At 64.7% G+C, this 55191-nt stretch carries 55 protein-coding genes and 3 tRNA genes (1 of these 58 running past the window's edge); 25 read left to right on the forward strand and 33 right to left on the reverse strand.

The annotated features are described in order from the left end of the window. The first annotated feature begins 34 nt into the window (after positions 1–34). Positions 35–304 (forward strand): hypothetical protein, encoded by a 270-nt coding sequence (locus CLU87_RS12100; protein WP_099730604.1) that lies wholly within the window; start codon positions 35–37, stop codon positions 302–304. Between the two features lie 121 nt (positions 305–425). Beyond that, positions 426–758: a hypothetical protein gene (locus CLU87_RS23165; RefSeq protein WP_143227275.1), complete on the forward strand. Its 333-nt coding sequence runs from the start codon at positions 426–428 to the stop codon at positions 756–758. A gap of 552 nt (positions 759–1310) precedes the next feature. On the opposite strand, the gene CLU87_RS12105 is transcribed toward CLU87_RS23165, so the two are convergent. From CLU87_RS12105 to uvrC, 8 genes are all read right to left on the reverse strand, one after another. Beyond that, complete coding sequence (locus CLU87_RS12105; protein ID WP_056064167.1) at positions 1311–1514, reverse strand: hypothetical protein; 204 nt, start codon at positions 1512–1514, stop codon at positions 1311–1313. A gap of 189 nt (positions 1515–1703) precedes the next feature. Further along, positions 1704–1779 (reverse strand) — tRNA-His (locus CLU87_RS12110). Between the two features lie 49 nt (positions 1780–1828). Next, a complete protein-coding gene (locus CLU87_RS12115) occupies positions 1829–3757 on the reverse strand; it encodes a SurA N-terminal domain-containing protein (protein WP_099730605.1) in 1929 nt (642 codons plus the stop codon). 60 nt (positions 3758–3817) lie between these two features. Further along, positions 3818–3893, reverse strand: a tRNA-Val gene (locus tag CLU87_RS12120). Positions 3894–3908: 15 nt separating this feature from the next. Next, positions 3909–4181 (reverse strand): HU family DNA-binding protein, encoded by a 273-nt coding sequence (locus CLU87_RS12125; RefSeq protein WP_008906675.1) that lies wholly within the window; start codon positions 4179–4181, stop codon positions 3909–3911. 301 nt (positions 4182–4482) lie between these two features. Then, positions 4483–5577 carry a tartrate dehydrogenase gene (locus CLU87_RS12130; RefSeq protein WP_099730606.1) on the reverse strand — a complete coding sequence of 365 codons (1095 nt, stop codon included), beginning with the start codon at positions 5575–5577 and terminating at the stop codon, positions 4483–4485. Between the two features lie 70 nt (positions 5578–5647). Continuing rightward, positions 5648–6214, reverse strand: coding sequence for a CDP-diacylglycerol--glycerol-3-phosphate 3-phosphatidyltransferase (gene pgsA / locus CLU87_RS12135; RefSeq protein ID WP_026436902.1), 567 nt, complete (start codon positions 6212–6214; stop codon positions 5648–5650). 45 nt (positions 6215–6259) lie between these two features. After that, positions 6260–8263: an excinuclease ABC subunit UvrC gene (gene uvrC, locus CLU87_RS12140; protein WP_099732153.1), complete on the reverse strand. Its 2004-nt coding sequence runs from the start codon at positions 8261–8263 to the stop codon at positions 6260–6262. Between the two features lie 191 nt (positions 8264–8454). Here uvrC and CLU87_RS12145 point away from each other — a divergent pair, with 191 nt between their 5' ends. After that, a complete protein-coding gene (locus CLU87_RS12145; protein WP_099729449.1) occupies positions 8455–9423 on the forward strand; it encodes an IS1595 family transposase in 969 nt (322 codons plus the stop codon). A 35-nt stretch (positions 9424–9458) separates the two neighbouring features. Here CLU87_RS12145 and CLU87_RS12150 read toward each other — a convergent pair whose 3' ends face one another. The 4 genes from CLU87_RS12150 to CLU87_RS12165 all read right to left on the reverse strand — a co-directional run bounded on the left by CLU87_RS12150 (position 9459) and on the right by CLU87_RS12165 (position 13729). Continuing rightward, positions 9459–10439: a tripartite tricarboxylate transporter substrate binding protein gene (locus CLU87_RS12150; RefSeq protein WP_099732154.1), complete on the reverse strand. Its 981-nt coding sequence runs from the start codon at positions 10437–10439 to the stop codon at positions 9459–9461. An 80-nt stretch (positions 10440–10519) separates the two neighbouring features. Next, positions 10520–11500 carry a tripartite tricarboxylate transporter substrate binding protein gene (locus tag CLU87_RS12155; protein WP_099730607.1) on the reverse strand — a complete coding sequence of 327 codons (981 nt, stop codon included), beginning with the start codon at positions 11498–11500 and terminating at the stop codon, positions 10520–10522. 46 nt (positions 11501–11546) lie between these two features. Next, a complete protein-coding gene (locus CLU87_RS12160) occupies positions 11547–12527 on the reverse strand; it encodes a hydroxymethylglutaryl-CoA lyase (protein WP_099730608.1) in 981 nt (326 codons plus the stop codon). Continuing rightward, positions 12524–13729 (reverse strand): CaiB/BaiF CoA-transferase family protein, encoded by a 1206-nt coding sequence (locus tag CLU87_RS12165; protein ID WP_099730609.1) that lies wholly within the window; start codon positions 13727–13729, stop codon positions 12524–12526. Before CLU87_RS12165 ends, CLU87_RS12160 begins: the two co-directional genes overlap by 4 nt. A gap of 148 nt (positions 13730–13877) precedes the next feature. Between CLU87_RS12165 and CLU87_RS12170 the strand changes: the two genes are divergently transcribed. From CLU87_RS12170 to efp, 3 genes are all read left to right on the forward strand, one after another. Beyond that, a complete protein-coding gene (locus CLU87_RS12170; RefSeq protein WP_099730610.1) occupies positions 13878–14774 on the forward strand; it encodes a LysR family transcriptional regulator in 897 nt (298 codons plus the stop codon). Next, positions 14771–15913: an elongation factor P maturation arginine rhamnosyltransferase EarP gene (gene earP / locus CLU87_RS12175; protein ID WP_099730611.1), complete on the forward strand. Its 1143-nt coding sequence runs from the start codon at positions 14771–14773 to the stop codon at positions 15911–15913. Before CLU87_RS12170 ends, earP begins: the two co-directional genes overlap by 4 nt. Before the next feature lie 140 nt (positions 15914–16053). After that, a complete protein-coding gene (gene efp, locus CLU87_RS12180) occupies positions 16054–16608 on the forward strand; it encodes an elongation factor P (protein WP_008906801.1) in 555 nt (184 codons plus the stop codon). Positions 16609–16746: 138 nt separating this feature from the next. Here the strand turns inward: efp and rimO are convergent, their stop codons facing one another. The 5 genes from rimO to CLU87_RS12205 form a co-directional block, all read right to left on the reverse strand. Next, on the reverse strand, positions 16747–18138 hold the full coding sequence (rimO, locus tag CLU87_RS12185; RefSeq protein WP_099730612.1) for a 30S ribosomal protein S12 methylthiotransferase RimO: 1392 nt from the start codon (positions 18136–18138) through the stop codon (positions 16747–16749). Between the two features lie 179 nt (positions 18139–18317). Continuing rightward, on the reverse strand, positions 18318–18878 hold the full coding sequence (gene phaR, locus CLU87_RS12190; protein WP_056064204.1) for a polyhydroxyalkanoate synthesis repressor PhaR: 561 nt from the start codon (positions 18876–18878) through the stop codon (positions 18318–18320). Positions 18879–19160: 282 nt separating this feature from the next. After that, positions 19161–19237 (reverse strand) — tRNA-Val (locus CLU87_RS12195). Positions 19238–19351: 114 nt separating this feature from the next. Further along, a complete protein-coding gene (locus CLU87_RS12200) occupies positions 19352–21565 on the reverse strand; it encodes a bifunctional (p)ppGpp synthetase/guanosine-3',5'-bis(diphosphate) 3'-pyrophosphohydrolase (RefSeq protein WP_056064207.1) in 2214 nt (737 codons plus the stop codon). Further along, complete coding sequence (locus CLU87_RS12205; RefSeq protein ID WP_099730613.1) at positions 21562–22530, reverse strand: alpha/beta fold hydrolase; 969 nt, start codon at positions 22528–22530, stop codon at positions 21562–21564. Before CLU87_RS12205 ends, CLU87_RS12200 begins: the two co-directional genes overlap by 4 nt. 116 nt (positions 22531–22646) lie before the next feature. Between CLU87_RS12205 and CLU87_RS12210 the strand changes: the two genes are divergently transcribed. Next, on the forward strand, positions 22647–23429 hold the full coding sequence (locus CLU87_RS12210; protein ID WP_056064213.1) for a 3-hydroxybutyrate dehydrogenase: 783 nt from the start codon (positions 22647–22649) through the stop codon (positions 23427–23429). Positions 23430–23545: 116 nt separating this feature from the next. Here CLU87_RS12210 and CLU87_RS12215 read toward each other — a convergent pair whose 3' ends face one another. Then, the gene (locus CLU87_RS12215; RefSeq protein ID WP_099732155.1) at positions 23546–24259 is read right to left on the reverse strand and encodes an SIMPL domain-containing protein; all 714 of its coding nucleotides are present in this window, start codon (positions 24257–24259) and stop codon (positions 23546–23548) included. Positions 24260–24476: 217 nt separating this feature from the next. Here CLU87_RS12215 and ompR point away from each other — a divergent pair, with 217 nt between their 5' ends. Both ompR and CLU87_RS12225 read left to right on the forward strand, forming a co-directional pair. Continuing rightward, entirely contained in the window at positions 24477–25208 is a 732-nt protein-coding gene (ompR, locus tag CLU87_RS12220; RefSeq protein ID WP_015014739.1) for a two-component system response regulator OmpR, read from the forward strand. 6 nt (positions 25209–25214) lie between these two features. Next, positions 25215–26744: a sensor histidine kinase gene (locus tag CLU87_RS12225; protein WP_056064216.1), complete on the forward strand. Its 1530-nt coding sequence runs from the start codon at positions 25215–25217 to the stop codon at positions 26742–26744. A 61-nt stretch (positions 26745–26805) separates the two neighbouring features. Here CLU87_RS12225 and gudD read toward each other — a convergent pair whose 3' ends face one another. The 3 genes from gudD to kdgD form a co-directional block, all read right to left on the reverse strand. Beyond that, entirely contained in the window at positions 26806–28158 is a 1353-nt protein-coding gene (gudD, locus tag CLU87_RS12230; RefSeq protein ID WP_099730614.1) for a glucarate dehydratase, read from the reverse strand. A gap of 49 nt (positions 28159–28207) precedes the next feature. After that, positions 28208–29197 (reverse strand): tripartite tricarboxylate transporter substrate binding protein, encoded by a 990-nt coding sequence (locus tag CLU87_RS12235; RefSeq protein ID WP_199170823.1) that lies wholly within the window; start codon positions 29195–29197, stop codon positions 28208–28210. An 85-nt stretch (positions 29198–29282) separates the two neighbouring features. After that, on the reverse strand, positions 29283–30194 hold the full coding sequence (gene kdgD, locus CLU87_RS12240; protein WP_099730615.1) for a 5-dehydro-4-deoxyglucarate dehydratase: 912 nt from the start codon (positions 30192–30194) through the stop codon (positions 29283–29285). Positions 30195–30415: 221 nt separating this feature from the next. Here kdgD and CLU87_RS12245 point away from each other — a divergent pair, with 221 nt between their 5' ends. Then, positions 30416–31453 carry a LacI family DNA-binding transcriptional regulator gene (locus tag CLU87_RS12245; RefSeq protein WP_099730616.1) on the forward strand — a complete coding sequence of 346 codons (1038 nt, stop codon included), beginning with the start codon at positions 30416–30418 and terminating at the stop codon, positions 31451–31453. A gap of 45 nt (positions 31454–31498) precedes the next feature. Here CLU87_RS12245 and ispF read toward each other — a convergent pair whose 3' ends face one another. Both ispF and CLU87_RS12255 read right to left on the reverse strand, forming a co-directional pair. Further along, complete coding sequence (gene ispF / locus CLU87_RS12250; protein WP_056064230.1) at positions 31499–31978, reverse strand: 2-C-methyl-D-erythritol 2,4-cyclodiphosphate synthase; 480 nt, start codon at positions 31976–31978, stop codon at positions 31499–31501. 114 nt (positions 31979–32092) lie between these two features. Then, positions 32093–33007, reverse strand: coding sequence for a 2-C-methyl-D-erythritol 4-phosphate cytidylyltransferase (locus CLU87_RS12255; protein WP_082565072.1), 915 nt, complete (start codon positions 33005–33007; stop codon positions 32093–32095). 97 nt (positions 33008–33104) lie between these two features. On the opposite strand from CLU87_RS12255, the gene mfd reads away from it, so the two are divergent. The 6 genes from mfd to serB all read left to right on the forward strand — a co-directional run bounded on the left by mfd (position 33105) and on the right by serB (position 39595). After that, on the forward strand, positions 33105–36569 hold the full coding sequence (gene mfd / locus CLU87_RS12260) for a transcription-repair coupling factor (protein ID WP_099730617.1): 3465 nt from the start codon (positions 33105–33107) through the stop codon (positions 36567–36569). 73 nt (positions 36570–36642) lie between these two features. Further along, entirely contained in the window at positions 36643–37305 is a 663-nt protein-coding gene (locus CLU87_RS12265) for a hypothetical protein (protein WP_099730618.1), read from the forward strand. 81 nt (positions 37306–37386) lie between these two features. Beyond that, positions 37387–37641: a ParD-like family protein gene (locus CLU87_RS12270; RefSeq protein ID WP_015014749.1), complete on the forward strand. Its 255-nt coding sequence runs from the start codon at positions 37387–37389 to the stop codon at positions 37639–37641. Then, the gene (gene map / locus CLU87_RS12275) at positions 37638–38435 is read left to right on the forward strand and encodes a type I methionyl aminopeptidase (RefSeq protein ID WP_056064239.1); all 798 of its coding nucleotides are present in this window, start codon (positions 37638–37640) and stop codon (positions 38433–38435) included. Before CLU87_RS12270 ends, map begins: the two co-directional genes overlap by 4 nt. 98 nt (positions 38436–38533) lie before the next feature. Continuing rightward, on the forward strand, positions 38534–38722 hold the full coding sequence (locus CLU87_RS12280; RefSeq protein ID WP_056747190.1) for a DUF3149 domain-containing protein: 189 nt from the start codon (positions 38534–38536) through the stop codon (positions 38720–38722). A gap of 159 nt (positions 38723–38881) precedes the next feature. After that, positions 38882–39595 carry a phosphoserine phosphatase SerB gene (gene serB, locus CLU87_RS12285; protein WP_099730619.1) on the forward strand — a complete coding sequence of 238 codons (714 nt, stop codon included), beginning with the start codon at positions 38882–38884 and terminating at the stop codon, positions 39593–39595. 102 nt (positions 39596–39697) lie between these two features. Here the strand turns inward: serB and CLU87_RS12290 are convergent, their stop codons facing one another. Together CLU87_RS12290 and CLU87_RS12295 are read right to left on the reverse strand one after the other, a co-directional pair. Further along, positions 39698–40666: an IS1595 family transposase gene (locus CLU87_RS12290; protein ID WP_099729449.1), complete on the reverse strand. Its 969-nt coding sequence runs from the start codon at positions 40664–40666 to the stop codon at positions 39698–39700. Positions 40667–40768: 102 nt separating this feature from the next. Next, entirely contained in the window at positions 40769–41287 is a 519-nt protein-coding gene (locus tag CLU87_RS12295; RefSeq protein ID WP_056747228.1) for an Rrf2 family transcriptional regulator, read from the reverse strand. A gap of 90 nt (positions 41288–41377) precedes the next feature. Between CLU87_RS12295 and ytfE the strand changes: the two genes are divergently transcribed. Beyond that, positions 41378–42127: an iron-sulfur cluster repair protein YtfE gene (ytfE, locus tag CLU87_RS12300; protein WP_056064247.1), complete on the forward strand. Its 750-nt coding sequence runs from the start codon at positions 41378–41380 to the stop codon at positions 42125–42127. Positions 42128–42144: 17 nt separating this feature from the next. Next, positions 42145–42630, forward strand: coding sequence for a group III truncated hemoglobin (locus CLU87_RS12305; RefSeq protein WP_099730620.1), 486 nt, complete (start codon positions 42145–42147; stop codon positions 42628–42630). Positions 42631–42673: 43 nt separating this feature from the next. Here the strand turns inward: CLU87_RS12305 and CLU87_RS23340 are convergent, their stop codons facing one another. Then, positions 42674–42847: a LiaI-LiaF-like domain-containing protein gene (locus tag CLU87_RS23340; protein ID WP_165836502.1), complete on the reverse strand. Its 174-nt coding sequence runs from the start codon at positions 42845–42847 to the stop codon at positions 42674–42676. Between the two features lie 37 nt (positions 42848–42884). After that, positions 42885–43778 (reverse strand): LysR family transcriptional regulator, encoded by an 894-nt coding sequence (locus CLU87_RS12310; protein WP_099730621.1) that lies wholly within the window; start codon positions 43776–43778, stop codon positions 42885–42887. Between the two features lie 126 nt (positions 43779–43904). On the opposite strand from CLU87_RS12310, the gene CLU87_RS12315 reads away from it, so the two are divergent. Further along, positions 43905–44486, forward strand: a complete 582-nt coding sequence (locus CLU87_RS12315; RefSeq protein ID WP_099730622.1) for a GNAT family N-acetyltransferase — start codon at positions 43905–43907, stop codon at positions 44484–44486. Next, positions 44461–45585 carry a branched-chain amino acid ABC transporter permease gene (locus CLU87_RS12320; protein ID WP_099730623.1) on the forward strand — a complete coding sequence of 375 codons (1125 nt, stop codon included), beginning with the start codon at positions 44461–44463 and terminating at the stop codon, positions 45583–45585. Before CLU87_RS12315 ends, CLU87_RS12320 begins: the two co-directional genes overlap by 26 nt. On the opposite strand, the gene CLU87_RS12325 is transcribed toward CLU87_RS12320, so the two are convergent. The 3 genes from CLU87_RS12325 to CLU87_RS12335 are packed head-to-tail and all read right to left on the reverse strand — an operon-like array spanning position 45540 to position 46595. Further along, the gene (locus CLU87_RS12325) at positions 45540–45752 is read right to left on the reverse strand and encodes a DUF3820 family protein (protein WP_056064258.1); all 213 of its coding nucleotides are present in this window, start codon (positions 45750–45752) and stop codon (positions 45540–45542) included. The genes CLU87_RS12320 and CLU87_RS12325 overlap by 46 nt on opposite strands. 13 nt (positions 45753–45765) lie before the next feature. Next, on the reverse strand, positions 45766–46128 hold the full coding sequence (locus CLU87_RS12330) for a translation initiation factor Sui1 (protein WP_099730624.1): 363 nt from the start codon (positions 46126–46128) through the stop codon (positions 45766–45768). Continuing rightward, positions 46125–46595 (reverse strand): DUF2721 domain-containing protein, encoded by a 471-nt coding sequence (locus CLU87_RS12335; RefSeq protein ID WP_056064262.1) that lies wholly within the window; start codon positions 46593–46595, stop codon positions 46125–46127. The genes CLU87_RS12330 and CLU87_RS12335 overlap by 4 nt, the downstream gene beginning before the upstream one ends. A gap of 239 nt (positions 46596–46834) precedes the next feature. Between CLU87_RS12335 and CLU87_RS12340 the strand changes: the two genes are divergently transcribed. Continuing rightward, positions 46835–48112: a DEAD/DEAH box helicase gene (locus CLU87_RS12340; protein WP_099730625.1), complete on the forward strand. Its 1278-nt coding sequence runs from the start codon at positions 46835–46837 to the stop codon at positions 48110–48112. A gap of 59 nt (positions 48113–48171) precedes the next feature. Here the strand turns inward: CLU87_RS12340 and CLU87_RS12345 are convergent, their stop codons facing one another. Next, positions 48172–48519 carry a DUF6172 family protein gene (locus CLU87_RS12345; protein WP_099730626.1) on the reverse strand — a complete coding sequence of 116 codons (348 nt, stop codon included), beginning with the start codon at positions 48517–48519 and terminating at the stop codon, positions 48172–48174. A gap of 89 nt (positions 48520–48608) precedes the next feature. On the opposite strand from CLU87_RS12345, the gene CLU87_RS12350 reads away from it, so the two are divergent. Further along, positions 48609–49871 (forward strand): sensor domain-containing diguanylate cyclase, encoded by a 1263-nt coding sequence (locus CLU87_RS12350; protein WP_099730627.1) that lies wholly within the window; start codon positions 48609–48611, stop codon positions 49869–49871. A 60-nt stretch (positions 49872–49931) separates the two neighbouring features. Here the strand turns inward: CLU87_RS12350 and CLU87_RS12355 are convergent, their stop codons facing one another. Next, complete coding sequence (locus tag CLU87_RS12355; RefSeq protein ID WP_056747226.1) at positions 49932–50135, reverse strand: hypothetical protein; 204 nt, start codon at positions 50133–50135, stop codon at positions 49932–49934. Between the two features lie 85 nt (positions 50136–50220). Continuing rightward, complete coding sequence (locus CLU87_RS12360) at positions 50221–51870, reverse strand: methyl-accepting chemotaxis protein (RefSeq protein ID WP_233193779.1); 1650 nt, start codon at positions 51868–51870, stop codon at positions 50221–50223. Between the two features lie 325 nt (positions 51871–52195). On the opposite strand from CLU87_RS12360, the gene pstS reads away from it, so the two are divergent. The 3 genes from pstS to CLU87_RS12375 form a co-directional block, all read left to right on the forward strand. After that, positions 52196–53263, forward strand: coding sequence for a phosphate ABC transporter substrate-binding protein PstS (pstS, locus tag CLU87_RS12365; RefSeq protein WP_099730629.1), 1068 nt, complete (start codon positions 52196–52198; stop codon positions 53261–53263). Between the two features lie 112 nt (positions 53264–53375). Next, positions 53376–54947: a CYTH and CHAD domain-containing protein gene (locus CLU87_RS12370; protein WP_099730630.1), complete on the forward strand. Its 1572-nt coding sequence runs from the start codon at positions 53376–53378 to the stop codon at positions 54945–54947. A gap of 20 nt (positions 54948–54967) precedes the next feature. Beyond that, a protein-coding gene (locus CLU87_RS12375) for a 3'-5' exonuclease (protein WP_056747181.1) crosses the window boundary here: on the forward strand, positions 54968–55191 show its 5' end (the start). 445 nt of this gene lie beyond the right edge of the window; the window shows 224 of its 669 coding nt (coding positions 1–224); it begins with the start codon at positions 54968–54970; the stop codon falls past the right edge of the window.

Below are 55191 nucleotides of genomic sequence, written 5' to 3' on the forward strand. Positions count from 1 at the left end.
AGGCCGACGTTAGGCAACCATCCAGCGAGGAAACATGACACTACCCAACATCGATTGCGCGCGCATTGTTCGGGACGGGGGAATTGACGCTATGGCTGCGTTGAACGCTGCGTTAATCGATGCGATCGTAGGGTTACCGGCGCTGGATCAAGAAAGGCTGAAGCTCAACTTCGCTCGCGCCATGGCAGAAATAACCATAGAGGTAATCAATCCAGCGGTGGCCGCTTTTCCGGAGCTTGAACCCGATGAAGACACTTGGAAAAGTGTGGCAAGGGTCCGAGCTACTGCACGCGCTGATGGCTAAACGTGTCATTGCAACTGTCGAGCAGCTTCGCCCGCTGAGTTGCAATGTTGAGAGCCCACTTTCGACTACTTCCACCGAGTTTTTCCCGCAGGCTTTGCGGGATACATTGAGTTAGGTATCTATGAGCGAGATTGCTGCAACAACTATCACAGGAGTCACCGCAGCAGGTGAGTACATCGCCATATCAGTGACCATAGGTACCCCGTACCGAGAAACTACTGATCCGGAAGTATGGCGCTGTCCTGTCGCAGTGTCCCCCCTTTACGGCAGGTTGGCGGACATCGCGGGAAACGACTCACTTCAGGCGCTTTGCCTTGCCACACGGCTGGCGTTCAGCCTATTGCATGACTTCAAGAGCAAAGGAGGCAGACTACTCCTTGCGAAGGAGGATGGCGAGGAAACCGAATTTCCAGTTGATGCCTATCTTCCGCAACCTCCGGGCGGTAATGCCTGAGATTTGAGTCAACTCGGACCTGTGCGAGAGTGGCTTCGCATCGCTTGCCCAGGCGAGTTAAGTCAACCATTGAACGTCTGCTTTCATTAGCGGTGACCGACCGCTTCTGGCCGATTGCAGCCAGAGCGTGAGGATTCATGCAGCCGCCTACAAGTTGTCTTGCGTGCTGTGCGGGAACGCGGGGGGGTAGCAAAAGTCTAGGTTAACGGACTTCACGACACCCCGCAGTTCCTCACGCGCAGAAAAATGCACCTGTTTGAAAACATTCAAACGCGTAGCCCAGCCGACGTGTGGGGAGGGTGCGACACGGGGACACTTTCACAAATGACGGTACTTTTGACGGTACTTTTCTAAATCGAAAAAATGAAACCCAGCATTGATGCGGGTTTCAAGGCGCTATGTGAACTCCTCCGGGGCCGCCCAGCTGGTAGCTTTCAATCTCCCCACTCATACCAATCAATCCTTTCTGACGAGTGTGGAACAGCCAAGCAATGCGCGCGCGGGCTGGATGACGGATGTGGATCAAGCACCCCGTCGCGTACAGCCCCAACCCTAACGATTGGGCTGCGGCACAGCGGCGTAATTCATGGCAATGGCCTGCACCACGGCGCCGATCAATGCCGCATCGCCAGCGCTCTGCGGCAACACGTCGCGCACGATCTGGACCGCGTATTGAAGTTGCTCTTTGGCCAAGGCCGCAGACATGGCGTTGCCGCGCTTTTCACTGGGCGACGCGTCGCGAATCACAAGGCTCATCAGAAACTCCCAAAAAGTGGAGCATGCAGTATGCGCCGTGTGGGGCTGTGGTGAGCGAGAGGCGGGGCTTTGATGGTGAGAAAACCCCCTTGACGCACAACGCTGCACAGGGGCAGACGCAAAGCGAAATTCAATACAAGCCCAAAGCAAAAAGCGCTGCAACATTTCTGCTGCAGCGCTTTGCTATTTTGGGGTGGCTGATGGGGCTCGAACCCACGACAACAGGAATCACAATCCTGGACTCTACCAACTGAGCTACAGCCACCGTAGCTTTGTATTATAGCCCGGGATTTTGGTCCCGGACATCAAATCTCTTAATTTTCTGCAGTCACTGTTGCCGCCGCCTCAGGACGCGGTGCCTTGATCTGCACCTTGAAGCGCTGCTTGAGCAGTTCATAGTACGCCAGCCCTTCGGCCGTGGCCAACCACTGCACGTATTGTTGGCGCTCCTGCTGCGCACGCCGCGCGTCCGGTGCCTGGCGCGGCACGACGCGGTTGACCTTGACCACGGCATAACCCGCAGCGCCCAAATCCACCCCCGTCCAGCCTGGCAGCGCTTCGGAGGGAGCCCGCAGCGCGGCGTCGATCAGGGCACGCGGCAGGTTCTGGGTCTGTTCGCGGGAGACTTCAGTCGCTGCGGCCAAGCCTGTGGCAGAAGACGGGGCAGCCTTCCATGCATTGAGCTTGGCCTCGCCCTCCTTGCGTGCGAGTTCGGCAGATTTCTCAGCCACATACAAGGTGCGAACACGGGCCTTCACTTCGTCATAGGGCAGTGTCAATGCAGGGGTGTAGGTGGTCACACGACCAGCAGCCATCTGGCTGGGGCCCACTTCCACCGCCTCGGTGTTGCGCTTGTTTTGCAGCGAGTCGGTCGCAAAAAGTGCTTCGAGGAACTTCGCGTTGGCCAGAGGGCCCTTGGCACCTGCGGCAGGGGTCCGGGTCACGCCCTTGGCAGTCTGGATCTTCAGCTTGAGCTTGTCGGCCACGGGCTGGAGGTTGTCTGCCTGCTCATACACACCGTTGGTGAAGGACTCTGCCACCTCGGCAAACTTGCGCTGCGCCTGCTGCTGCTTGAGCTCTGCTTCCATGGTGGGGCGCAGTTCTTCAAAGCTGGGCTGGCGGGGTGTCTTGATGTCGGTGAGCTGGATGATGTGATAACCAAACTCGGTTTCCACCAGATCACTGATTTCGCCCTTTTTCAGCGCAAACGCAGCTTCTTCAAAGGGCTTGACCATCGCACCCCGGGCAAAGAAGTTCAGGTCTCCGCCCGCAACGGCCGAGCCCTTGTCGTCAGAGGATTTCTTGGCCACATCAGCAAAGCTGCCGGGAGCCTTGCGCACCTGGGCCAGCAGTTCAGTGGCACGGGCCTTGGCCTTCTCGCGGTCCGCGGCGGATGCATCCTTGGGAGCGTTTACCAGGATGTGGCTGGCGCGGCGCTCTTCCTTCGCCGTCATGCGAGCCACATTCTCTTTGTAGTAAGTACGCAGGTCGTCTTCACCCAGGGTGATGGACGCCCGCACGCTATCGAGATCCAGCACCACGTATTCGATGGCTGCCTGTTCCAGTTGCTGGAACAGGGCGGGATGGGCCTTGTAGTAGGCCTCCAGGTCTGCATCTGTCGGGGTGACTTTGCTGGCGAAGTCGGCAGCGTTGAATCGGGCCACCTGGATCTCACGGCGCTCATACAAAGCGTCGAGCGCAAGTTTGACCTGCGCATCGGAGCCAAACGCGGAGCTCACCACGCCACCCATCACTTGGTTCACCGAGATGTCGCGGCGCACATTGGCTTCGAAACCTTCGGGCGTCAGGCCTTGAGCAGCGACCAGTGCGCGATAGGCATCGGCGTCCAGCGTACCGTCCGGGCGCTTGAGTCCCGCAATGGCGGGAATCTCCTGCAGGCTGCGGGCCAGGCGCGCATCGCTGGTCACGAGGTGCATCTTTTGCGCGGCAGCCGCCAGCACACGGTCACGCACCAGGCGCTCCAGCGTGGCATACCGGGCGCTGGGAGAGTCCAGCAACTTGGGATCGACCGAGGGAGACTGGGCGCGAATGCGGTCTGTCTCCATGCGATGGGCATTGTCCCAGTCCGTCTGGTTGATGTTGTTGCCATCGACACGGGCTACCACAGGGCTCTTTTCAGAGAAATAGTTGCGGTCGATGCCTACCAGCACAAACGAAGGAATGATCAGCAAGAACAAGAAGATCATCACGATCTTGGAGTGCTTGCGGATGGATTCAAACATGGTCGATCTTTCAGAAGGCAAAAAACAAAAGGCGAACTTGCGTTCGCCTTTGTTCGGTGATGGTGGGTCCTGACGGTCTCGAACCGCCGACCTACTCCGTGTAAAGGAGCCGCTCTACCAACTGAGCTAAGGACCCCACCTAAACTGATCCTCAGTTCAAGGCATCTTTCAATGCCTTGCCAGGACGGAACTTCGGAACTTTAGCAGCTTTGATTTTAATCGTAGCGCCAGTACGGGGATTGCGACCGGTACGGGCAGCACGCTTGCCCACAGCGAAGGTACCGAAACCGACGAGCGACACGGTGCCGCCCTTCTTGAGAGTCTTCTTGACAGCCTCGATCGTGGATTCCAGGGCACGCGCAGCAGCGGCCTTGGAGATGTCGGCGTTGGTAGCGATGTGCTCAATCAATTCGGTTTTGTTCACAAGAAGCCTCTCGGAAAAGAGTTAATGGAATGTCTCGAGGATATCTGGTCTTCACACGCCTGAAAGCACAGCCGTGGGCTGGTGGAGAACAGGCGGGGGAATGACTGGCATACACAGCAGTGGCTGCTGCATCAGATTAAAGCCATCGAGTTTCAGAGTGTCAATACAACACGCTGTTTTGCGTCAGCGTTGTTTTGAATTCTAGTCGTATTTCACGCTGCGACAGGGCTTGGCGGGGGTTTTTGTCTCAAACACGCCGTATCGGCAGCACTCCGTATTGACACCCCGCAGCCAGCCATACTCAACGAGCAGCGAGTGCCTGAGCGATGGCTTTGCCCACATCCTGCGTGCTGCCCGTGCCGCCCAGGTCCGGGGTGCGCGGAGCACCACTGCCGGGTTGCAACACGGCTTCGATAGCGGCCAGAACGGCGTCGTGCGCGGCGCGGTAACCCAGGAAGTCCAGCATCATTGCGCCGCACCAGATCTGCCCGATGGGGTTGGCGATGCCCTTGCCCGCGATGTCGGGCGCCGAGCCATGCACCGGCTCAAACAGCGACGGCATGGTGCGCGTGGGGTTGAGGTTGGCGCTGGGCGCGATGCCGATGGTACCGGTGCACGCAGGTCCCAGGTCCGAGAGGATGTCGCCAAACAGGTTGCTGGCAACCACCACATCAAAGAAGTCCGGCCGCTGCACGAAGTGGGCGGTGAGGATGTCGATGTGGAACTTGTCCACCGTCACATCGGGGTAGGCCTTGGCCATCTCGGCCACGCGCTCGTCCCAGTAGGGCATGGTGATGGCGATGCCGTTGGACTTGGTGGCGCTGGTCAGGTGCTTCTTGGGGCGCGATTGGGCCAGTTCAAACGCAAACTTCAGCACACGGTCCACGCCGTGGCGCGACATCACTGTCTCCTGCATCACGATCTCACGCGGAGTGCCTTCGTACATGCGGCCACCGATGCTGGAGTATTCGCCTTCGGTGTTCTCGCGCACGATCAGCATGTCGATCTCGCCGGGCAGGCGCGGGCTGCCGTCACGGCGCACCACAGGGGCGATCACGCCCGGCATGAGGCGCGCGGGCCGAAGGTTGATGTACTGATCGAACTCGCGGCGGAACAGCAGCAGCGAGCCCCAGAGCGAGACATGGTCGGCGATCTTGTCGGGCCAGCCCACCGCGCCGAAGTAGATGGCCTCATGGCCGCCGATCTGGTCCTTCCAGTTGTCGGGCAGCATCTTGCCGTGCTTTTCGTAGTAGTCCCAGCTCGAAAAGTCGAAGTGGTCGAAATGCAGGTCAATGCCAAACTTGCGGGCGGCCTCGTCCAGAACGCGGAGGCCCTCGGGCATGACCTCTTTGCCAATGCCATCACCGGCAATGACTGCAATGCGATGCTTCGCCATTCAGATGCTCCTGAAAATATAGCTGCCTGCGCTTATATATCAAGCACTCCAGGCACCAAAGACTTGAAAACTATTTGACGCGTGCCCGGATCTCGGGCAACGCCTTCTGCAGGTAGTACACCATCGACCAGACGGTGAGCACCGCCGAGGCCCAGATGAGCCAGGTGCCCCACACGCCGGTATCGATCACGCCAAACAGGCGCCCGTCGTACAGCAGAAAGGGGATGGCCAGCATCTGCACCGTTGTCTTGACTTTGCCGATCATGTGCACGGCCACGCTCTTGCTGGCGCCGATCTGCGCCATCCACTCGCGCAGGGCCGAGATCGCGATCTCGCGGCCGATGATGATGAGGGCCACAAACACGTCGGCACGTTGCAGGTGCACCAGCACCAGGAGCGACGCACACACCAGAAACTTGTCGGCCACCGGGTCCAGGAAAGCACCGAAGGACGAGGTCTGGTTGAGCTTGCGGGCCAGGTAGCCGTCCAGCCAGTCGGTGGCCGCGAACACCACGAACATCACGGTGGCGATGAGATTGCGCGTGGCCGGGTCCAGCGGTGCGTAGAACACCCCCACGATCAAAGGTATCGCGACGATGCGCGTCCAGGTCATCAAGGTGGGGATAGTCCAGAACATGGCGGCGATTGTGTCACGGCGCGGCCGTGGAACGGCACATGGGGCTTATCTCAATGCCTTGTAAATTTCTTCTGCCAATTCATGCGAGATGCCATCCACGGTGGCCAGGTCCTCCACGCTCGCGGATGCCACACCACGCACCCCGCCAAAACGTTGCAACAGGCGCGCTCGCTTCTTGGGCCCAACCCCCGCAATTTCTTCCAGTTGCCCGCCCCCCACGCGCACCTTGGCCCGTGCCGCGCGCATGCCGGTGATGGCAAAGCGGTGCGCCTCATCGCGGATCTGCGCCACCAGCATGAGCGCGGCCGAATCCTTGCCCAGGTAGACCTTTTCGCGCCCGTCGGCGAACACCAGCTCTTCCAGGCCCACCTTGCGGCCCTCGCCCTTCTCGACCCCCACGATGCGGGTCAGGTCCAGCCCCAGTGCCGTGAACACCTCACGCGCCACTCCCACCTGGCCCTTGCCGCCGTCGATGAGCACCAGATCCGGCAAACGCGCCTGGCCTTTGGGCCGGGCTGCGGCTTGCGCCTCGGGCGATTGCGCATAGTCGATGCCGCCCTCCTCGCGCTGCGCCTCCACCACCTTGCTGTAGCGGCGCGTAAGCACCTGGCGCATGGCGGCATAGTCGTCGCCGCCGGTGATGCCTTCGATCTTGTAGCGGCGGTATTCGCTGCTCTGCATCTTGTGGTGGTGAAACACCACACACGATGCCTGGGTGGACTCGCCTGCCGTGTGCGAGATGTCGAAACACTCGATGGTGAGCTGGTCCAGGTCTTCGGGCGGCAGATCCAGCGCCTCGGCCAACGCCCGCGTGCGGGCCTGCTGCGAGCCCTCCTCGGCCAGCAGACGGGCCAGTTGCAGGTCGGCGTTTTTCTGCGCCATGTCCAGCCACGCGCGGCGCTGTTCGCGCGGCTGGTGGATAGCGTTCACGCGCAAGCCACTTTGTTCGGTCAGCGCGTCCAGCAAGGCCTTGTCCACCGGCACACTGGTCACCAGCAGCGGAGGCACGGGCACACCGATGTAGTGCTGGGCAATGAAGGCCTCCAGCACCAGAGCCTCCACGGGGCGAACCAGACGAGACGGGGTAGCCACCGTTTCATCCGCACCGTCCCCGCCTTCTTCTTCAAACACCGCCGCAGCATCCTCGACATGCACCGGAAAGTACGGCCGGTCGCCCAGGTGGCGGCCACCGCGCACCATGGCCAGGTTCACGCAGGCGCGGCCGCCCTGCACGCGCACCGCCAGGATGTCCACATCCTTGTCATCCACCGTCTCTATGGACTGCTGGTGCAGCACGCGCGACAGCGCCTGGATCTGGTTGCGCACCTCGGCAGCCTGCTCAAACTCCAGCTTGTCCGAGTGCGCCATCATCCGCGCCTCCATGGCTTGCAGCACCTCCTGCGTTTCACCACGCAGCAATGCCTCGGCATGCGACACATCGGCGGCATACGCTTCGGGCGAGATCAGGTCCACGCAGGGCCCGGTGCAGCGCTTGATCTGGTACAGCAGGCAGGGCCGCGTGCGGTTGGCAAACACCGTGTCTTCGCAGGTGCGCAGCCGAAAGACCTTTTGCAGCAGCTGGATGGTTTCCTTGACGGCCCAGGCGCTGGGATACGGGCCAAAGTAGCGGTGCTTTTTATCGACCGCGCCCCGGTAGTACGCCATGCGCGGAAACACCTGCCCCGGCGCATCGCCCCGCGTGTGGGCTCCCGGCGTGCCGGTGATCTTGAGATAGGGGTAGCTCTTGTCGTCGCGGAACAGGATGTTGAACTTGGGGTTCAACGTCTTGATGAGGTTGTTTTCCAGCAGCAGCGCCTCGGCCTCGGAGCGCACCACCGTGGTCTCCATGCGCACGATCTTGCTGACCATGTGGCCGATGCGCGTGCCGCCATGGTTCTTCTGAAAGTAGCTGGACACCCGGCGCTTGAGGTTGAGCGCTTTGCCCACATACAGCAGCGCATCCTGCGCGTCGAAATAGCGGTACACGCCCGGCAGCGCGGGCAGCGCAGCCACCTGCGCCAGGAGTTCTTCGGAATGCACATCAGACATGGCGCGTATTGTGGCCTTGGGCACGGCCTTGCCCATTCACTATCAAATAAATAGCTTCTAGCGCTTATCCAACAAGCGCTAGAAGCCATTTTGAGGCTCTTCTAGCGAATGCTAGTGATGAGTCTTTAACCGTAGCGCTACGCCCCCATCTCCCCAGCATGACGCGCTTGCGTCTGCCCCAGGAGAAGGCCATGCGACAGCAACAGATGACGCGCTTGATCCACAGCCTGCCCCAGCTGACGCACCACCAGCGCCAGCAACTGGCAAGCTGCCTGCAGGCGCTGCTCGATCACAGTCAAGCCATCGCCGTTGTAGAAGCACATGGCAGCGCCCACCGAACCTGTCCGCACTGCGGCAGCCCGCAGCTTGTCAAGAATGGCTCGGCCAACGGGCTGCAACGCTTCAAGTGCCGCCAGTGCGCGCGCACCTTCAACGCCTTGACTGGAACACCGCTGGCACGCCTGCATCTGCGGGATAAGTGGATGGGCCAGGCGCAGGTCTTGAGCGAAGGACTCTCACTCAACCAGGTGGCCCTGCGCCTGGGTGTGGCGCAAAGCACCGCCTTTCGCTGGCGCCACCGCTTCCTGGCCTGCCCCAAGAGCGTGCAGGCACGCCAGCTTGTGGGCATCGCCGAGGCCGATGAGTCTTACTTCCTGGCCTCCTGCAAGGGACACAGAGGCTTGCTGCGTCGTCCTCGCCGACGCGGCGGTAAGGCGCTGGCTGGCTGCAAGGGCTTGGAATACACCCCGGTGCTGATGGCGCGAGACCGGGCCGGAGCAACGGCCAACCTCATCCTGCAGACGAACCAAGCGGTGAGTGTGCAAACTGCACTCAAACCCTTGCTGCCACCAGACACCATCCTATGCACCGACGGCAGCGTCACACTGGCCAGCGCTGCGCGGGCCCTGGGCGTGCAGCACCAGGCGGTGAACGTGAGCCGGGGTAGGCGTGTGAGAGGCCCCTGGCATGTTCAAAACGTCAATGCCTATGTCAGCAGGCTGCGCGGGTGGATGCAGCGCTTCAAGGGCGTTGCAACGAAATACCTTGATTCGTACCTGGGCTGGTTCAGGATGTTGGACCGATCAGGCCCCATGGGGCCGCAGCCCGCACTGGTGCTGGAGGCGGCTATGGGGAGTCAAGGCGTCACTAGCATTCGCTAGAAGAGCCCATTTTGATCAAAACCCCTGCGTCCCGATCACTCCGCCTCGATCTTCGAGGTCTTCACCACCTGCGCCCAGTTGGCCAGATCGGCCTTCACCTTGTCACCCAGCTGCGCCGGGGTCTGGTAGTCCGCCGTGGCGCCCTGCTCCTGCGCCTTTTGCTGGAAGGCCGCGTTCTGCACGACGGTGCGGATGTCGGCCGTGAGCTTGTCCACCACAGCCTTGGGCACGGCGGCGGGGGCAAACACCGCAAACCACGAGGTGGCATCGACCTTGGGGTAGCCCGCCTCGGCTGTGGTGGGCACATCGGGCAGGCTGGGCAGGCGCTGCTTGCCCGTCACGGCCAGCACGCGCAGCTTGCCGCTGGCGATGTGGGGCATGAAGGGGGGCGCGGTGCCGAATGTCAGGTCCACCTGGCCGCCCAGCAGGTCCTGCAGCGCGGGGCCCGTGCCTTTGTAGGGCACGTGGACCATCTTGATGGCGCCCTGCTGCTCCAGCATGGCACCGGTCACGTGCTGCAGCGAGCCGTTGCCCGACGAGGCGTAGTTGAGCTTGCCGGGATTGGCCTTGGCGTAAGCGATCAGCTCGGGCAGCGTTTTCACCGGCAGGTCGGCCCGCACCACGATGATCTGCGGGGCCGAGATGACGTTGGCCACGGGTTGGAAGTCACCCTGCTCCCACTGCTTTTGTTTGGTGATGTGGGGCGAGATGACGTGGTAGCCCGAGTACTGCATCAGCAGCGTGTAACCATCGGCCTCGGCCCGCTTGACGGCGCTGGCGGCAATGTTGCCGTTGCCCCCGCCCTTGTTGTCCACGATGACCGACTGGCCCAGCACCGGCGCCAAGGCTTGCGCCAGCATGCGGGCCGACAGGTCGGTGGTGCCGCCTGCGGCGGTGGGCACCACCATGGTGACGTTCTTGGACGGGTAAGCGCCTTGTGCCGCTGCTTGGCCGATGAAGCCGGTGGCCAGTGCGGCCAGTGCGAGGGTGGTGAACTGCTTGCGGGTGGTTTTCATGAAAGGGATGTCTCCGTCGTTGTCGTTGTTGTCAAAAATCTGAGTTGCGAGAAGCAGGAAGGCACAGAGAAAGCACCCGATCAATCCACCGTGGCGCCCGTGTCTTTGACCACGCGGCTCCACTTGGGCAGGTCGGACTGCACCAGCGCGGCCAGCTGCGCTGCCGTGCCCTTGAAGGGTTCACAGCCCACGGTGGCCAGCTTGTCCACCACGTCCTTGTGCTCCAGCGCGCGCGCCACCTCGGCCTGCAGCTGCGCCACGATGGGCGCGGGCGTGCCAGCCGGGGCAAACAGCGCATACCAGGGCGCCTGGCCAAAGCCCTTGATCGTCTCGCCGATGGTGGGAGCATCGGGCAGTGCGGCCACGCGCTTTTCATTGACCACACCCAGCACCTTGAGCTTGCCTGCCTTGATGAACGCAATGGCTGACGGCAGGCTTTGCACCGACAGCGGCACTTGCCCGCCCACCACATCGGTGGCTGCCGCGGCGGAACCCTTGTACGGAATGTGCTGCAGCTGGATGCCTGCCGCCTTTTGCAGCATCTCACCAATCAGGTGGTTCAGCGTGCCGTTGCCCGCCGAGGCAATCGCATATTTGCCCGGATTGGCCTTGGCCAGAGCGACCATCTCAGCCACGGTGTTCGCCGGGAAGGATGGGTGTGCCACCAGCACATAGCCCGCCGTGGCCACGGGCGCCACGGGGGTGAAATCCTTGACCGGGTCAAAGCCCGGGTTCTTGTACAGCGCAGGGCCGATCACATGGGCGCTGTCGGCCGTGAGCAGCAGCGTGTAGCCATCGTTGCGCGCACGGGCCGTGGCGCCGGTGGCCAGCGTGCCGCCCGCGCCAGGGCGGTTGTCCACGATCACGCTCTGGCCCAGCTGCTCGCTGAGTTTTTGCGCCACCACGCGCGTAATGGCATCGTTGGCACCACCCGCAGCCTGAGGCACCACCACGGTGATGGGCTTGGAGGGGTATTTGTCCTGCGCGCCCGTTGCGAAGGCAGCGGAGCACAGCACGGCCGCCGTGAAAATGCGGCGGGACAGTGGGGCGGGGAAGGTCATGGCTTTTGTCTCCTGGTGTTATGTATGAATGCAGGCTCGCCCGTGCTCAGCGGGCAAGCGCTCTTTCGCGGATCGCCTCGAAATCGGCAGGCACCGGGTGCAGCGCCAGGCGCGGACCCGCCTTGGCAATCTGGCTGGGGATATCGTGGCCGATCAACGCAGGCAGTTGCTGCGCAGCGGCCACCATTTGTGCCAGATCCACCCCGGTGTCATAGCCCATCAGCGCCAGCGCATGCACGATCTCCTCACTGCACACATTGCCGCTGGCACCGGGTGCATAGGGGCAGCCGCCCAGGCCGCCCAGCGAGGCATCGAACCGGTCTGCGCCTGCGTCAATGGCCGCCAGCACATTGGCCAGCCCCATGCCGCGCGTGTTGTGAAAATGCAGGGTGAACTCCACCCCCGGCCAGCGCGCGCGGGCTGCCGCGGTGAGCTGGTGCACCTGCGTGGGGTAGGCCATGCCCGTGGTATCGCACAGCGTGATGCCACGCACACCCAGGTCCACAAAGCGCTGCACCCAGCCGAACACATCGGCCTGGGCCACATCGCCCTCCATGGGGCAGCCGAAAACACACGACAGCGACACATTCACCGCCACGTTGGCACCCTGCGCCAGTACCACCACCTGCGCCAGCGCCGCGAACGACTGTTCCTGCGTCATGCGCAGGTTGGCCAGGTTGTGCGTGGCGCTGACCGACATGACCAGGTTCAGCTCATCCGTGCGCGACTCGATGGCGCGCTCAGCGCCGCGCAGGTTGGGCACCAGGGCGGTGTAGACCGTGCCGGGGCGGCGCGTGATCTCGCGCATCACGATCTCGGCGTCTTTGAGCGCAGGGATGGCGGTGGGCGATGTGAACGAAGTCACCTCGATCTTGGACTGGCCCGCTGCCGACAGCGCATTGCACAGAGCGATCTTGTCGGCCGTGGGCACGAAGGCCTTTTCCATCTGCAGGCCGTCGCGCAGGCCGACCTCCTGCATGTGGATGCGGCGGTTCGCGCCTTGCCACACGGTGTTGGATGCACTCATTGAATGACCCCCTTGTTGCGCAGCAGGGCGATCTGTTCGGCCGTCAAACCCGCCTCGGCCAGCACCGCATCGGTGTCATCGCCCAAATGCGGCGCACTGCTGCGGATGGTTCCGGGCGTGCCCGAGAGCTTGGGCACGATGCCCGGCACTTCCACGCTGTAGCCGTCGCGCGTCTGCTGCGTCAGCAGCATGTCGCGGGCGCGGTAGTGCGGGTCTTCGGCAATGTCCTTGGCGGTATAGACCTTGCCTGCAGGCACACGGGCGGCGCCCAGCGCGTCCAGCACCTGCTGCACGGTGCGCTGCGCGCTCCAGGCACCAATCGCAGCGTCAATCTCTTCCACGCGGGCCACGCGGCCGGTGTTGTTCGCCAGGTCCGGCGCAGTGCCCAGGTCCGGCCGGCCGATGGCGTCCATCAACCGCTTGAAGATGCTGTCGCCATTGCCCGCCACCAGCACCCAGCCGTCCTGGCAGGGGTAGGCGTTGCTCGGTGCAATGCCCGGCAGCGCGCTGCCTGCGGCCTCGCGCACGGCGCCGAAGGCGCTGTATTCGGGGATCAGGCTTTCCATCACGTTGAACACCGCCTCGTGCAGCGCCACGTCAATCACCTGGCCCTGGCCGCCGTTGACCTTGCGGTGGTACAGCGCCGTGAGCACGCCGATGGTGCCGTGCAGCGCCGCCAGCGTGTCGCCAATCGAGACACCGACGCGCACCGGCACGCGGCCGGGCTCGCCCGTCAGGTGGCGCAGGCCGCCCATGGCTTCGCCGATGGCGCCAAAGCCTGGCAGGTCGCGGTAGGGCCCCGTCTGGCCGTAGCCAGAGATGCGCAGCATCACGAGGCCAGGGTTGAGTTGGTGCAGCTCCTCGGGCGACATGCCCCAGCCTTCCAGCGTGCCGGGGCGGAAGTTCTCGACCAGCACATCGGCTTCCGCAATCAGCTGGCGAGCGATGTCCTGCCCCTCCTTTTGCCGCAGGTCCAGCGCCACCGAGCGCTTGTTGCGCGACTGCACCTGCCACCAGACAGAAGTGCCTTCCTTGATGAGGCGCCAGTTGCGCAGCGGGTCGCCGGTCTCGGGCGCCTCGATCTTGATCACATCGGCGCCAAACTCGCCCAGCGTCTTGCCGCAGAAAGGCCCGGCAATGAGCTGGCCCATTTCGATGACGCGCACGCCTTGCAACGCGGCGGGGGAAGCAATGGAATCCATGGGTGAGGTTGTCTCCTGCGGCCAGCCCCACGCCGGGGCGGCTCGGGGCGAATGATGCGCAGGGTGTGCGGGGCCGTAAATCGCTCAAGCAACAAGATGCCATCGCAAACCGGCATGGCAGCTGCGGCGCTTGCTACCATCGGCCCCCATGAAACTCGACCCCGTCTCCCTGCGCCTGTTTGTGGCCGTGATGGAAGAAAGCACCATCGCTGCCGCCGCCGCGCGCGAGCACTTGGCCGCCTCGGCCGTGAGCCGCCGCCTGGCCGACCTGGAAGACGCGTTGCATGTGGCCCTGTTCACCCGCAGCAACAAGGGCACTGAGCCCACCGCCGCTGCCTTTGCGCTGCTGAACCTGGCGCGCGGCGTGCTGAATGACCTGGACGGCATTGCCACCCAGATGCGTGAATATGGCACCGGAGTGCGCGGCCACGTGCGCGTGGTGGCCAACATCTCGGCCATCACGCAGTTTTTGCCTGGGGAACTGCAGAGCTTTCTGGCACAACACCCGCAGGTGGATGTGCGGCTGCAGGAGCAGATCAGCAGCGCGATTGCGCATTCCGTGGCCGAAAACGCGGCCGACGTGGGCATCCTGAACGAAGGCCACTACGGCGAGCGGGTGACGCTGCTGCCCTACCGCACCGACGAGCTGGTGCTGGTGGTACCCACCGGCCATGCGCTGGCGCGGCGCAAGTCCGTGCGGCTGGCAGACGCCCTGCCCTATGACTTTGTGGGCGCGCACCCCAACAGCGCCATCAACAACCAGCTCACCCGCGCATCCGCCGAGGCTGGCCTGCCGCTTCGGCTGCGCATGCAGGTCACCAGCTACGACGCGCTGTGCCTCATGGTCAACGCCGGCCTGGGTGTGGGCGTGATGCCGCGCGGCAGTGCGCGGCTGTACCAGGGCGCGCTGCAGATCCGCACCGTCACCCTGAACGAGCCCTGGGCCCACCGCCGCCTGTCGCTGTGCGTGCGGTCGGAAGAATCACTCTCCACCGTGGCCCGGCTGCTGGTGGACCACTTGCGCACGCAGCCCTCCACACCATGACCCCCGACCGCCAGCCCCTGCAGTGGGATGTGTTCTGCCGCGTGATCGACAACTTTGGCGACATTGGCGTGTGCTGGCGCCTGGTGGCGCAGCTGGCCGCGGTGGGTCACCGCGTGCGCCTGTGGGTGGACGACGCCTCGGCGCTGCAATGGATGGCCCCTGGGGGCTGCGCCAGGGTGGAGGTGCGGCCCTGGGGCGCGCCGCCGCCGGGCCCCAACGAGCCGCCACCCGATGTGATGGTGGAGGCCTTCGGCTGCGATATTGCTCCTGAATTCATAGCATATAGCGCATATTCCACTAGCGCTTCTGGCCAAAATCGCTCCAAACCTGTCTGGATCAACTTGGAATACCTGTCTGCAGAGGGTTACGTCGCACGCACCCACCGCCTGCCGTCCCCCATCCTGTCCGGCCCGGCATCGGGGTGGACACGCTGGTTTTTCTACCCCGGCTTCACCACCGGCACCGGCGGCCTCCTGCGCGAGCCCCATCTGATGGCGCGGCGCGAGGCTTTTGACCGCAGCGCCTGGCGCACGGAGCACCGGGCACTGTTTGGCAGGGGCGAAGAAATACCGGGCAGCCGCTGGGTGTCGCTGTTCTGCTACGAGCCCCCGGCGCTGGCCCACCTGCTGCAACAGTGTGCGCTGCAACCCACCGAGCTGCTGGTCACGCCTGGCCGCCCGGCCGCTGCGGTGCGGGCGACACTGGCCGAGCCCTCCGGGAACCAAGGAGGTCCGCAAGCGCATGACCAGCGGGGGCTGCTGTCCTTGTCCTACCTTCCCCACCGCCCCCAGCCAGCGTTTGATGAGATGCTGTGGGCCTGCGACTTCAATGCGGTGCGGGGCGAGGACTCGCTGGTGCGTGCGCTGTGGGCGGGTCGAGCCTTTGTCTGGCAGATCTACCCGCAGCACGACAACGCCCACCACGACAAGCTCTGGGCCTTTCTGGACTGGCTGCAGGCCCCTGCGTCACTGCGGCAGTTCCACGCGACCTGGAACGGGCTGGACGGCGCGCCGCTGCAATGGCCGGACGACAACACGCTGGCAGAGTGGACCGCCTGCACCCTGGCTGCCCGTGCGCGCCTGCTGACGCAGGACAACCTCGTCGCAAAACTTTTGGGCTTTGTCGCCGAAAAACGGTAAAATCCGAGGCTTTGCGCAAATCAGGTGCGGCATGTCAGTGCCTGCTTCCAGCGCACTTTCGCCGCAGAACATGCACCGGCGCGCAAACCAGATGGTTTGCCAGCCCGCGCGTTGAGCGGCCCCAACCCAAGCAACTTGCTATGAAAATCGCTCAAGAAATCCGCGCCGGCAACGTCATCATGCACGGCAAGGACCCCATGGTGGTCCTGAAGACCGAATACGCCCGCGGCGGCCGCGGTGCAGCCACCGTGCGCATGAAGCTCAAGAGCCTGATCGGCAACTTCGGCACCGAAGTCGTGTTCAAGGCCGACGACAAGATCGACAACGTGATCCTAGACAAGAAGGAGTGCACCTACTCCTACTTTGCCGACCCCATGTACGTGTGCATGGACACCGAGTACAACCAGTACGAAGTGGAAGCCGAAAACATGGGCGACTCGCTGAACTACCTGGAAGACGGCATGACCGTGGAAGTGGTGTTCTATGACGGCAAGGCCATCTCGGTCGAACTGCCCACCAGCGTCGAGCGCGAAATCACCTGGACGGAACCCGCCGTCAAGGGCGACACCTCCGGCAAGGTCATGAAGCCTGCCAAGATCGCCACCGGCTTCGAAGTGCCCGTGCCCCTGTTCGTCAGCCAAGGCGACAAGATCGAAATCGACACCCGCACTGGCGAATACCGCAAGCGCGTCTAAGGGCGGCAAGGGCTCGCTGCCCTCTCTCCCTCCCAGGAGATCCCCCAAAGAAAAAGGCTTCCCTCGGGAAGCCTTTTTTGTGATTCAGAGCCAATGCGCTAGTGCTGCATGGGTCCAATGCTATGAATTAAATAGCAATCAGATAGGTTGCGCCACCAGGTCGTGCCCTTGCACGCCCACGATACGTGCCTTGGTGAACTCCCCCACCTTGAGCTGCTTGCTGATTTTCTCGGGCGGCAGCAGCTGCACGGTGCCGTCGATCTCGGGCGCATCCGCATAAGTGCGGCCCACCCCCCCCTTGCGGCCCAGGGCAGGGGCATGGTCCACCAGCACCTGCATGGTGGCCCCCACCCGGCGCTGCAGCCTGGCGATCGAGACCTCTTCCGCCACCGCCATGAAGCGGGCACGGCGCTCTTCGCGCACCTCCATCGGCAGCATGCCGGGCAGCTCGTTGGCCGCAGCACCATTCACATCGCTGTAGGCGAAGCAGCCCGCACGGTCAATCTGCGCCTCGCGCACGAAGTCGAGCAGGTGCTGGAACTCTTCTTCCGTCTCGCCCGGAAAGCCCGCAATGAAGGTGCTGCGGATGACCAGCTCGGGGCAGGCTTCGCGCCAGCGCAGGATGCGCTCCAGGTTGCGCTCGCCACTGGCGGGGCGCTTCATGCGCTTCAATACGTCAGGGTGGCTGTGCTGGAAAGGCACGTCCAGGTACGGCAGCACCTTGCCTGTGGCCATGAGTGGGATCACCTCGTCCACGCTGGGGTACGGGTACACATAGTGCAGGCGCACCCAGGCGCCATAGGGCTCGGCAATCTCGCCCAGCGTCTGCACCAGCTCCAGCATGCGGGTCTTGACGGGCTTGCCGTCCCAGAAGCCCGTGCGGTACTTCACGTCCACGCCATAGGCCGAGGTGTCCTGGCTGATCACCAGCAACTCTTTCACACCACCTTCAAACAAGGCCTTGGCCTCGCTCAGCACGTCGCCAATGGGGCGTGACACCAGATCACCGCGCATGGACGGGATGATGCAGAAGGTACAACGGTGGTTGCAGCCTTCGCTGATCTTGAGGTAAGCGTAATGCTTGGGCGTGAGCTTGATGCCCGCGATGCCGAAGCTGCCGGGCACCAGGTCCACGAACGGGTCGTGCGGCTTGGGCAGGTTCAGGTGGACCGCATCCATCACCTCTTGCGTGGCATGGGGCCCGGTCACGGCCAGCACGCTGGGGTGCATCTGGCGCACCATGTTGCCGCCATCGTCACCCGTGCGGGCGCCCAGGCAGCCGGTGACAATGACCTTGCCGTTCTCGGCCAGGGCTTCGCCAATGGTGTCCAGGCTTTCTTTCACGGCATCGTCGATGAAGCCGCAGGTGTTGACGATGACCAGGTCGGCGCCCTGGAAGGTCTTGGAGGTTTCGTAACCCTCGGCGCTCAGCTGTGTGAGGATCAGCTCGGAATCGGTCAGCGCCTTGGGGCATCCCAGGCTGACGAATCCGACTTTGGGTGTTTTGGTGGGGGCAATTGCTTCGCTCATATCCCCGTATTGTCCCAGTTCCGGCGTTGAGCGGTCAGGATGGCCGATTCATCGCAAGGTTTGCCACCTGCCGCAACCTGCGCAACCGGTGCTGCACCAGCCCGCAGCCGCCATTCAAAGGCCGCACCACCGCTCTAGCGGCGCCGCCCGGGGGCAAGGCGCCGCAGGCGCCTCGGGGGCTATCTTTTCAGTCCAAATGCGCCCAGCATCTGCTCCGTCTGCTTTTGCATCTGCTCCTGCATCTGGGCCAGCATGGTCTGCGACTGCTCGACATAGTTGCCCATCATGCCCTTGAGCATGGGCGACTGCAGGCTCATGAACTGCGCCCACATCTCGGGCGTCACGCTTTGGGACTGCTCAGCCAGCTTGGTCTGCACGTCGGTGAAGGCCTGGACGTTCTTCTCCAGGTACGCGCCCATGAACCCCTGCATGGCATGGCCGTAGAACCGGATGATGTTGGCCAGCACCGCCTCGGTGAACATCGGGGCGCCGCCCGCCTCCTCTTCCAAAATGATCTGCAGCAGGATGCTGCGTGTGAGGTCTTCGCCCGTTTTGGCGTCGCGCACCACCACGTTCTGGTGGTCCATCACCAGCTGGCGCACCTCGGCCAGGGTGATGTAGGTGGAGGTGTCTGTGTCATACAGACGGCGGTTGGGGTACTTCTTGATGACGCGCTGGGCCGATTTGGACGCAGCGGTTTTCGGTTCGGACACAACGAACTCCTCGGGTTCAAAACCCATGTATTGCAGTGCAGCACATTCTAGGGAGACTGCTGCGCCGCGGCGGCAAAGGAATACCCTGAGGACGCAGGACAACCGAGTGTCGCGCGTGTGACTGATAGGTCCTGCGCTGTGTGTCGTGGAGCTTCCGGCACCACACACCACAGCCCGGCAACAGCGCGTGAAGCGAAAGAATGAAGCGAAAACAAAAAAGCCACCTTGCGGTGGCTTGCTGCATGAACACCGCTTGCGGTGTTGTTGCCAAGTTTTTTGCACTGAAAGCTGGTGTCTTTCAGAAAAACTTGGTAGGCGCGATTGGACTCGAACCAACGACCCCCACCATGTCAAGGTGGTGCTCTAACCAGCTGAGCTACGCGCCTGTCGTTATCAAGACCACGATTATAGCCATAAAAAGCCCCCTCGGGCACGGCAGGCTACAAATCACACAACGCGCGCGAAGCGGGCTCACAGGCAAGGCCCGCGCGCGTCTCGCCTCAACGACGGCGGGCAGAACGAACGCCCTGCACCCCAGCCACGATGCCGAGCACCTTGTTCAGGCGGCCTGAGTCGGACACTTCTACCGTGAACGTCATCCACGCCGTGCCTTTGACGGACTGGGTCTGCACACCGATCACATTGGTTTTTTCGCGGGCAAACACTTCCGAGATGTCGCGCAGCAGGCCCTGGCGGTCGGCGGCCTCCACCGCGACGTCCACAGGGTACACCGCCGTGGATGCCGATGGCTTGGGCACGCCCCACTCCACCTCGATCACACGCTCGGCGTTGCGTGCCGCCATCTCGCGGAAGTTGCTGCAGTCGGCACGGTGCACGCTCACCCCTTTGCCGCGCGTGACAAAGCCACGGATGGTGTCCGGCGGTGCGGGCTTGCAGCACTTGGCCAGCTGCGTCATCAGAGAGTCGATGCCCACCACCAGCACACCGCCCTTGGGGGCCGCGTCGTTGGTGCGTGTTTTCTTGAGCAGCAGATAGTCGTCGGGCTGCAGCACGGGCTCGGGCGGGCGCAGCACCGTTTCGATGTTGCGCAGCGAAAACTCATCCTTGCCCACCACCTCAAACAGCGCGTCGGCCGACTTGAAGCCCAGTTGCACCGCCAGATCGTCGAGTTTGATGGCGGTCTTGCCCTCGCGCTGCAGCAGCTTTTCGACCGCCTCGCGGCCCCGGGCCACTGTCTCGTGGGTGGCCTGTGCGTTGAACCAGGCACGCACCTTGGCCTTGGCGCGATTGCTGGTGAGATAGCCCAGCTCGGCATTGAGCCAGTCGCGCGAGGGGCGCCCTTCCTTGACGGTGGAGATTTCAACCGTCTGCCCGTTTTGCAACGGGGTATTGAGCGGCACCATCACACCATCGACCTTGGCGCCCCGGCAGCGGTGGCCCAGGCTGGTGTGGACCGAGTAGGCAAAGTCCACCGGGGTGGCGCCCTGGGGCAGCTCCACCACAGCGGCATCGGGGGTCAGCACGTAGATGCGGTCCTCGAACAAGCCCCGGTTGGGCAACGCGCCCGCAAGGTCCCGCTCCCATGCCAGCAGCTGGCGCAGCACGGCAATCTTGGCGTCGTACTCGCCCGTTGCAGACACACCCGCATAACCTTTGGCCCCGGCCTCCTTATAGGCCCAGTGCGCGGCCACGCCATGCTCGGCGTGTTCGTGCATGGCCTGGGTGCGGATCTGGATCTCGATGGGCTTGCCGTTGTCGTCCCGCACGATGGTGTGCAGCGACTGGTAGCCGTTGGGTTTGGGCTTGGCGATGTAGTCGTCAAACTCCTCCACGATGGGCTTGAACTGCTCGTGCACCCAGCTCAGGGCGGCGTAGCAGTCCTTCACCGTGGGCACCACCACACGCAGCGCGCGGATGTCGAACACCTGATCGAAGTTGAGCGACTTGCCACGCATCTTCTTGACGATGCTGTAGATGTGCTTGGGGCGGCCCGCCACGGTGGCGCTGATGCTGCGCGCACGCAGGTCGGATTCGAGCCGCGCGCGCAGCTGCTCCATGTAGACCTCGCGCTCGCCACGCTTTTCGTCAAGCAGGCGGGCCACTTCCTTGTAGGTGTCGGGCTCCAGGAAGCGGAAGGACAGGTCCTCCAGCTCCCACTTCACCTGCCAGATACCCAGGCGGTTCGCCAGCGGCGCAAACACCTGCAGCGACTCGCGCGCCAGGCTGGGCGACACGGGGCGCTTGCTGGCCGCATGAAAACGGAGCGTCTGCAAGCGCGAGGCCAGCCGCAGCATCACCACACGCAGGTCGCGCGAGAACGCCAGCAGCATCTTGCGCACGTTCTCCGTCTGCACGGCCGGGTCGTCCAGCGGTGCAGCCGCGCGGGCCTGCTGCTGCACGCGCATCAGCTTGGTGGTCTCCACCGCCAGCGCCGCGAAGTTGGCGCCAAAGGCCTTGGCGATCACCTCCTCGGGTTTGTTCAGATGGATGCAGGCGTGTACCAGATAGCTGGCCGCCTGCATGGCTTCGGAACCGCCAATACCCTTGAGGATGGCGGCCACGGCATCGGCATGGGCCAGCGTGTTCTCGCCGGAGTCGAGCGTCTCACCCGCCATCAGGGGTTCGGCAAACGCGCGCGCTCGGGCCAGTGCGTTCACCTGCTCCGGCAGGGTGTGCGCCGTGGCGGCGATGAGCTGGGGGACAGCGTCGGCCTGGGGGGTGAGAGACGCTGGTGCAGGAGGGTTGGTTTTCATCCGGCCACAGCACCTTCTGCCGCCAGCAGGAAATCCGCGACTGCGGCGACCTGGTCTTCCGCCACCAGCGTGGGCGCGTGGCCCACACCGTCAAACTCCACCACGCTGGCCCGGGGCCCGCGCTGCGCCATGGCCTGCGCCGTATCGCGTGAGAGCAGGTCGGACTGCCCACCACGCAACAGCAACGTCTGGGCCGTGATGTGGTCATACAGCTGCCACAGCGCCGCCTCGCCCGCCGCCGCAGCCTCCTGCGTCAACGTCTTGAACGGCACCGCAATCGCCGGGTCATAGTGCAGCGCAAGACCGCCTCCGGCGGACTGCGGCAGCTCGCGCACCATGGCGCGCGACAGGTCCAGCCACTGGGCGGGCGTGTGGGGGCCAAAGCTGGTGGAGATGGCCCACATCGCATCGGCCGCCTGCTGCAGCGATGCAAACCGCGCGGGCTGCCCCAGATACTGCCCGATGCGCTGCAGCGCCTGCCACTGGATGACAGGCCCCACATCGTTCAGCACCAGCCGGCGCACAGGCACCGGCAAGGGCAGGCCCGGCTGGCCGGTGATGCCCATGCCGATGAGTCCACCCATGCTCGTGCCCACCCAGTCCAGCGTGGTGATGGGGGCTTGCTGGTGCAACTGCGCCAGCAATGCCAGCATGTCCGCCGCGTATTGAGGAATCTGGTAGCCCATGGGGTCGGCCAGCCAGTCACTGCGTCCCCGGCCCACTACGTCGGGGCAGATCACCCGTGCATGCTGGCTCAGCACGCGGGCCACGGTATCAAAATCCCGCCCCTGGCGCGACAGGCCATGCACGCAGACGATGACGTGCGGGTGTGCGGGGTTGCCGGTGGCGTTCCACTCCCAATACGCCATGCGGTGCTGCTGTGCGGGAGCGGGTGCGCGGTCTGGAGTCTCCGGCGAGGCCGCGGGGCCTGGGCACAGTACGTAGTTCAGCGTAGGTTCAATCATGGGTGCGAAATCCGGGGGCAGCGCTCGATAATGCTGTGGTCGTTGGCACCCATCGCTTGCCCCTGAGTGCCGACTTTTTCTTGTCGTCGCATCGTAATTCATTCGGAGAGACTCCCATGCTGAAAGGCAAAACTGCCCTCGTCACCGGCTCCACCAGCGGCATTGGTCTTGGCATCGCCAAGGCCCTGGCGCGCCAGGGCGCCAACATCGTGCTCAACGGCTTTGGCGATGTGGATGGCCCCCGCGCCGAGGTGCTGGCAGCTGGCGAGGCTGCGGGCGCCCAGGTGGCTTACCACGGCGCCGATATGAGCCGTGTAGCCGACATCGAAGACATGATGAAGTACAGCGCCAGCCAGTTTGGCCGCGTGGACATTCTGATCAACAACGCAGGCATCCAGCATGTGGCCAATGTGGAGAACTTTCCCGTCGAACGCTGGGACTCCATCATCGCCATCAACCTGACCAGTGCCTTCCACACCTCGCGCCTGGCCCTGCCCGCGATGAAGAGCGCCAACTGGGGCCGCATCATCAACGTGGCGTCGGTGCACGGCCTGGTGGGATCGGCTCAGAAGTCCGCCTATGTAGCCGCCAAGCACGGCATCGTGGGCCTGACCAAGGTCACCGCGCTGGAAAACGCCACCACCGGCGTGACCTGCAACGCCATCTGCCCAGGCTGGGTGCTGACGCCACTGGTGCAAAAGCAGGTGGACGCCAAGGCCGCCGAACACGGCATATCCAATGAAGAAGCCAAGAAGCTGCTGCTGGGCGAGAAGGAGCCTTCGATGCAGTTCACTACGCCCGAGGAGTTGGGCGAACTGGCCGTGTTCTTCTGCTCCCCCGCCGCCAACAACGTGCGTGGCGTGGCGTGGAACATGGACGGCGGCTGGGCTGCTCAGTAAGCCGGTGCTGAGCAATCGCTCTGCTTTTGATAGCTGCCAGCGCTTATTGCACTAGCGCTTGCAGCCGTTTTTATTTCAAACAGGGCACACCCAGCGACTCAGGGGGCTCAGAGGCCTCAGCGCATCTGCACCGAGCCCGACACGTTCACCGTGACCTGGGCCTTGCCCGCTTCCACCGGCACGGCTGAGTCCGAGAACGACGCCGCCTTGGCCTCGGCGGCCATCATGCGGGGCCGGGGGCCGGGCGACATTTCATTGCTGTTCACCGCCACTTCGCGCAAGCTGCAGTTCGCAAATCCAAAGCCCTTGGCCAGTTCGGCCGCACGGGCCTTGAACTGCTCGATGGCCTGGGTCTGGGCCTCGGACTCCACCTTGGCGCGGGCCTCGCGCGACAGGCCAAACGCCACCTGGCTGATCGCCAAGGTCTGAATCTTGCCGGCGGTGGCCGTGATGCGTGCAAAGTCACGGCCCTCCAGCACCAGTTCGGCCCGGCCCTGCCAGCCGTTGATCTTGCCGTCCTTGCCGTAGCGCGGGTACAGCCCGAACGGACCGGTGCGCACGTCCAGCTGTCCGGGCTGCGCATTGCGCTTGGCCTCAGTCAGTGCAGCATCCAGCGCCTGCTTGAGTTGGGTTTGCACGGTAGCGGCATCGGCGGCCTCTTTGCTGGTGGCAAGGTTGAGCACCAGCAGGTCTTGCTGCACCTCCACCGTGCCCGTGGCCGACAGCTGCACCACGTTGCGCAGCTCAGGGGCCGGTGTATTTTGGGCAAAAGCGGCGCTTGCGCAGGCGATCAATGCACTGGCAGCTATCAATTTAGTAGTGTTTTTCATCATCACTCGGTCCTTGTCATTGGTGCACGCCCAGGTTGCCAGGGGTGCGGGGCCCCACCTTAACCGCAGTGCGCTACGCCCTTGACAAAGCCATGTCGCACGAGGTGCGAAGCTGGGCAAAACTTGTAACAGTTGGTCAAACCCGGCCTCCAAACCCGAACTTCGGCGTTCCAACTGGTCAGAATTGGCTCTGTTACAAATTGGACTTGAGATCAACATGGCCACAACACCCAATCGCACCGACAAAGTTCTGGTAGTGGACGACGACGCCCGCATCCGCGACCTGCTGCGCCGCTACCTCACCCAAGAGGGTTTTGAAGTCATGGTTGCCGAAGACGGCAAGGCCCTCAACCGCCTGCTGCTGCGCGAGACGGTGGACATCATCGTGCTGGACCTGATGATGCCCGGCGAAGACGGTTTGTCGATCTGCCGCCGCCTGCGTGCCGCCAACGACCGCACCCCCATCATCATGCTAACTGCCAAGGGCGAGGACGTGGACCGCATCGTGGGCCTGGAAGTGGGCGCCGACGATTACCTGGGCAAGCCCTTCAACCCGCGCGAGCTGCTCGCCCGCATCCACGCCGTGCTGCGCCGCCGCCCCGCCCAGGAAGCCCCGGGCGCCCCATCGGGCGACAACGAAGTCGTCACCTTTGGCCCCTTCACCTTCGACCTGGGCACGCGCGCACTGCAGCGCAATGGCGAAGAACTGCCTTTGACCACCGGCGAATTCGCCATGCTTAAGGCCCTGGTGCGCCACCCGCGCCAGCCCCTGTCGCGCGAAAAGCTGGCTCTGCTGGCCCGCGGCCGCGAGTTCGAGCCCTTCGACCGCAGCCTGGACGTGCAGGTCTCTCGCCTGCGCAAGCTGGTGGAAGTGGACGCAGCAGCGCCCCGCTACATCCAGACCGTCTGGGGCGTGGGCTACGTGTTTGTGCCGGACGGAACGAGCTGATAGTTCATGGCCAACACCGAGGGCAAGCCGAGATCTTCGTCCCGCAAGTCTGTCACCGCCCCCTCCGACGCCACCAGCCCTGCCCCGCTGGAGGCCATTCGGCGGGCGCGGGAACAGCGTGCGCGCGTCGGTCTGAACCTTTTCTGGCGCACGTTTTTTCTGCTGGCCCTGCTGCTGGTGGGCAGCATCCTGGCGTGGCTGCAAACCCTGCGCGCGCTGGAGTTTGAACCGCGCACGCTGCAGACCGCGCAGCAGATTGCATCGCTGGTCAACCTGAGCCGCGCCGCGCTGGTGCACTCCGACGCCATCGCGCGCGTGTCGCTGATCAAGACCATGGCCGACCAGGAGGGGGTGCGCATCCTGCCGCGCGAGCCCAAGGACAAGTACGCACTGCTCGATCCGACGGCCCTGGGCAACCGCCTGACCGACGAGCTGACAATGCGCCTGGGCCCGGACACCATCGTGGCGCAAAGCGTGAACGGAGAAAACGGCCTGTGGGTCGGCTTCAACATCAACGGCGACCCCAACTGGCTGTTGATGGACCGCTCGCGCTTCAGCCCGGCAGGGGGACGCACCTGGCTGATCTGGCTGATCACGGCCGCCGCGCTGTCGCTGGCCGGTGCCGCGGCCATTGCGCGGCTGATCAACCGCCCGCTCAAGCAGCTGTCCTATGCGGCCAACCGCGTCAAAGACGGTGACTTTGCCGCCAGCCACCTCGACGAAGAAGTGGTGACCAGCGAAATCCGCGAGGTGAACATCGGCTTCAACCGCATGGCCCAAAAGCTGGCCAAGCTGGAACAGGACCGCGCCGTGATGCTGGCAGGCATTTCGCACGACCTGCGCACGCCGCTGGCGCGCCTGCGGCTGGAAACCGAGATGAGCGTGACCGACGAAGTGGCCCGCGAGCACATGGTGGCCGACATCGTGCAGCTAGACGCCACCATCGACAAGTTTCTGGACTACGCACGGCCCGACCACGTGACGCTCACGCCGGTGAACCTGCATGCGGTGGTGTCGTCATGTGTGTACGCGGTGCAGGACCACCGCGAGCTGCAGATCACCATGGCGGTGCCTGAGGACCTGAACGTGCTGGCAGACGAGGTGGAACTGGCCCGTGTGATCTCCAACCTGCTGGAAAACGCCCGGCGCTACGGCAAGAACGAGGACACGGGCATCACCAACGTGGACATCGCCGCCAAGAGCCGCGAAAACTGGGTGCTGATCAAGTTGCGCGACCACGGCGCTGGCGTGCCGCCTGAGCAGCTGTCCAACCTCACCAAGCCGTTCTTCCGGGGCGACTCGGCGCGCACGGCGGCGGCGGGTGCGGGCCTGGGGCTGTCGATTGTGGACAAGACGGTGCAGCGCATGGGCGGCATTTTTGCGCTGGCCAACTCCAGCACCGGAGGCCTGGTGGCCCACCTGCAACTGCAGCGCGCCACCAGCCTGCCCGAAGGCGTGGACCCCAAGCAGCGCCTGCAGCGCCCATCCGTCAAGCGCCAGCTGCCCCGGCGACGGGCGGAAGACAGGATGGCCTGATCCCCTGCCCTGCCCCCAACACAAAGCCCTCCACTGGAGGGCTTTGTGTTTTGGAACCGCCTCAGCGCACCATGCAAGGTGACTTGTTGTTGAACTTCCAGCCGGGGATCAGGTACTGCATCGCAATCGCGTCGTCGCGTGCCCCCAGGCCGTGCTGCAGGTACAGGCGGTGGGCGCGCTCAACCTCGTCCATGTCCAGCTCTACCCCCAGACCGGGCTTCTTGGGCAGGTCAATGAAACCATTCCTGATCTGGAACGGCTGCTTCGTCAGGCGCTCGCCGTCCTGCCAGATCCAGTGCGTGTCGATCGCGGTCACGCGGCCCGGGGCAGCGGCGCCCACGTGGGTGAACATGGCCAGCGAAACATCGAAATGGTTGTTGGAGTGCGAGCCCCAGGTCAGGCCGAAGGCCTGGCACATCTGCGCCACACGCACTGATCCGGCCATGGTCCAGAAATGCGGGTCTGCCAGCGGAATATCCACCGACTGCAGCGCCAGGCTGTGCGCCATTTCGCGCCAGTCGGTGGCCACCATGTTGGTAGCGGTCGGCAGGCCGGTGGCGCGGCGGAACTCGGCCATCACCTCGCGGCCCGAGAACACGCCTTCTGCGCCGCAGGGGTCTTCGGCATAGGCCATCACGCCATGCAGGTCGCGCGTGAGGCGGATGGCGTCTTTCAACAGCCAGCCGCCATTGGGGTCCAGCGTCACGCGCGCTTCGGGGAAGCGCTCGTGCAGCGCGCGGATGGCCTCGACCTCTTCCTCGCCACGCAGCACACCGCCCTTGAGCTTGAAGTCAGCAAAGCCATAGCGCTGGTAAGCGGCCTCGGCCAGGCGCACGATGCCCTCAGCCGTCATCGCCTTTTCGTTGCGCAGGCGGAACCAGTCGTTGTCAGCGCCGGGCTCGGTGCGGTAGGCCAAATCGGTCTTGGTGCGGTCGCCCACATAGAACAGGTAGCCCAGCATTTGCACCGATGTGCGCTGAACGCCGTCGCCCAGCAGCGCGGCCACGGGCACGCCCAGGTGCTGGCCCAGCAGATCGAGAAAGGCCGACTCCACCGCCGTCACGGCATGGATGGTGATGCGAAGGTCAAAGGTCTGCAGGCCACGCCCGCCCGCATCGCGGTCGGCAAACTGGGCGCGCATGGCATTGAGCACGGCGTTGTGGTGACCCACGGGCTGGCCCACGATGAGCGGTCGCGCATCTTCGATGGTCTGGCGGATCTTCTCGCCGCCGGGTACTTCGCCCACGCCTGTGTTGCCCGCGCTGTCACGCAGGATGAGCAGGTTGCGCGTGAAGAACGGACCGTGCGCGCCGCTCAGGTTCATGAGCATGCTGTCGTGGCCCGCTACAGGCACCACGCGCAGCTCGGTGATAACGGGGGTGCTGGTGGCAGATGGATTGGAAGAGTTGGTCATGGTGGTCAGAAAACGAGGATGAGGCGCGCCCGGCGCCTCGTGGCAGGGCTCAATCAGCGGTGATTTTTCGGGTCTCGATCACGGTCTTCCAACGGGCGAATTCGCGCGCTTGGTAGGCGGTGAAGGCTTCGGGCGTGCTGCCGACAATCTCCAGGCCCTGGTCCAGCATGCGCTTTTTCACGGCAGGGTCGTTGATGGCCGCGATGGCGGCGTCAGCGAGCTTCTTCTTGAGTGCTGGCGGCAGGCCCTTGGGTGCGGCCATGCCCTGCCAGGAGTACACCTCAGCACCGGTCACGCCCGCTTCGGCCAGCGTGGGTACATCCGGCAGCACAGGGCTGCGCTTGTCGCCCGTCACAGCGATGGCGTGCAGCTTGCCCGCACGGATGTGCTGCAACACGGCGTTCACGTTCTGGAACGAGAACTCCACCTGCCCGCCCAGCAGGTCGTTGATGGCCGGTGCGCCACCCTTGTAGGGAATGTGCAGGCCTTCGGTGCCACTCTGCTGCCAGAACACTTCGGCAGAAAGGTGGTCTGACGAGCCGTTGCCCGAGCTGGCAAAACTCACCTTGCCCGGGTTGGCCTTGAGCTGGGCGATCACCTCCTTCACGGTGCGCGCCTTCTGCCCGGGGGCTGCGACCAGCACGTTGGGCGCCTGTACCGGCACGGTGATGTAGTCAAAGTCCTTGAGGGCGTCGTATGGCACGCTCTTGAGCAAATGCGGCGCCACGACAAAGGCACCCAGCGACGACACCAGCAGCGTGTAGCCATCGGCTGGCGCGCGCTTGACCATGCCCGCGCCCAGTGTGCCCGTGGCACCCGGGCGGTTGTCCACCACGAAGTTCTGGCCCAACTTGTCGCCCATGTGCAGGGCTATGGCGCGGGCCACCATGTCGGTGGAACCGCCGGCCGGGAACGGCACGACGATGGTCACGGGTTTATCGGGCCAGGTGGCAGCAGCGGGCGCGGCGGTCTGCGCAGATGCGGCAAAAGCAAGGCCACAGGCGGCAGCAACAAGCAACAGTTTCTTGGCAACGAACATGAGGGTGTCTCCGAAAGTAGTAATGGCAGGCCCTCTGCGGGGCCTCGGGGGTGGATGAGAAAAGGAAGGAATCAGTCGGCCGCGCTTACTGCGGCCCGAGCTTGTCAATCAGCGCCTTGAGCTCTTCCATCTCATGGGGCTTGAGGTCCGTCAGCGGCGCCCGCACTGGCCCGCCGTCATGGCCCACGATGCGCGCCCCCGCCTTGATGATCGACACGCCATAGCCCTCGACCCGGTTGCGGATGGCCAGGTACGGCATGAAGAACGACTTGAGCAGCCGGTGCTGCGTGGCCGTGTCATCGCTGGCCACCGCCTTGTAGAACTCCATCGCCGTCTTGGGGATGAAGTTGAACACCGCCGACGAATACACCGGCGTGCCCAGCGCCTTGTAGGCAGCGGCATACACCTCCGCCGTGGGCAGACCGCCCAGGTACGAAAAGCGGTCCCCCATCTTCATGTAGATGGAAGACATGGTCTCGATGTTGCCCACACCGTCCTTGAACCCCACCAGGTTCGGACAACGGTCGGCCAGGATGGCCAGGGACTCGGCCGTGAGCTTGGTGCGGTCACGGTTGTAGACGATCACACCAAACTTCACGCTCTTGCAGACCTGCTCCACATGGGCGATCAGGCCTTCCTGGCCGGCTTCGGTCAGGTAATGCGGCAACAGCAGGATGCCATGGGCACCCAGCCGCTCGGCCTCTTGCGCATGGGCAATGGCCGTGCGGGTAGGACCACCGGCACCGGCAATGATCGGCACCTTGCCCCGGCAGGTATCCACGGCCGTCTTGATGACCTCGCTGTACTCCGGGCCCGAGAGCGAGAAGTACTCGCCGGTGCCACCGGCGGCAAACAGGGCGCTGGCGCCATAGGGGGCGAGCCACTCCAGGCGCTCGATGTAGGTCTTGGGGCGGAAGTTGCCCTGCTCGTCGAAGTCGGTGATGGGGAACGAGAGCAGGCCGGAGCCCATGATGGTTTTGAGTTCTTGCGGGGTCATGGTGAAAAGCGGGCGGTGGGTAAGAGGTCTTTAGAAGTCGTACAAGTCACAGAATTTCTGCTCTATGCGGAGAAATTTCTGCGATTTATGCAAATGTTAACGTTAACATCATCAGACAACATAGTGAAAACCCTTATGTTGACGAATTTCACTGGAGTGCCGTCGCACAGTAGCGTGCACGGTGCCAGCCCGAAGTCACGCGCCCTTTAGACTCCACCACCATGCAAGCTCCTGATCCGGCCCGCACTGCCCCACCCTCCGGCCGCGACCGCTCGGCGGTCACGCTGCGCGAGGTGGCCGAACGGGCAGGCGTGTCGATGATTACCGTGTCTCGCGCCATCAACACGCCGCAGCAGGTGTCTGAGCGCACACGGCAACGGGTTCAGGAAGCCGTTTCCGCATTGGGCTATGTGCCCAACCTGGTGGCAGGCGGGTTGCGTTCGGCGCGCAGCCATGTGGTGACGGCACTGGTCCCCACGCTCACGGGGCCTCTGTTTGGTGAAATGGTGCAGGCCCTCACCGATGCGCTGGAACTGCGCGGCTTTCAGGTCATGGTGGGCCAGGTGGGCTACGCCCGTTCACGCGAAGACGAGTTGCTGCGCGCCATCGTGGGCCGGCGGCCCGATGGGATCGTGCTCACGGGGGTCATGCACTCACCCGAGGGGCGGCGGTTGCTGATGGCCTCGGGCATTCCGGTGGTGGAAACCTGGGACTTCACGGACACCCCCATCGACATGCTGGTCGGCCTGCGCCACGAAGCGCTGGGCGCCGCCGTGTGCGAGCACCTGTTCGCCAGGGGACGGCGACGGCTGGCGCTGCTCAGTGGCGGAGACGAGCGCGCAGCGCGGCGCGCTCAGGGCTTTGCCGACGCCGCCGCGCGCCTGGGGCTGCGCCCGCCCGCCGTGCGACTGGGTAAATCACCCACCACCCACGCAGATGGCCGTGCCGGGCTCGCAGCCCTGCTGGCCGACGTGCCCGATATCGACGCAGTGTTCTGCAGCTCCGACATGCTCGCCCTGGGCGTGCTCACCGAAGCCAGGGCCCGCGCAATCGCAGTGCCTCAGCAACTCGCTGTGATGGGGTTTGGCGACATCGACTTTGCCGCGACCGTCAGCCCGGCTCTTTCCAGCGTGCGCATCGATGGCACACGCATGGGCCAGACAGCAGCTCAGTGGATTGCCGACCGGGCCGAGAGCAAGGCAGTCGCCCAGCCCGTGGTGGACATCGGCTTTTCCATCGTGGAGCGCAGCAGCAGCTGAGCGCTGCAAGACCCTGCGGCAAAGGCCGGGCCAATCCCCAGCGGCTTACGCCCGGTAGACCAGCGCTATGGCCCGTGCCTCCATGGCCAGCCCCTGCCCTACCGGGCCCAGGCGCTCGGCCGTCTTGGCTTTCACATTGACCTGGTCCTCTGCCACACCCACCGCGCGGGCGATGGCGGCCCGCATGCCAGGGATGTGCGCCGCCAGGCGTGGGGCCTGGGCGACGACCGTGCTGTCGATGTTGCCGATCTCAAAGCCCGCTGCGCGCACCCGCCGCGCCGCCTCGGCCAGCAGCACGCCCGAGTCTGCACCCCGGAACGCGGCATCGGTGTCGGGGAAATGGCGGCCAATGTCTCCCAGTGCCGCCGCGCCCAGCAGCGCGTCAGTGATGGCGTGCAGCAGTACGTCGGCGTCCGAGTGGCCCAGCAGGCCTGTCGGGTGAGGGATCTCCACCCCACCAATCACCAGGCGGCGGCCGGGCACCAGCGCATGTACGTCCCAGCCTTCTCCAATCCTGAAATTCATTTGTCTGCCTTTGTGAAGGTTTGTGTGAGGAGTCGCGGGGAACGTCGGACGGTTTCCCTCGATGAGCAACGCAGTCAGCGCGCCAGTGATGCCGGCAGCGCCATGCGCAGCGGACTAAAAAAGATTCTTCTTGCCAGGGGCCTTACTCACCTGCCCCCGCTCCCCGCCAAAGCGTTCCAGCGTGGTGCTGTGCGCACGCTGGGCCAGCACCGCAGCCGCCAGCGCGAAATCGTCCGGGTAAGTGACCTTGAAATTCTGCGCCCCGCCGGGCACCAGCCGGGGGTGAAAACCCAGGGCCTCCATCGCACTGGCTTCATCGGTCACGTTGGAGCCCACCTTGTCGATGGCCTCCATCAGCGGGCCGATGCGGAACATCTGCGGCGTCTGCGCCAGCCACTTGTCGCTGCGGTCCACGGTGGAGGCCACGCGCACGCCGCCCGGGCCGTCGATGGAAGTCTTGAGCGTGTCGGCCAGCTTGTGCGCCAACAGGCCCCCCACACTGTCGCCCGCGCATTGGTCGATGAGCGCATCGATCTGCTCTGAGGTCACGAGGCAGCGCGCTGCGTCATGCACCAGCACCCAGTCGCCAGGCTGGGCACCACGATCCAGCAGCGCCTTGAGGCCACCCAGCACCGTGTCGGCACGCGTGGGGCCACCACACTCCACCACAAAAAATGCGGGATGGGCATGGGCATCCAGAAAGTGATCCCCTGGCGCCACGGCCACCAGCGTACCCAGCAAGCGCCCGACTCCGGCAAACGCAGCCAGTGTGTGCAGCACCATCGGATGGCCTGCCACCAGGTGGTATTGCTTGGGCAACGGGGCAACCGCCACGGGTGCATTGGCAGACAACGCTGAGGCGGGCGAAAAAGCCGCCACGGTCGATGCCTGCACAGGCTGTGCAGAAGGGGCCATGCCTGCGCCTGCCGGCACGGCCCGCGACCCGACCCCTGCACAGGGCACCAAGGCCCAAAAACGCCCTTGGGCCGACAAGGGGGTGAGCGAAGGGTGCAACAGAGGAGCAGTCATGGAGCGCTCATTCTAAAATCTCCCGTTGCCCCCGATCCAGCCCGTGCGTGTTTCGCGCCCCTGGGGATGCGGTGGGCCCACTGACGACACCGTCCGCATGGAACTCCCCAAACTCTCCCCCGGAAAACGCTTTGCCCTGCCCCGCCCCGTGGGCAGCGCCGACTCCCTGCTGCTGGCACGCCTGGCCGAGCGCGACAAGGCCGCTGGCCACACCACCGCCATCGTCACGTCCGACGCCACCGATGCACAGCGGCTCATCGACGAAATGGCCTTTTTTGCGCCGGGCCTGCGCTGCGCACTGTTCCCCGACTGGGAGACGCTGCCTTACGACACCTTCTCCCCGCACCAGGACCTGATCAGCGAGCGGCTGGCCACGCTGTGGCGCATTTCGCAAGGCGAAGCCGATGTCGTGCTGGTGCCCGCCACCACCGCGTTGTACCGGCTCGCGCCGCCCTCCTTCCTCGCGGGCTACACCTTCCACTTCAAGGTCAAGCAAAAGCTCGACGAGGCCAAATTCAAGGCCCAGCTCACGCTGGCGGGCTACAGCCATGTCTCGCAGGTGGTGAGCCCGGGCGAGTACGCCGTGCGCGGCGGGCTGATCGACCTGTTCCCCATGGGCTCGCTCGTACCCTTCCGCGTGGACCTGTTCGACGACGAGATCGACAGCATCCGCACCTTCGACCCCGACAGCCAGCGCAGCCTGTACCCCGTGCCTGAGGTGCGCCTGCTGCCCGGCCGCGAGTTCCCCATGGACGACGAGGCGCGCGCCAAATTCCGCAGCCGCTGGCGCGAGATGCTCGAGGGCGACCCGACCAAGAGCCGCATCTACAAGGACATGGGCGCGGGCGTGGCCACGGCCGGCATCGAGTACTACCTGCCGCTGTTCTTCGACGAGACCGCCACCGTGTTCGACTACCTGGGCGGCGAAGCCACCGTGGTGCTGCACGGCGACCTGGAGCCCGCCTTCCAGCGCTTCTGGCAGGACACGAAAGACCGCTTTCGCCTAGTGCAGGGCGACCCCGAGCGCCCGGTGCTGCCACCCGAGGCGCTGTTCCTCTCGGCCGACCAGTTCTACACGCGCGCCAAGGAGCATGCCCAGCTGTCCATCCGCCCCGGCGTGGAGGATATTGCCGACAACCCGCACTTCCAGAAGCTGGGCGACCTGTCGGTGGTGCGTGGTGCCGAAGACCCGCTGGCCCGTCTACACGCCCACATCCGCAACACGCAACACCGCGTGCTGCTGCTGGCTGAGAGCGATGGCCGGCGCGAGAGCCTGCTCGACTTTCTGCGCGCCAGCGGGGTGAACCCACCTGCCTTCGACTCGCTGGCCGAGTTCCAAGGCGCGGACGATGAGAAGGTGGGCATCGCCACCGCCGGCCTCACCGTGGGCTTCAGCTGGATCGAGGACGGCATCGACTTCGTCACCGAGACCGAGCTCTTCGCCGCCGGCCCCACCACGCGCCGGCGCAAGAAGCAGGAGCAGGTGAGCGACGTCGAGGCGCTGATCAAGGACCTGGCCGAGCTCAACGTGGGCGACCCCGTGGTGCACAGCGCGCACGGCATCGGCCGCTACCGGGGCCTGGTCAACATGGACGTGGGCAACAAGAACCCCGACGGCACGCCCGCCATGCAGGAGTTCTTGCACCTCGAATACGCCGACAAGGCCGTGCTCTACGTGCCCGTGAGCCAGCTGCAGCTCATCAGCCGCTACACCGGCGTCAGCGCTGATGAGGCGCCGCTGCACAAGCTCGGCAGCGGCCAGTGGGAAAAGGCCAAACGCAAGGCCGCCGAGCAGGTGCGCGACAGCGCGGCCGAGCTGCTCAATATCTACGCCCGCCGCGCCGCGCGCGAGGGCCATGCCTTCCGCTACAGCCCGCAGGACTACGAGACCTTTGCCAACGACTTCGGTTTTGAAGAAACGGCCGACCAGAACGCCGCCATCCACGCGGTGATCCAGGACATGATCAGCCCCCGCCCCATGGACCGCCTGGTCTGCGGCGACGTGGGCTTTGGCAAGACCGAGGTCGCCCTGCGCGCTGCCTTCGTGGCGGTGACGGGCGGCAAGCAGGTGGCCTTCCTCGCGCCCACCACGCTGCTGGCCGAGCAGCACTACCAGACGCTGGTGGACCGCTTCAGCAAATGGCCGGTGAAGGTGGCCGAGGTGTCGCGCTTTCGCTCGGGCAAGGAGATCACCGCCGCCATCAAGGGCATCGGCGACGGGACGGTGGACATCGTGGTGGGCACGCACAAGCTGCTGTCTGAGTCCACCAAGTTCCACAACCTGGGCCTGCTCATCATCGACGAGGAGCACCGCTTCGGCGTGCGCCACAAGGAGCAGATGAAGGCCCTGCGCGCCGAGGTCGATGTGCTGACCCTCACGGCAACACCCATCCCGCGCACGCTGGGCATGGCACTGGAAGGCCTGCGCGACCTGTCGGTCATCGCCACCGCGCCGCAGCGGCGCCTGGCGATCAAGACCTTCGTGCGCAACGAGGGCACGGGCGTGATCCGCGAGGCGGTGCTGCGTGAATTGAAGCGCGGCGGGCAGGTGTACTTCCTGCACAACGAGGTGGAAACCATCGAGAACCGCCGCCAGAAGCTCGAAGAGATACTGCCCGAGGCGCGCATCGCTGTGGCCCACGGCCAGATGCCGGAGCGCGAACTGGAGCGCGTGATGCGCGACTTCGTGGCCCAGCGCTACAACATCCTGCTGTGCTCGACCATCATCGAGACCGGCATCGACGTGCCCACGGCCAACACCATCATCATGAGCCGCGCCGACAAGTTCGGCCTGGCGCAGCTGCACCAGCTGCGCGGGCGCGTGGGCCGCAGCCACCACCAGGCGTACGCCTACCTGATGGTGCCCGACACCGAGGGCCTGACCAAGCAGGCCGCGCAGCGCCTCGATGCGATCCAGCAGATGGAAGAACTGGGCAGCGGCTTCTACCTGGCCATGCACGACCTGGAGATCCGCGGCGCGGGCGAGGTGCTGGGCGAGAACCAGAGCGGCAACATGCTCGAAGTGGGCTTTCAGCTCTACAACGAGATGCTCAATGAAGCCGTCAAGGCGCTCAAGGCAGGCAAAGAACCCGACCTGCTCTCGCCCCTGTCGGTCACCACCGACATCAACCTGCACGCCCCCGCCCTGCTGCCCGACGACTACTGCGGCGACGTGCACCTGCGCCTGTCGTTCTACAAGAAGCTGGCCACGGCCAAGACGCCCGACCAGATCGACGGCCTGCTCGAAGAGATCGTGGACCGCTTCGGCAAGCTGCCGCCGCAGGCGCAAACGCTGATCGACGTGCACCGCCTGCGCGTGCTGAGCCAGCCCTACGGCGTGGTGAAGGTGGATGCCGCCCCGGGCGTGATCAACATCACCTTCAAGCCCCAGCCGCCCATCGACCCCATGCGCATCATCGAGCTGATTCAGAAGAACAAGCACATCAAGCTGGCGGGCAACGAAAAGCTGCGCATCGAGCGCGAGCTGAAGGAGCCCAAGGACCGCGCACAGATGGTGCGGGACATTCTGCGCAGCCTGGGACAACCCGTGGTGGCTGCATAGCACTTTACAAGCCAGAGAGGCCACAAGCGCTAGTGAATCATGCGCTGATAGCTATCAAAAGAGAAGCAAAACAATGTGGCTGGAGTCTCTCGTCGCACTGGTGGCCCTGACGACCGCCTTGGTCACGCGGCCCTGGCGCTTGCTGGCCAGCCGCACGCCGCTGGAGCACGAGTCCCATGGCGTGGCGTCCCCGCTGTGGACGCCATTGCTCGCCACGCTGGTGTTTCTGCCGTGGCTGTGGGCGCTGCCCACGCTGCACGCCATGCCGCTGCAATTGCAATGGTCGGGCGCGTGCCTCGTGGTGCTGATGCTGGGCTGGCCGCTGGCCATCCCGGTGCTGCTGGCGGTGGGCGCCATTGCGGGCCTGCTCTCACCCGCCCTGGACTGGGCCGATGCGCTGGGCGCTGCCATCTGGCTGGGGGTCGTGCCCGCCACGCTGGCCCTGGCGCTGGGCGCGCTGGTGCGGCGCTTTGTCGGTACGCAGCCATTTGTGTACGTGTTGGGCCGGGCGTTTCTGGGCACCGTGGCCTGCGTGTTTGCTGCAGGCGTGCTCTCGCAATGGACCGGGCACCTGTTGCCCGGTGTGGGCAACGAGCTGTCGCTGGTGGCCCGTTGGCTTATGGCCTGGGGCGACGGGTTTGTGACGGGCATGCTCACCGCGATTTTTGTGGCCTTCAAGCCCGAGTGGCTGGCCACCTGGTCCGACCAGCTCTATCTGAAGCGCCCTCCGCAGTAGCGCAGTGTTGCCAACGCACACCACAGGGACTGCAGACACGCAGCGATACGAAACGTATATGTTTCGCATACAATTCGCTGCATGGGTATTGTCAAAATTTCAGACCAAATGCACGAGAACCTGCGCGTTGCCAGCAACGCCCTGTCTCGCTCCATCAACGCACAGGCAGAACACTGGATGCGCATCGGCATGCTGGCCGAGCTGCATCCCAACCTCGACCACAGCGACATCTGCCAGCTGCTGATCCGCGCCGAACAGGCCGGGGGCTTTGATCTGGACACGGTGGCGGCCTCCGTGGCCGCCAAGCCGGGCCACAGCGGGCGGCGTGTTCAATGAAGTCGTCCCGCGTCACCCTGCGCTCCCCCGCCGAAATCGCCCAGGCGCGTGAGGCCGGCCGCCTGGCCGCCCGCGTGCTACACATGATCACGCCGCACGTGCAGCCCGGCGTCAGCACCGAGGCACTGGACCGGCTCTGCCACGACTACATCGTGAACGAACTGCAGGTCACCCCCGCCAACGTGGGCTATCTGGGGTATCCCAAAACGGTGTGCACCTCAGTCAACCACGTGATCTGCCACGGCATTCCGTCGCCCGGGCAGGTGCTCAAGGCGGGCGACATCATCAACATCGATGTGGCCATCATCAAGGATGGCTGGTTTGGCGACACCAGCCGCATGTACTTTGTGGGTGAGCCCAGCCCGCTGGCGCGCCGCCTGGTGGACACCACCTACGAGGCCATGTGCGCCGGCATTGCCCAGGTACGCCCCGGCGCCACGCTGGGCGATGTGGGCCATGCCATACAGACCGTGGCCCACCGCGAGCGGTTCAGCGTGGTGCGCGAATACTGCGGCCATGGCATCGGGCAGATCTACCACGACGAGCCCCAGGTGCTGCACTACGGGCAGCGCGGCCAGGGCCTGCGGCTGGAGGAAGGCATGGTCTTCACCATCGAGCCCATGATCAACGCCGGCAAGCGCGATACGCAGGAGCTGGCCGACGGCTGGACCGTGGTCACCCGCGACCGCTCGCTGTCCGCCCAGTGGGAACACATGGTGGCCGTGACGGCCGATGGGTTCGAGGTGCTCACGCCCTGGCCCGAAGGCACTGGCCGCTATCCCGCCATGGTTTGACCTGCATCTTGCCCGCACGCCGCAGTCTTTGACACAGCACAAGCAGCCGCCGCAGGGACCGTCCGATAGTGGGGAACACCACCACAAGGAGGGCCTCCATGAAGCTGCTGAACGATCTGTTTTCTACCGACTACGGCCTGATGAGCATCATCGGCATCGGGTTCATGATCTGCATGGCCGCATTTTTTGTGCGCATGTTCCTGGTCAAGATGAACGAGCCGCCCCAGCCCAACCCGGCCGCCAAGGCCCTCAAAGGCGGCGGCCAGAACCTGCCGCATCCCCGCTGAGGCACAGGATCTGACGAGAGCCGCGCACGGGCCGCGGCCTCTGCCGCCCAGTCCCCGGGGTAGCGCCTGGAGCGAGCGTGGCGGGCACGGCGGGAACAAAAGCCTGCCAGGGATACCATTGCGGGTTCTTACCCCGCATTTGTTCCCCCTTTTTCTGCCATGACCCACGCAACCGAATTCGCCCCTGGCCTCGTCATCCAGGGCATCGAGCCTCCGCTGTCCCTGTCCGCCTACAAGCTCATCGCTTTTGACATGGACTCCACCCTCATCAACATCGAGTGCGTGGACGAAATCGCCGATGCCGCCGGCCGCAAGGCCGAGGTGGCCGCCATCACCGAGGCGGCCATGCAGGGCGTGATCACCGACTACAAGGAGAGCCTGCGCCAGCGTGTGGCCCTGCTCAAGGGCGTGACGGTGCAGCACATGGAGCAGGTGTTCACCGAGCGTCTGCGCTTCAACCCCGGTGCCAAGGAGCTGATCACCGCCGCCAAGGCTGCGGGCCTCACCACGCTGCTGGTCTCGGGCGGCTTCACTTTCTTTGCCGACCGCGTGAAGGCGGGCCTGGGCATTGACTTTGCGCGCTCCAACATGCTGGAAGTGCAAGACGGCCAACTGACGGGCCGCATGGTGGACCAGGCCTGGGGCGACATCTGCGACGGCTTTGAGAAGCGCCGCACGCTGCTGGAAGTGGCCTCGCTCATGGGCATTTCGCCGCAGCAGGCGATTGCCGTGGGCGACGGCGCCAACGACCTGCCGATGATGGGTGCCGCCGGCCTGTCGGTGGCCTACCACGCCAAGCCCGCCGTGCGTGCACAGGCCAAGGTGGCCATCAACCAGGGCGGGCTCGACCGCTTGCTGGAAGTGCTGCGCTGAGCGGCGTGGCGCCTCAGTACGTACAGGGTGCCACTGGATACTATTAATTTGATAGCTATCCAGGCATGTAGCACTAGCGCATCTGGCCGATTTGAGGCTCTTCTAGCGAATGCTAGTGACGCCTTGACTCCCCATAGCCGCCTCCAGCACCAGTGCGGGCTGCGGCCCCATGGGGCCTGATCGGTCCAACATCCTGAACCAGCCCAGGTACGAATCAAGGTATTTCGTTGCAACGCCCTTGAAGCGCTGCATCCACCCGCGCAGCCTGCTGACATAGGCATTGACGTTTTGAACATGCCAGGGGCCTCTCACACGCCTACCCCGGCTCACGTTCACCGCCTGGTGCTGCACGCCCAGGGCCCGCGCAGCGCTGGCCAGTGTGACGCTGCCGTCGGTGCATAGGATGGTGTCTGGTGGCAGCAAGGGTTTGAGTGCAGTTTGCACACTCACCGCTTGGTTCGTCTGCAGGATGAGGTTGGCCGTTGCTCCGGCCCGGTCTCGCGCCATCAGCACCGGGGTGTATTCCAAGCCCTTGCAGCCAGCCAGCGCCTTACCGCCGCGTCGGCGAGGACGACGCAGCAAGCCTCTGTGTCCCTTGCAGGAGGCCAGGAAGTAAGACTCATCGGCCTCGGCGATGCCCACAAGCTGGCGTGCCTGCACGCTCTTGGGGCAGGCCAGGAAGCGGTGGCGCCAGCGAAAGGCGGTGCTTTGCGCCACACCCAGGCGCAGGGCCACCTGGTTGAGTGAGAGTCCTTCGCTCAAGACCTGCGCCTGGCCCATCCACTTATCCCGCAGATGCAGGCGTGCCAGCGGTGTTCCAGTCAAGGCGTTGAAGGTGCGCGCGCACTGGCGGCACTTGAAGCGTTGCAGCCCGTTGGCCGAGCCATTCTTGACAAGCTGCGGGCTGCCGCAGTGCGGACAGGTTCGGTGGGCGCTGCCATGTGCTTCTACAACGGCGATGGCTTGACTGTGATCGAGCAGCGCCTGCAGGCAGCTTGCCAGTTGCTGGCGCTGGTGGTGCGTCAGCTGGGGCAGGCTGTGGATCAAGCGCGTCATCTGTTGCTGTCGCATGGCCTTCTCCTGGGGCAGACGCAAGCGCGTCATGCTGGGGAGATGGGGGCGTAGCGCTACGGTTAAAGACTCATCACTAGCATTCGCTAGAAGAGCCCGTTTTTATTCAAACCCAGGTGCATCGGGCAATCCGGGCACCAACGACGCCCTGCGGCGGGCACTGCCGGCGCGCGGGGCGGCCACCGTGGCCAGCAGCGCCACACCCTGGGGTGACGTGGGCGCCACCAGGTCCGCCAGCGTCACGCCATCCAGCACCTCCAGATAGGCCTGCATGGCCTGGCCCAGCACCCCTTTGAGCCGGCAGTGGCTGCTCAGGCGGCACTGGTTGGAGGCAGGGTCAAAACATTCCACCAGGTTGAAGTCCGTCTCGGTGGCACGCACCACCGCGCCAATGTGGATGGACGACGCCGGCACCATCAGCCGCATGCCACCGCCCCGCCCGCGCGTGGTCTCCAGCAGGCCCTGCGCCGACAGCTGCTGCACGATCTTCATCAGGTGGCTGCGCGAGATGCCATAGCCCTCGGCCACCTCCGTGATGGTGACGGGCTGCGCCCGCCCCTCGGTGGCGGCGCAATACATCAGCACGCGCAGCGTGTAGTCGGTCCATTGGGTCAGTCGCATGTGTTTGCCGCAGATCAATCAAAAAGATGCATACATCCTGAATTTTATTCGCTAAAATATTCACACTATATGAATCTTTAAAGGACCACCATGAACGCCCGCATCGACACCCTGCACGCCACAGCCCCCACCACCCCACTGCCGCTGAGCGCCGAGCAGCAGATCGGCCAGATCGCCGTGCAGTTGCCGGGCGCCACGGCGGTGTTTCGGCGCCTCAAGCTGGACTTCTGCTGCGGTGGCCAGGTGAGCCTGGCCAAGGCGGCTGCCGACAAGGGGCTGGACGCCGACGCCGTGCTGGCCGAGCTGGCGGCCCTGCAGCGCAGCGACGCCGTGCCCGAGGCAGCGTCGCCCAGCGCGCTCATCGACCACATCCTGGCGCGCTACCACGAGGTGCACCGCCAGCAGCTGCCCGAGCTGATCCGCATGGCCCGCCGCGTGGAGGCCGTGCACCGCGACCACCCGCAGGTGCCGGTCGGCCTGGCCGACCACCTGGAGGCCATGCACGAAGAGCTGCTGTCGCACATGCTCAAGGAAGAGCAGGTGCTGTTCCCCATGCTCAAGAACGGCGGCAACCCGTTTGTGGGCCAGCCCATCGGCATGATGCGCGCCGAACATGTGGACCATGGCGAGGCGCTGGACAAGCTCAACGCGCTGACGAATGACGCCACGCCTCCCCAAGGCGCATGCAACACCTGGCGCGCGCTCTACGCGGGCATTGCCCAGCTGGGCGACGACCTCATCAACCACATCCACCTGGAAAACAACGTGCTGTTTCCGCGGTTCGAAGCCAGCGCTGCACCCGCGCAAGCTTGTGCCACGTCAGCCTGCGGCTGCCAGTGAGCCGGCACACTGCCGCCATGACCGAAGAAGCCCACCCTACACAGACCGCCGGCAAGCTCGCCCCCAGCGCGGAGAGCATCACGCAACTGGTGCACGGCTTTTATGGGGATGTGCGGCGCGACCCGCTGCTGGGCCCGGTGTTTGAAAAGGCCCTGCACGGCCAGTGGGACGCCCACCTGCAGCGCCTGGTGGACTTCTGGAGCACCGTCGCGCTGGGCGCCCGCAGCTTCAAAGGCGATGTCTTCGGCAAACACATGGCGCTGGAGGGCGTCACACCCGCCCACTTTGCGGCCTGGGTGGCGCTGTGGCAACAGCACACCAATCGCTTGTTTGCGCCGGAGGTGGCGCACGACCTGCAGGTGGCGGCCCATGGCATTGCACGCAACCTGTTCCGGGGCTACTTTGCGAACGACCCCGGTTTTGTGCAGCCCCGCGACGAGGGCCATGGGCGCGATGAGCACGGCGCCCGCCACCAGGGCAGCGGAGAAACCCAGCGAGGTTGAAGACTGCCGACTGGCAACGCGGTCGCCAGCGCCCGCTTCTGGCTTATTTGCCCTTGTTGCCCGGCGTGAAGAACAGCGCCAGACCCACTGCTATCAGCGCCACAGGCCACCACACCCGCAGCAGCTCGCGAAGGCTGATGCTGATCAGTCCCAGGTTGGTCAGCAGAAAAAACACGCCCAGCACGACCAGAACGATCGCAGCGATATTGCCCTTCATGTGCATTCCCTCGGTGTGGTTGTTGGTATGGCCGCGATTATGGCGGGCGGGACAACTGCGCGCCCAGGTAATCCACCCACACGCGCACCTTGGGCGACAGATGGCGGCTGGAAGGCCACAGTGCCCGGAACTGGCGGGCCGGGCCCAGGTGCGGCTCCAGCACGCTCACCAGTCGCCCCTCAGCCAGGGCATCGCGCACCAGAAAGTCGGGCATACAGGCAATACCGATCCCCCGCAGGGTGGCACCCAGAACGGCTTCGATGTTGTTGCAAGCCAGCACCGTGCGAAGGCGTGGCTCGTCGCTGCCCAGGTCCTCGCGCCACGGCCAGTCGAGCAGCTTGCCGGAATCCGGGTGGCGAAAGCGCACGCAGGCATGCCGCTCCAGGTCGCGCAGTGCAGCGGGCGTGCCGTGGCGCTCCAGGTAGCTGGGCGCAGCGCACAGCAGCAGCCGAAAGGTCTGCAAGGGCCGCGACACCAGGCGTGAATCGCGCAGGTCGCCACTGCGAATCGCCACGTCGATGCCTTCGTCGATCAGGTCGATCGCTCGGTCGCTGAACGTGATGTCCAGCTCCACCTCGGGGTAGCGCGCCAGAAACTCCGGCACCAGGGGGATCAGGAAGTGGTAGCCCACGATGGGCGCACTCACCCGCAGCTTTCCCCGTGGTGTCTCCCGCGAGAGCGACAGCATGGCCTGCGCGTCGTCCAGGTCGTCCAGCACGCGCCGGCAGCGCTCATGGAACAGGCGCCCCTCTGCCGTCAGCTGGATGCGCCGGGTGCTGCGCTGCAATAGGCGCGCGCCCACCTCCTGCTCCAGCCGCGCCACGCCCTTGCCCACCGCAGACGCCGATATCTCCAGCGCCCGTCCGGCGGCCACAAAGCTGCCCAGCTCTGCTGTTTTCACAAAGGCCAACATGCCACTGAGCTTGTCCATCTGCGTTTTTCACTCCGGTTGAGCACAGCCAATTCAATCTTTTTATTCCGCAATAAAAGGAATGAAAGCCACTTTTTGGCTGATTCGATCCAGTCTAACCTTCTTGCACTTCCACACATCCACGCCATGCCGAACCCGTCATTCCTTCGCGCCGACTCTGCCAGCACCTGCGAAACCCGAACGTCGCTGATGGGTTTGCAGGCTGAATATCTGCGCTGGGTGCATGGCGAAATAGCCCGGTGCTTTCCGGCCCTCTCCCCGCGTGCCGGCTTGCCGCTGCCACCGGAGGACCTGCCCAGATTGAAGGTCTCACAGACCGGAAACCGGCCAAACAGCGAGTACTACCTGATCGCCGTGAATGGCGAAGCCGCAGGCATGTGTGGCCTGCGGCCCTTGGGCGCAGGCACCGTCGAAGTCAAGCGCCTGTACGTCCGCCCCGCCTACCGGGGCCTGCATCTCGGTTCGTCTGCACTGCGCAAGCTGTACGCAGATGCCTGTCAGGCGGGCTACACCCGCATTTGCCTGGACACCGCCCTTTTCATGCAGGCAGCACACCGCCTGTACGAAGCCCACGGCTACGCCGACTGCGCGGCCTACGAAGGCACCGAGGTGCCGCTGGCACTGCACAGCCACTGGCGCTTCATGCAGCGGCCCATCCACCGCCTCAGCCACGGCATCACCCATGAGCACGATCTTCGAACGGCGTAGCACGCAAGCAGGCCTGGTCCTCGCAGTGCTCCTGCTGCCCCTGGTACTGCAACCCTTCGGCCACCACTGGGTGCGCGTTGCTGACGTCAGCCTGCTGTACGTCATGCTGGCACTGGGCCTGAACGTGGTGGTGGGTTATGCAGGCCTGCTGGACCTGGGGTATGTAGCCTTCTACGCACTGGGTGCCTACCTGTTTGCCCTGCTGACCTCACCCCACCTGACCGACCACTTTGCGTGGATCGCTGCGCTGTTCCCGCAGGGGTTGCACGCCCCCTGGTGGGTGACCATCCCGCTGGGCGCAGCATGCGCGGCCCTGCTCGGCATGCTGCTGGGAGCCCCCACCCTCAAGCTGCGGGGGGACTACCTGGCGGTGGTCACCCTGGGCTTTGGCGAAATCGTGCGCCTGCTGGTCATCAACATGAGCCACCCCGTCAACATCACGCAGGGCGCCCAGGGTCTGGGCTTGATCGACCCGGTGCACATCCTGGGGGTGGACCTGGGCCGCCCCCTGGTGGTGGCGGGCCATGAGGTGGCGTCGGTCACGCTGTACTACTACCTGTTTCTGGCGCTGGTGACGCTCACCATCGTTGTCTGTCTGCGCCTGCAACACTCCCGCATCGGCCGCGCATGGATGGCTATCCGCGACGACGAAACCGCAGCCCGGTCCATGGGCATCAACACCCGCAACCTCAAGCTGCTGGCCTTCGGCGTGGGCGCCAGCTTTGGCGGAGTGACTGGCGCCATGTTTGCGGCTTTTCAGGGCTTCGTTTCCCCCGAGGCCTTCAGCCTGCAGGAGTCTGTGCTCATCGTTGCCATGGTGGTGTTTGGCGGCATGGGGCATATCCCCGGGGTGGTCCTGGGAGCCGTGCTGCTCGCAGCGCTGCCAGAGGTACTGCGCTATGTAGTCGGCCCCCTGCAGGCAGCAACGCACGGGCTACTGGATGCGGGCGTGATGCGCCCGCTGCTGATTGCCTTGGCCATGATCGTCACCATGTTGTGGCGCTCCAGCGGCCTGTGGCCAGCGCCCGACGCAGCGCAGGCACTGGGGAAGAATCACCGCCCCCGCAAGGGCCGCAGTAGGTCCGATAGCCCGTTGTGATCAATCTCGTGCATCAGCGCCAGCAACTGGCCCAACTCGCCCTTGGGAAACCCCTCGCGCGCAAACCAGTTGAGGTAGTTGCCCGGCAGGTCCGCCAGCAGCGTGCCTTTGTGCTTGCCGTACGGCATCTCGGTGGTGACCAGGCGTTGCAGTTTGTCTGCGTCCATTGCCCTGGGCTCCTCAACCGCCTGCGCGCTTGACCTTGTGGCCCAGCTTCTGCAGCGCGGTCATCACGCGTTCCACGTGGTCGCCCTGCACCTCGATCACGCCGTCCTTCACCGTGCCGCCGCTGCCACAGGCGGCCTTGAGCTGCTTGCCCAGCTGCTCCAGCGCAGTCTCGTCCACCAGCACGCCTTTGACCAGGGTGACCGCCTTGCCGCCGCGCCCTTTGGTCTCGCGCGATACGCGCACGATGCCATCACCCGTGGGCAGGGGCTTGTTCTGCTTGCAGGTGCACTGCGCCACCGGCTGGCGGCAGGTGGGGCACATGCGGCCCGACTCGGTGGAATACACCAGGCCGCCCAGGTCTGCCAGAGACTTCATGGTTTCTTCCCTTCCACCTCTTGCTGCAGCATGTGAAAGTCGAGCAGGCGTGTGGCCAGCAGCGTCTCGGTCAGAAAACACACCAGCGCCAGCAAAAAGCACGCAACGCCCGCCAGAAACCCGCCCACCGCAAGGCGGCTGGACTGAAAGTCGGTGGTTTCGCCCAGAAACAGCAGGATGATGGTCGTGCCAATGAGGAAGGCACAAAACGTCAGCAGCGCAATACAACCGTTGGCCAGCCGTCCACGCAAACGCAAGTCCGCCAGCTCCTTGTAGGCACGGGCCAGAAATTCGGGTTCGGCATTGACGCGCGCGCGGTCTTCCACCACACGCGCCCGGTCGATGATCCGGGCCAGGCGGCCGGCCACCGCGCCGATCATGCCGGACACCGCAGTGAGCAAAAACACGGGCGCCACCGCCAGCTGGATGCCGTGGGTAATGGCGGAGGTATCTAGGGGCAAAGCCATGGGGTTCGGGTCCGGGAAAACTGTCAACGAAAAACGGGGCGGCCCGATTATCGGTTGCCCAACGCAGGGGCCGAGCACTCGCATTCCCTGCAATCTTGCAGGTGCAAGGCGCGCATTGCTGGCCTGTGAGAACGCACCGGGCAAGAGGGCATCGGGCAAACGCGGCGACAATGCGGGCCATTACTGCTTTGTCCGCGCTGCCTTGCGTGCCCTCCTCAACGCATTCCCAGCGCCTTTCCATGCCTTTTGCCTCCCTCGGTCTGTCCCCCGCCCTTGTCCATGCCGCCGCCCAGGCGGGCTTTGTGGCGCCCACGCCCATTCAGGTGGGCGCCATTCCGGCCATCCTGCAGGGGGTAGATCTGCTGGGTGCCGCACAGACGGGCTCGGGCAAGACGGCGGCATTTGCCCTGCCCTTGCTGCAGCAGCTGCAGCTCAGCGCCACTGGCGGCCCGCGCCGGGTGCGCGCCCTGGTGCTGGTGCCCACCCGTGAACTGGCAGCGCAGGTGGGAGAAGTGCTGCGCAGCTTGGCGCAGCACCTGCAGCAACCGCTCAAGATCGCCATCGTGTTCGGCGGCGTGTCGATCAATCCGCAGATGCTGGGCCTGCGCGGCGGCGCCGACATTGTGGTGGCCACGCCGGGCCGCCTGCTGGACCTGGTGGACCACAACGCGCTGCGCCTGTCGGCCGTGGCACACCTCGTGCTGGACGAAGCAGACCGGCTGCTGGACCTGGGCTTTGCCGAGGAACTGCAGCGCGTGCTGGCGCTGTTGCCAGCCCGGCGGCAGAACCTGTTTTTCTCGGCCACATTCCCAGCCGCAGTGCAGGCGCTGGCCGATGGCCTGCTGAAGCAGCCGGTGCGCGTGGAGGTGCCCCACACACCGGGTAACGAGCCTGCCATCGAACAACGCGCCATTGCGGTGGACGCCAGCCGCCGCACCCAGTTGCTGCGCCACCTGGTCAAGGAGCACAACTGGTCGCGCGTGCTGGTGTTTGTGGCCACGCAATACGCGGCCGAGCATGTGGCCGAGAAGCTGTACAAGGCGGGCATCTTTGCATCGCCCTTCCACGGCGGCCTGAGCCAGGGCGCGCGCAACCAGGTGCTGCAGGAGTTCAAGGACGAGCGCTGGCAGGTGGTCGTGACCACCGACCTCGCAGCACGCGGCATCGACATTGCGCAGTTGCCTGCCGTGGTGAACTACGACCTGCCCCGATCGGCTGTGGACTATGTGCACCGCATCGGCCGCACCGGCCGGGCGGGCGAGAGCGGCATGGCCGTGAGCTTTGTGACCGCCGATGCCGAGGCGCATTTCCGGCTGATCGAAAAACGCCAGCACCTCACCATCCCACGCGAGCAGATTGCGGGCTTTGAACCCACCGAGGCTCCCGCGCCCGCACCATCCACCGACCCCGGGGGCACCGGCGGCATCAAGGGCAAACGCCCCAGCAAAAAGGACAAGCTGCGCGCAGCAGCGGCGCAGGCAGCCGATGCCCCCGCTGCGCACAAAAAAGGCCCCTGAAAGGGGCCTGCAGTGCTTGACTGAGGGTGAGCGGGGTGGCATCCACCCAGCGCCAGGGCTTACGCGCCTTCTTCGTCGTCCATGTCCAAGCCATCTGGCCCGCTGTGTGAAGCCTCACCAGCCGGACGGGGTGTGCGCTTGCCGGGCTTGGCCAGAATTTCCACATAGAACTGGGCGCCGCCCTCGGCGGCCACGCCGTTGATCAGCCCGGTCAAGGCGGCCAGGTGCGCCACGGCGGCGTCTTCCTTGGTGCGGCCAAACTGGCAGACAAAGTCCCAGAAATCGGCGCCTTCGGGCAGGTCGCGGCGCCGTTCGCGCTTGATGTACTTGCGAATTTCGTGCTTGACGGCATCCAGAACGCGATCGCGGTTCTTGCCTTCAACGTGGAGTTGGAAAGTTTTTCTCATGGGCGATAGTACCGCCTGCGACAGGTGCCGTTTCACACCTGCGCATCCAGGTGCCACAATGGTGCATTACTTTTGGTTACCACCAGCCCATGAACCACGACCTGCGCCTGCTGCACCTGTTGCCAGCGGCTGTGCTTGTCACACAAAAGGGCGCCATCCGCTTTGCCAACGCTGCCAGCATGGAGTTGCTGGAGGCGCCCAGTATCGACAGCCTGATCGGGCGGCTGTCTGGCGACTTTGTGCACCCCCTGGACCAGGTGCGCTCCACCAACCGCATCCAGCAGGTGGCCGTGCCCGAGCAGGCCGGACGGCCCAACAAATCCTCCGAGTTCCGTATCCGCACCGAGCGCGGCAACTTGCGCATGGTGCTGATCAGCAGTGTGGCGATTGAATGGGACGGTGCCCCCGCGGTACTCATGTGCGGCATGGACATGACACACCAGAGCGAGATCGAGGCCCAACTGCGCGAGAGCGAGCAGAACTTCCGGCGCCTGTTCGAGAACATGCAGGACGTGTACTACCGCACCGACGCGCAGGGCATCGTGCAGCATGTGGGCCCGGGCGTGCGCCGGGTGCTGGGCTACGAGCCCCACGAAATCGAAGGCCGCACGGCCGAGTCGTACTACCCCCAAAGCAAAGACCGCGACGCGTTCAAGGCCGCGATCATGGAACACGGCGAGGTGTCGGACTTTCCGGGCCAGATGGTGCGGCGCGATGGCACGGTGATCGACATCTCCATCAGCAGCCATGCGCTGTACGACCATGCAGGCAATTTTGCGGGGGTCGAAGGCATCTACCGCGACGTCACGCAGCGCAAGAACCTGGAGCGCGAGCTGCAGCGTCTGGCCACCACCGACATGCTGACGGGCATTGCCAACCGCCGCGCGTTTCTCGAATGCGCCGAGTCGGCCTATGCCCATTCACGCAGCAACGGCGAGCCGCTGACCTTGCTGATGTTGGACCTGGACCACTTCAAGGCCATCAACGACCGTTTTGGCCACCTGGAGGGCGACCGGGCGCTGCTGGCGTTTGCACAGGCCATCAAGGGCCAGTTGCGCGCCAGCGATGCCGTAGGCCGGCTGGGCGGCGAAGAGTTTGGCGTGCTGCTGCCGCTGACCACACTGGCCGAGGGCCTGGAGGTGGCCACGCGCATGCTGCGTAGTGTTAGCGCGCTGGAACTGACGGACGAAGCAGGCCACTGCTACTGCGTGACCACCAGCCTGGGGGTGAGCACCTTCCGCCAGAGCGATCGCAGCCTGCGCGACATGCTCGACCGCGCCGACCGGGCGCTGTACCTGGCCAAGCACCGGGGGCGCAACCAGGTGGCTTCGCTCGAGACGCTGGACGAGTGATCATTTCAGTCGCCCTGATCGGTGAGAGATCAGGGCCATGCGGCATGCCAAGGCACCTGTTCAAAGGCGCATGCGTTCCTGCTGCAGGTTCCACAGGCAGGCGGCGATGCGCAGCAGCATCTCCATCACCTGCTCCGAGCCGCTGCAGGACAGCTCCAGATCATCAATGAGCATCGCCAGCTGGGAGATGGCGTCTTCGGGTGCGGCAGCGCCACCACTGCGCGCCACCTCGGCAATCGCGATCAATACGTCGGTGCGGTTCATGGCGCAGGTCTTGGCGTGGTGGGTGGCAATGCCTCGGTCATTGGCTGCATAGGCCACGCGATGCAGAGACCACGCCGCCGCCGGTCTAGCGTGCCGAGATGGCCAGTTGCGCGCGACTGCCAGCCCCGCCCTCCAGAGCCACAGCAGGGGGCAACCCTGCCGTTTCCAGCAAGGGTGCGCCTGCACCAGGCAGGGGCATATCCGGCGACAGGCGGAACTGGTGAATCACCTCCAGCAGGCGCCTCACCTGATTCTTCATGCCGGTCGAGGCAGACGAACTGTTATCCACCAGCGCAGCGTTCTGCTGCGTGGCCGCGTCCAGCTGGCGCACGGCCTCTCCGATCTGGGCAATGCCCCGGGCCTGCTCCTGCCCGGCATCCTTGATGGCGGTGATGAGCGAAACCACCTGGTTCACATGGAGCACGGTGTTGGCCACACGCTCGCCCGCCTGCCCCACCAGGGTGGACCCGCGCTCCACACCCTGCACGCTGGCCGAGATCAGGCCGCGAATCTCCCGGGCCGCCATGCTGCTGCGCTGCGACAGGCCCCGCACCTCGCCAGCCACCACCGCAAAGCCCCGGCCCTGCTCACCCGCGCGCGCGGCCTCCACCGCCGCATTCAGCGCCAGCAGATTGGTCTGGAAGGCGATGTCATCGATCACCTTGATGATGTCCGTGATCTTCTGCGACTGGGTCTTGATCTCCTGCATGGTGGCGATCACGTCGCGCATCACGCTGCCGCCTTCGTTGGCCACGCTGCTGGCCTCCTGCGCCAGGGCGGTGGCACGCTGGGCGTTGTCGGTGTTGTGCTGCACCGTGATGGTCAGCTGCTCCATCGACGCGGCCGTCTCCTGCAGATTGGATGCCTGCACCTCGGTGCGGCGTGCCAGGTCTTCGGTGCCGCCCGCCATCACCACGGCCTCGTGGGCGACCGTCTCGGTGCTGGCGCGCACCTCGGTGATCACGCGCACCAGCTGGTGGTTCATCTCACGCAGGGCCCCCAGCAGCTCGGCGGTCTCGTCGTTGCCACGCACATCGATCTGCGCCGTCAGGTCGCCCCCCGCCACGGTGCGTGCCAGCACCACGGCCTGACGCAGCGGCCGCGAGATGGAACGGGTGATGACCCAGGCCATCGCAGCACCTGCCAGCAATGCGAGGGCGGTGGCGGCCAGCATCCACCAGTGGATGGTGTCGCTCATGGCGCGCGCCCCGGCAAACTCTGCCGCAGCCACGTTGATCTGCAGCGCCACCAGGCGCTCGATGGCGTCCTGCACCTTGAGCGCATTGGGGCGGATCTGGGTGATGTACAGCTCCGATCCGTCGTCGTACTTGCCGGCCACCAGCGCGGCCGACGCCGGGATCAGGCCCTTGTCCAGATAGGTGGCGTTGGCATCGGCAAAGGCCTGCGCCAGGGCCTGCTCCTCGGCCCCCAGGGGCTTGGCGGCGTACTCCTTCCACAGGGCCTGGATGCGCTCGACATTGGCGGTCAGGGCCGCGTGGCTGGCCTCCAGGTTGCTGGTGCCGGGGTCCATCAGCATGTCCATCACCAGCACGCGGTTGCGCTGCGTCAGGTGGCTGATCTCGGCCAGCACGCCCATGGGCACGGTGCGGTCGCCATACAAGGCAGCGCTGCGCTCGGTCAACCGCTTGGCCCCGCTGATGCCACCGGCCGCCAGGGCCGATATCAGCAACAGCAGCACGGCAAAGGCCAGGGCCAGGCGGGTACCAATTTTCATTTTTTGAAGCATCTGAATCTTTCGTGAAGGTCCACCAGGGCGCCGCCGCCTTGTGGGAGCGAACGCGTGTTGCTGTAGGGGGTAAGCCAACCACCCGCCGTGCACCAAGCCCCCGATGGGATGCGAAAGATACTAATTGTTTCAAATGACAGATTAGTGACTCAGCGAGAAACCTTCGCCGTTCAGGCCAATGCTTCAAATCGCTGTCATTTTGCTAGGATCGGCACCGAAATCTGTCCGTCTACTCAATGAACACGCGTGGATTTCACAGCACCTGAAATCGTGCATGCATATCGTTATTCATAAAAACCATTACATAAAACACATGAAATATATTTACCTTCTTTTGCTGGCGACCGTGGCCCTTGTGCAGGCGGGCCTGGCCAGCGCACAGACCGTGACGGGCGCTGGATCGTCGGCGGCAGCGCCCATCTACCGCAGCTGGGCCAAGGCCTATGCCAAGGCCACTGGCAGCGCGGTGGACTACGACCCGGTGGGTTCCAGCGCGGGCATGAAAAAAATCCAGCAGCAGGCCGTCGGTTTTGGCGCGACGGACGTGTACCCCGCAGAGAAGGACTTGCTGGAGCACGGCCTGCTGGCGCTGCCCGTGGCCATCACCGGCATCAGCCCCATCGTCAACCTGCCCAAGGTACAAAACACCCAGCTGCGCCTGACGGGTGAGGCTCTCAGCCGCATCTTCATGGGCGAGATTACCCGCTGGAACGCGGCAGAGATCGCCGCACTGAACCCCGATGTCTCCCTGCCCGACCTGCCGATCAAGGTGGTGGTGCGCGCCGATGGCTCGGGCACCACCTACAACTTTGCAGACTACCTGGGCAAGGTGAGCCCACAATGGAAATCATCGTACGGCGCCAAAACCAGCATCGCCTGGCCTGTGGGTGTGCTGGCCTTCAAGGGCAGCGACGGCGTAGCCAAGGGCGTGCGCGACACGGTGGGCGCCATCGGGTATGTGGACCACGGCTATGTGGCCGAGTACGGCCTGACCACCGTGCAGATGAAAAATGCCGACGGCAGTTATGTCAAACCCTCCATCGATGCCTTCAAGGCGGCACTGGCCAACAGCGATTGGTCGGCCACCGGAGTTTTCCACAGCACCTTGACGCAGCGGCCCGGTAAATCGGCCTGGCCCATCACCATGGGCACGTTTGTGGTGTTCCCCAAGGTCACGCAGAACCCCGACCTGACAGCCCAGGCGCTCCGGTTCATCCTCTGGTCGTTTCTCAATGGCGACACCTTGGTGCAAGAAAATAATTTTGTCCGCCTGCCAGACCGGGTTCAGGCGTCGGCATTCAAAATCATCACCTCCATCCGGGATAATCAAGGAAAACCGCTGGGCATGAGCTTGATATCCTCCTTCAATCGCCCCTCATAATCAATCCACCCTCTCTTGAATCATTGATTTTCTATTATTGACGGATAACCGCCGCGCGCCCCTCATCCGGCGCAGCCCTGCGATGGGGATACCACGGGATAATGCCGCCACCATGGAAATCGAATTCAAGTTCTGCATCCCGCCCGACCGTCTGGCTGCCGTGCAAGCGGCGGTGCGCCGGGGCCGGTGTACCGCCATCCGCATGGAGGCCCGCTACTTCGACACGCCCGACGGCGCACTGGCGTCACGCGGCATAGCGTTTCGCCTACGGCGCGAGGGCGACCAGTGGGTGCAAACCGTCAAGGCGCTGGGCGATGGCCCGCTGGACCGGCAGGAGCACAACGTCGCACGCGGCCCCGCCACCGAAGGCACCGCGCCCGAGCCCCAACCCCAGTTGCACAGCGGCACCGTGGCGGGCGCGCGGCTGCAGCAGGCGCTGCAAGCCGCAGGCGACTCCCTCGTCGAGACCTATGGCACCGAGATGGACCGGCTGACGCGCGACATCACCCGCCAGGGAACCGTGGTCGAGCTGGCGCTGGACACCGGCCGGGTGGTGGCCCACCGGGGCACGCCCCAGCAGGCAGAGGCCCCCATTTGCGAGCTGGAGCTGGAACTCAAGGCCGGGCCGGTGGCGGGTCTTGCAGCGCTCGCCGCGCAGTGGGCCACGCGGCACGGGCTATATCTGAGCACCGTGTCCAAGGCCGAACGGGGCGAGCGCCTGCTGGCAGCAGCTGGCAGTCCGTCTGGCATTTCCATCCCATCTGACAGCCCTTCCCGCAGCGGTTCGCCCCGCAAGGCCCGACCCCGGTCCCCCCTGTACCAGCAACTGCCCGCCGGGAAGGCCCTGCAGCGCGCCGTGGTGGCGCAGTGCCTGCAGCAGCTCCTGGGCCCTGCCAGCGACCTGGCTGAAGGGTCCAGCGACGAGGAGCAGCTGCACCAGCTGCGCATCGGCATCCGCCGCCTGCGCACCGCCTTGCGCGAGCTGGCGCCGCTGGCCCCAGGCAACTTTGACCCCGCCTGGGAGCCGCCCCTGGTCCATGTGTTCCAGCAGCTCGGCCACCTGCGGGACCGCAGCCAGGTGATGCAACGCATCGGTGCCGAACTGCAGGCCGCCGGAGCGCCGCCCCTGTCCACCCACCAGGGCGACAACACCGCGCTGGTGGCCCAGGCCGCACAACAGACCGTGCGCGATGCGGCCTTTCAGGAAGCGCTGGTGTATCTGATGGCCTTTACCACCCCAGGGCTGGATGCCACGGGCAGCGCCCCCGCGGCCCTTGACGCACGTGCCACGCGCCGCCTGCTGCAGCAGCGCCTGCGCGCACTGCAAGCCCAGGTGCAAAAAGGTGCACGGGGTTTTGCCACGCGCACGCCGCAAGCACAGCACCGGCTGCGCAAACGCCTCAAACGCCTGCGCTATCTCACAGAGTTCGTGGCGCCCGCGCTGGATGCACACAGCGCCCGGTTTCTGGACAGCCTGCAGCCAGCGCTGTCGGCATTGGGCCACCTCAATGACGAGCGTGTGGCGGCAGCGCTGTACCGCGAGCTTGCAGAGTCCGGCGACCTGAAGGCCTGGTTTGGCGCAGGCTGGCTGGCGGGGCGGCAGGCCCAGTCGGTGGCGGCTTGTGAGCAAGCCCTGGGTCAGATGGAGGAAGCCCCCCGATTGCGCAAAACCGGCAAACGCTGAAGGGACACCCACACGGCACAATGGCCCGCATGACGGCCTCTCCTCCTTCGCGGCGCCAGCCGCCCTCCGCGTCCCGCCACCCCTCTGCGCACACTACCCAGCGCCCCACGCCAGACAAAGACCAGATCGCGCTGCTGGAACCCTTTGAACGCCTGGGCATGGACCGCATTGCGCTGGTCGCCACGCCTGCACAGGCCGACCAGGCTTGCCAGGCGCTGGCCAGCGCCAGTGCCTGGGGTTTTGA

The organism is Acidovorax sp. 59 (assembly GCF_002754175.1).
Lineage (GTDB): Bacteria > Pseudomonadota > Gammaproteobacteria > Burkholderiales > Burkholderiaceae_C > Acidovorax > Acidovorax delafieldii.

Bases quoted from the DNA above. Each gene is read 5' to 3' on its own strand.
- CLU87_RS12280 (WP_056747190.1), top strand. From the start codon at position 38,534: ATGAAGCTGCTGAACGATCTGTTTTCTACCGACTACGGCCTGATGAGC.
- pgsA (WP_026436902.1), bottom strand. From the start codon at position 6,214: ATGTTCTGGACTATCCCCACCTTGATGACCTGGACGCGCATCGTCGCG.
- CLU87_RS12305 (WP_099730620.1), top strand. From the start codon at position 42,145: ATGACCGAAGAAGCCCACCCTACACAGACCGCCGGCAAGCTCGCCCCC.
- CLU87_RS12200 (WP_056064207.1), bottom strand. From the start codon at position 21,565: ATGAAAACCAACCCTCCTGCACCAGCGTCTCTCACCCCCCAGGCCGAC.
- CLU87_RS12315 (WP_099730622.1), top strand. From the start codon at position 43,905: ATGCCGAACCCGTCATTCCTTCGCGCCGACTCTGCCAGCACCTGCGAA.
- CLU87_RS12245 (WP_099730616.1), top strand. From the start codon at position 30,416: ATGCAAGCTCCTGATCCGGCCCGCACTGCCCCACCCTCCGGCCGCGAC.
- phaR (WP_056064204.1), bottom strand. From the start codon at position 18,878: ATGGGTTTTGAACCCGAGGAGTTCGTTGTGTCCGAACCGAAAACCGCT.
- CLU87_RS12255 (WP_082565072.1), bottom strand. From the start codon at position 33,007: ATGACTGCTCCTCTGTTGCACCCTTCGCTCACCCCCTTGTCGGCCCAA.
- CLU87_RS12310 (WP_099730621.1), bottom strand. From the start codon at position 43,778: ATGGACAAGCTCAGTGGCATGTTGGCCTTTGTGAAAACAGCAGAGCTG.
- pstS (WP_099730629.1), top strand. From the start codon at position 52,196: ATGAAATATATTTACCTTCTTTTGCTGGCGACCGTGGCCCTTGTGCAG.
- efp (WP_008906801.1), top strand. From the start codon at position 16,054: ATGAAAATCGCTCAAGAAATCCGCGCCGGCAACGTCATCATGCACGGC.
- CLU87_RS12165 (WP_099730609.1), bottom strand. From the start codon at position 13,729: ATGGATTCCATTGCTTCCCCCGCCGCGTTGCAAGGCGTGCGCGTCATC.
- uvrC (WP_099732153.1), bottom strand. From the start codon at position 8,263: ATGTCTGATGTGCATTCCGAAGAACTCCTGGCGCAGGTGGCTGCGCTG.
- CLU87_RS12360 (WP_233193779.1), bottom strand. From the start codon at position 51,870: ATGAAAATTGGTACCCGCCTGGCCCTGGCCTTTGCCGTGCTGCTGTTG.
- CLU87_RS12100 (WP_099730604.1), top strand. From the start codon at position 35: ATGACACTACCCAACATCGATTGCGCGCGCATTGTTCGGGACGGGGGA.
- CLU87_RS12105 (WP_056064167.1), bottom strand. From the start codon at position 1,514: ATGAGCCTTGTGATTCGCGACGCGTCGCCCAGTGAAAAGCGCGGCAAC.
- map (WP_056064239.1), top strand. From the start codon at position 37,638: ATGAAGTCGTCCCGCGTCACCCTGCGCTCCCCCGCCGAAATCGCCCAG.
- CLU87_RS12370 (WP_099730630.1), top strand. From the start codon at position 53,376: ATGGAAATCGAATTCAAGTTCTGCATCCCGCCCGACCGTCTGGCTGCC.
- CLU87_RS12355 (WP_056747226.1), bottom strand. From the start codon at position 50,135: ATGAACCGCACCGACGTATTGATCGCGATTGCCGAGGTGGCGCGCAGT.
- mfd (WP_099730617.1), top strand. From the start codon at position 33,105: ATGGAACTCCCCAAACTCTCCCCCGGAAAACGCTTTGCCCTGCCCCGC.
- serB (WP_099730619.1), top strand. From the start codon at position 38,882: ATGACCCACGCAACCGAATTCGCCCCTGGCCTCGTCATCCAGGGCATC.
- CLU87_RS12335 (WP_056064262.1), bottom strand. From the start codon at position 46,595: ATGGCTTTGCCCCTAGATACCTCCGCCATTACCCACGGCATCCAGCTG.
- CLU87_RS12350 (WP_099730627.1), top strand. From the start codon at position 48,609: ATGAACCACGACCTGCGCCTGCTGCACCTGTTGCCAGCGGCTGTGCTT.
- CLU87_RS12235 (WP_199170823.1), bottom strand. From the start codon at position 29,197: ATGTTCGTTGCCAAGAAACTGTTGCTTGTTGCTGCCGCCTGTGGCCTT.
- CLU87_RS12225 (WP_056064216.1), top strand. From the start codon at position 25,215: ATGGCCAACACCGAGGGCAAGCCGAGATCTTCGTCCCGCAAGTCTGTC.
- CLU87_RS12170 (WP_099730610.1), top strand. From the start codon at position 13,878: ATGAAACTCGACCCCGTCTCCCTGCGCCTGTTTGTGGCCGTGATGGAA.
- CLU87_RS12320 (WP_099730623.1), top strand. From the start codon at position 44,461: ATGAGCACGATCTTCGAACGGCGTAGCACGCAAGCAGGCCTGGTCCTC.
- rimO (WP_099730612.1), bottom strand. From the start codon at position 18,138: ATGAGCGAAGCAATTGCCCCCACCAAAACACCCAAAGTCGGATTCGTC.
- CLU87_RS23165 (WP_143227275.1), top strand. From the start codon at position 426: ATGAGCGAGATTGCTGCAACAACTATCACAGGAGTCACCGCAGCAGGT.
- CLU87_RS23340 (WP_165836502.1), bottom strand. From the start codon at position 42,847: ATGAAGGGCAATATCGCTGCGATCGTTCTGGTCGTGCTGGGCGTGTTT.
- kdgD (WP_099730615.1), bottom strand. From the start codon at position 30,194: ATGACCCCGCAAGAACTCAAAACCATCATGGGCTCCGGCCTGCTCTCG.
- ytfE (WP_056064247.1), top strand. From the start codon at position 41,378: ATGAACGCCCGCATCGACACCCTGCACGCCACAGCCCCCACCACCCCA.
- CLU87_RS12290 (WP_099729449.1), bottom strand. From the start codon at position 40,666: ATGCGACAGCAACAGATGACGCGCTTGATCCACAGCCTGCCCCAGCTG.
- CLU87_RS12270 (WP_015014749.1), top strand. From the start codon at position 37,387: ATGGGTATTGTCAAAATTTCAGACCAAATGCACGAGAACCTGCGCGTT.
- earP (WP_099730611.1), top strand. From the start codon at position 14,771: ATGACCCCCGACCGCCAGCCCCTGCAGTGGGATGTGTTCTGCCGCGTG.
- CLU87_RS12150 (WP_099732154.1), bottom strand. From the start codon at position 10,439: ATGAAAACCACCCGCAAGCAGTTCACCACCCTCGCACTGGCCGCACTG.
- CLU87_RS12155 (WP_099730607.1), bottom strand. From the start codon at position 11,500: ATGACCTTCCCCGCCCCACTGTCCCGCCGCATTTTCACGGCGGCCGTG.
- CLU87_RS12330 (WP_099730624.1), bottom strand. From the start codon at position 46,128: ATGAAGTCTCTGGCAGACCTGGGCGGCCTGGTGTATTCCACCGAGTCG.
- CLU87_RS12295 (WP_056747228.1), bottom strand. From the start codon at position 41,287: ATGCGACTGACCCAATGGACCGACTACACGCTGCGCGTGCTGATGTAT.
- ompR (WP_015014739.1), top strand. From the start codon at position 24,477: ATGGCCACAACACCCAATCGCACCGACAAAGTTCTGGTAGTGGACGAC.
- CLU87_RS12210 (WP_056064213.1), top strand. From the start codon at position 22,647: ATGCTGAAAGGCAAAACTGCCCTCGTCACCGGCTCCACCAGCGGCATT.
- CLU87_RS12145 (WP_099729449.1), top strand. From the start codon at position 8,455: ATGCGACAGCAACAGATGACGCGCTTGATCCACAGCCTGCCCCAGCTG.
- gudD (WP_099730614.1), bottom strand. From the start codon at position 28,158: ATGACCAACTCTTCCAATCCATCTGCCACCAGCACCCCCGTTATCACC.
- CLU87_RS12115 (WP_099730605.1), bottom strand. From the start codon at position 3,757: ATGTTTGAATCCATCCGCAAGCACTCCAAGATCGTGATGATCTTCTTG.
- CLU87_RS12130 (WP_099730606.1), bottom strand. From the start codon at position 5,577: ATGGCGAAGCATCGCATTGCAGTCATTGCCGGTGATGGCATTGGCAAA.
- CLU87_RS12205 (WP_099730613.1), bottom strand. From the start codon at position 22,530: ATGATTGAACCTACGCTGAACTACGTACTGTGCCCAGGCCCCGCGGCC.
- CLU87_RS12325 (WP_056064258.1), bottom strand. From the start codon at position 45,752: ATGGACGCAGACAAACTGCAACGCCTGGTCACCACCGAGATGCCGTAC.
- CLU87_RS12340 (WP_099730625.1), top strand. From the start codon at position 46,835: ATGCCTTTTGCCTCCCTCGGTCTGTCCCCCGCCCTTGTCCATGCCGCC.
- CLU87_RS12215 (WP_099732155.1), bottom strand. From the start codon at position 24,259: ATGAAAAACACTACTAAATTGATAGCTGCCAGTGCATTGATCGCCTGC.
- CLU87_RS12160 (WP_099730608.1), bottom strand. From the start codon at position 12,527: ATGAGTGCATCCAACACCGTGTGGCAAGGCGCGAACCGCCGCATCCAC.
- CLU87_RS12265 (WP_099730618.1), top strand. From the start codon at position 36,643: ATGTGGCTGGAGTCTCTCGTCGCACTGGTGGCCCTGACGACCGCCTTG.
- ispF (WP_056064230.1), bottom strand. From the start codon at position 31,978: ATGAATTTCAGGATTGGAGAAGGCTGGGACGTACATGCGCTGGTGCCC.
- CLU87_RS12345 (WP_099730626.1), bottom strand. From the start codon at position 48,519: ATGAGAAAAACTTTCCAACTCCACGTTGAAGGCAAGAACCGCGATCGC.